This window comes from Levilactobacillus suantsaii, assembly GCF_004115745.1.
Taxonomy (GTDB): domain Bacteria; phylum Bacillota; class Bacilli; order Lactobacillales; family Lactobacillaceae; genus Levilactobacillus; species Levilactobacillus suantsaii.
In genome coordinates this window covers 1-57,671 of the sequence record NZ_QXIL01000009.1, presented here as the reverse complement: position 1 = coordinate 57,671, position 57,671 = coordinate 1, and the positions used below count along the sequence as shown (strand labels likewise).

Here is a 57,671-nt window from a genome sequence, read left to right as displayed (position 1 = left end):
CCGCGACGATGCTCACCCGGATGGTGACGAACCTGTTGACGTACCAACGCGACCATCCCCAGGCCGTGGCGTTTGTTGTGACCGGGGCCTGGCCAGTGCCGGATAGTTTGGTCACAGTGATCACGCTGTGGTTGACCCAAACGGATACTCAAGGGGAGGCCCGAGCCGCGAGTAAGACGGTCTGGACCTTTTTACTAGGCGTGTTGTTATGCCAGCCCCAACGGCCGGTCACGGCCGACTTGGTGACGCACCAATTAACGAAATTGCTCGGGGCGAGTTGATTTGCTTTACTTTCAAAAAGTAAGTAATAAACTAGGTCTACACCAATTAAGTTGTGAACAATTAAAAACCATAAAATGAGGACCTTACCTAATGAAAACCCAATTTATCGACTTAGCCCAACAACGCCGGAGTATTTACGCCTTAGGCCGCAATGTCACCCAGACGTCCACTGAAATCAGTGCGCTGATCAAAGCCGCCATCAAGTACGCCCCCACGCCGTTCAACAACCAGTCGACCCGGGCCGTTATCCTATTTGGCCAGCATCACGAGCAACTCTGGCAAATCGTCCACGATCAATTGCAGGCCATCGTGCCGGCCGAAGCTTTCAAGGTTACTGAGCAGAAAATTGCTGGGTTTGCGGAGGCTTACGGCACGGTGCTCTTCTTTACGGACACGGCGGTCGTTGACCAATCCGCAGCTGATTTCGCGACTTACGCGGCTAACTTTGCCGACTGGGCCGAACAAGCCCAAGGTGGGGCACAGTACGCCGTGTGGACCGCGCTGGCCGAAAACGGATTGGGCGCGAACCTGCAACATTACAACCCACTGATCGACGCCGATGTCCAACGAGCCTTTGGGTTACCCACCAGCTGGCAATTAAGAGCCGAAATGGATTTTGGGTCCATCGAAGCCCCGGCGGGAGACAAGACTTTCATGGCCGATGACGATCGGTTCTTAGTCCGCGACTAAATTAGAATGAGTGTTTAATGATAGGCCATCCAAAACAAGCGGCGGGCGCTTGCTGGATGGCCTATCATTAAACAGCAGATGTAAGCGTATTAGTAACGGAATAAATGAAGTAGGCAATCTTCGTTTGGCGCATTGTCTCCCTTTTTAGGTGGTGGCTTAGCTACTTCAGTATTTCTGATCGTACTCCCAAACGCCATTACAAATGGCGAGAAATTGTTCACGGCTCAGCTTTGGTTGGTCCTCCTTGATGGCGCTGAGCGCGGAGAGCAATAATGCACTGACCGTACGTCCCGCATCGAGGGTGGAGCTTAGTTTGACGTTGCCGTCTTCGTCGGCGGCCACCGTAATCGTATATTTAGCTGAATCGGATTGTGCCATGGATTCACACTTCTTTCTTCAAATTTTCAAACCTTAGTGTAACATGTTGCGACGCCTAGCAAAATATTTAGGTAAACTTACGATTGGCCCACGGCTTATCCAGTGGGGCGTTGCCTGGTCATGGGGATGAAAATGAAACGGCAACGACCGCGACGACCAAGAAGGTATGCTAAAATGAAACCGAGTGCAATCTTGGTGGTTTGAGGAGGTTAAACGAATGCAAAAACGAATTGCAATCATTGGCGGTGGCATCGTCGGTGCGACCGCCGCGTACTATCTCAGTACGCTTCCGGGTACCAAACAACTCCAGGTGACCTTATACGACGATGGGGTCGGACAGGCTAGCAAAGCGGCTGCTGGCATCATCTCGCCGTGGTTATCGAAACGCCGTAACCAGCGGTGGTACCGCTTGGCGCGCGGGGGCGGATCTGTACCCCCAATTGATTCATGACGCGCAGCTGGGAACCGACGTTTACCAGCAAACGGGGACCATCGTGACCCGGGCGGCTGTTCCGGACTTAGAAGCCCTGTACGCCTTAGCACAAAAGCGGCGGGAAGCGGCACCGGCGATGGGAACGGTCCAACAATTAACGGCACAGGAAGTGCAGGCGAAGTTGCCCCTGTTGACGGCCCCACAAGCGGGAGTCTTTCTCAGTGGAGGGGCCCGAGTCGACGGGGCCGCCTTGGTCACGACGTTGTTAGCCAAGGCGCAACAACGTAATTTGACGGTCCGTCAAGAACGGGTCGAGCTCGATGGTGACGAGAACATCGTCACTTCGGCAGGGACCCGGAGATACGACCGCATCATCGTGGCAGCTGGTGCCTGGTTACCCGACTTGTTAGTGCCGTTGCACATTCAAACGGACATTCGCGCCCAAAAAGGACAATTAATCGAGCTGGCCGTCAAGGACTACCCGTTACAGGAACAACTCCCCGTCTTGATGCCTGAAGGTGAACGGGATTTTGTGCCGTTTGGCCAAGGAAAATTGATTGTGGGCGCAACGCACGAGGATGACAAGCACTTTGATTTGAGCTTAGACGCGATGGTGACCGCCGACTTGTTGGCCAGTGCTCAGCGACTGATGGGGACTCTCACCGACGAAAACGTCGTGGGCGTCCGGGTCGGGACCCGGGCCTACAGTAGTGACTTTGCGCCTTTCTTCGGTCCGATTCCCGAACACGAACGACTCTTAGTCGCTTCCGGGTTGGGTTCCTCGGGGTTGACCACGGGGCCACAAATCGGACGTTTATTAGCCGGCTCGGCGCTCTACGGTGGCACTCCCGACTGGAGCGATTACGAATTACCACTGAGTACTTACTTAAAGTCTTCTCTAGCGTGAAGGGCTTGATTGGCTAGTGTGTGGGCCCCCTGGTTCTGTTTTTCGGGGACCCACTGGGTCAAGACCAGTTGAAAGGGGCGCTGAGCGCTGAGCAGGGCGTCTACTTCACTTTGGTAGTGCTTGGCGTAGCGTTTGGCAACACTTTGGCTCACGAGCAGACTGTCCGTGTAGAACAACACGGTGGTCGTGGCACATTGAGCGCCTAGTGTGTGAGCCAATCGCGTGAAGGCCAGCGTGGCCACTTCAAATTCAGCGAGATGGTTGGTCGTGGCTTGTAGCGGTAGGCTCGTTTGGGTCTGTTGGTGGTCGTGGATCAACAGGATGCCCCCCGCACTCAGGCCGCTTTGCGGTTGGGTGGCGGCATCCGTATATAATGAATACAAAGGACTCACTCCTTTAGATTAAATGAGGTGTTGATAAGATTATGATAACCCAGGAACGACGCTTTTTGTACCAACCCAATCCCATTAGCAGCATTATCATTTGGAGTTGGACGTTTATCGTCCTGCTACTGGGCGGGATTTTTTGGTTGGAAGTGACCCACTTTAACTGGATCACGTTTGCCTTTTTTGTGGCGTTTATCCTGTTATGTTGGATTGAGGTCCACTTTCGCAATATTACCATGGCGCACGATATGCTGACGGTCAGCACGGTGTTGAATCACCATCATCTGGTGATTCCGTTGCGTCACGTCAAGAGTGTCCGCGCCACCCGGTACCGGTTAGGTATCGTGGCGCAGGGCCGAATTTATCAATTTTTATTGCCCCGTAACTCGGCCATCGAATTAGCTGGTCTGTTACAAACAGCAATTGCGAACAGTTCATCGGAGGAGGAATCTGCTTAATGACTCAGAATACTGATATTGCCATTTCACAAGCTACACCCTTAGAACCCATCGAAAAGATTGCGGCCAAAGTCGGGTTGAAGCCCGAACAAATCGAACCTTACGGCCACACCAAGGCCAAGATTGATTTACCTTTGGCCGACCCTAAACCATTAGGCAAGTTGATCTTGGTCACGTCGATCAACCCAACGCCCGCAGGCGAAGGCAAATCGACCGTCGCCATCGGTTTGGGGGATGCGTTGAACCTGATTGGTCAGCGGACCGTTTTAGCCTTACGGGAACCGTCCTTAGGCCCCGTGATGGGCTTGAAGGGCGGTGCGACCGGGGGAGGTCACGCCCAAGTCGTGCCGATGGAAGACATCAACTTGCATTTTACGGGCGACATGCACGCCTTGACCGAGGCCCACGATACCTTAGCGGCCTTGATCGATAACCACATTCAACAAGGCAACGCCTTGCACTTAGATCCCCGCCAAATCGTGTGGAAGCGGGTGTTAGACATCAACGACCGGGCGTTGCGGCAGACCGTGATTGGCCTGGGCGGACGCACGTCGGGGGTTCCCCGTCAAGACGGGTTTGACATCACCGTCGCCAGTGAATTGATGGCGGTATTGTGCTTGAGCAAGGACTTGAGCGACTTGAAACGCCGGGTCAACCGGATCCTGATCGGCTACAACACCGATAAGGAACCCGTGACGGTGGGGGACTTGAAGGTCGGTGGCGCCATCACATTATTACTTAAGGATGCCATCAAGCCCAACTTAGTCCAAACGTTGGAGCACAACCCGGCCATCATTCACGGTGGCCCGTTCGCCAACATCGCCCACGGGTGTAATTCCGTTTTGGCGACCCGGACAGCCTTGCAACTGGGCGATTACGCCGTGACGGAAGCCGGTTTCGGCGCCGATCTGGGTGGTGAAAAGTTCATGGATATCAAGACACCGGTCCTCGGCAAAACGCCGGACGCCGTGGTCATGGTGGCCACGGTCCGGGCCCTCAAGTATAACGGTGGCGTCAAGCGCGCCGACTTAGAGACCGAAGATTTGGCAGCCTTAAAACAGGGCAGTGCTAATCTCTTGCGCCACATCCACAGCATGCAACAGTACGGCGTGCCGGTGGTCGTGGCCATCAACCGCTTCACCAGTGATACCGATGCCGAGATTCAAACGTTGACCGACATCGTCAAAGCCCAAAACGTTGCTGTAGCCACGACGACCGAATGGGCCGACGGGGGTGCGGGGACGACGGAATTGGCGCGCGCCGTCGTGGACGCGGCTAATCAGCCCAGCAAGTTTAAACCGCTAGTCAAAGATGGGGCTGATTTGGTCACGCAGATGGAAGCCATCACCCATAAAATTTACGGTGGGGCGACCGTCGAATTGTCAGCTAAGGCCAAACGGCAACTTAAGACGTTTGCACAACGGGGGTGGGATCAATTGCCAGTCTGCATGGCTAAGACCCAGTACTCGTTGACCGACGACGCCCATCAATTAGGCGCCCCGAAGGACTTTACGATCCACGTGCGGGAGTTCTCACCACGACTCGGGGCTGGTTTCGTGGTCGCCTTAACGGGTAACGTCTTGACGATGCCGGGTCTACCGAAGCACCCAGCGGCCCTCGACATGGACATTGCGGCTGACGGAACGATTACGGGCCTGTTCTAAACCAGTTAAAAATGTTAGCCAGCTGGGCTTGGTAACCCATTGCCAGCTGACAAGCGTAATGGTGTTGATAGAGAAATCTATCAACACCATTTTTGATGTGGTGAAGAACTAGTCCAGCTTCCTGTTAAACTAGTAACGTCAAAATTTAGACCATTATTAACTAATTTATAGCAGATTTGGCCGAGATGAGCCGTTAGGGTTGCACAATGAAAAGCTGGTCTGGCACAATGAAAGCTAGTCACCGAAACTGGTCCATGGCGAGTCTGAACGTTAATGACCACCGGTGTGTAGTGACAGGACAGTTGCCCGTACCATTTAAATCCCAGAAAGTAGGCTGGTCGCCGTTAGTAGTTGGGCAACGCTACGGCGCAGCGACCAAAAGAAGAGATGACTAAACCCGTAAAATGGATGATGAGTGCCTTACTGTTAGGTACCTTTCTCCCACTGAGCCCTTCCTTGATTGGGCAGGCCGCAACGACGACCGCCCCTACAGCGAGTGTGGCCACTAACGCCAATACGACGGCAGATGTGCAAGTGGCTGCCGGTAAGTTGACCTTTGCGCAGGAGAAGCTTCCAGCCCTGAAATTTGAAGCGGCGAAGGTGGCTGATGGCGAACAAACCGGGCTGGGGCTCGTTAAGACCGATAACGCGCCGGTCGTAAAGATCAGTAATTTACTCGGGAGTGGGGAACCGTGGCAATTGAAAGTCAGTCTGAGTGAGTTTCAGGCGGTCAAACTGCTCAAGAAGGCCGCAAGTGGCGCAGATGACAAGCGGACTTTAACGGGGGCCACGTTGGTCTTCCCCAAGAAGAATTTGACGGCTAAAGCAGAAAAAGCGTTGCCGACTGCGACCACCACGACCCCGGTCCGGGCGGGTGCCGACGCGATGACGCTTATCGACGCAGGACGTGACGCGGGGATGGGGGCGGTCGATTTAGATTTGTCGCCGATCACGTTGACCCTGCCACGAGTTGATTATGCGGGCAATTATCAAGCGACGGTGACCTATAGCTTGGTCAGTGGCCCGAATCAATAATCGAGAAGGAGAAAACAACGATGGCGACAATTAAATGGTGGCTCGTAGCCGGAATCGTGATTGTGTTGGTGGGTTGAGTCCGCCCACCCATAGTCACGCCGCTACCGGAACCCCAGGGCACCCCTATACGGTGACCCCAGTCTTGCCGGCGGATAACCAGGACCACGCGTCGTATTTCAAGTTAGCCGTGCGGCCGCACCAGCATCGCCGGCTACGGTTGAAAATCGCGAACCAGGGGAAGACGGCTCAGCGGTACGACGTTGTGGCGCGAATCGCTACGACGAATAGTAACGGAATCGTGGATTATAGTCGTAACAACCGAGCGAAGATGTTGCCGGCCCAGGCAACGGCTTTGTTTGCTCCCCAAGCTCAAACGGTGCGGGTCCCAGCTCAAGCGACCCGGACGGTCACGGTTGAATTAACGGTTCCCGCTCACGCCTTTAAGGGCGTCATGTTGGCGGGACTGACCGTTCGAGAACATACCACCGCGACAGCCCTAAAGGCGACGAAGGGAACGGGGGTCGTGGCGCGAGCTGAATACGTGGTCGCCCTGGAGTTTTATACTCACCGGCCAATTAATTTGGGCTCACCGGACCTGACGGTGCACCGAGCTCAGTACCAACTGGCCCAAGCTTACCCGCAGGTGGCGTTAGCTATGGTGAACCGGACCCCGGCCTTGGTGTCGCAAGGCCGGTTACACGCGACGTTAACTACGTCGGCGGGGAAAAAGGTCCGCCATTTTCAACGCAACGACCTGCTCTTTGCGCCCCAAAGTCAGTTCACGTTGGGGCTTGATTTAGGGAGTCAGGCCCTAGCAGCGGGTCAGTACACGCTCACGGGGACCCTGAAAACTCGGGGTGGTTTTACCTATCCATTCACCTTACCGTTGACCGTTACCCGGCAAAACGTGCGACAGGTGACACGACATGGGGTGGTGAAGGCCTCCGCCCGAACGTTTAATTGGCTATGGGCGGTCGTGGGTGGCTTGAGTGGCTTAGTGTTGGTGCTGGCACTGGTGATTTGGCGGTTGCTTCGCCGGACCGCTTCGACAGAGTTACCGGATTCGGAAGCGTAACGCGATTTATTTTGAAAGGAGGTGATAGGATGACACAATCTAATCAATTGAAACGGGTCGCTGGGACTGTGATTTTATGTTTAGGGACCTGGGGCGGCTTGTGGCTGATCTCAGGGTCGCCAGGTCACGCGGCCAGTTTGGGTGGTCAGAATGATCGGCGAACAACTCGTGGGTTATTTGATGACCTGCTTAAAGTTATAGCGGAGATTAGAAAATTGACCAATTTAAGCTGGGATAGACTCCAACACTACATTGGTCGGGCCAAAAGTGCTAAGGGAAAGGATGAACTTGATTCAATATTAACGGATGCCGTTAACGAAAATAGTGCTAAAACACCGTCGCCAGTTCAGACCAACCAGTCCCAAAGTACGGTCACCGCGACGGTCAACTCAGGATCGTTAGGCTTTGCTAAGACGAATAGCGGGCAAACTATCGTTCCGTCGTTGCAGTTTAAGACTGCGTTAGGCCGCCAAACGACCCCCACGTCGCTTGCCGTGCGCCCGGCGGGAACCCAGTTAGCAATCGAGAATTTCCTCGGGACGGGTGAGCCTTGGCATTTGAGCGTTCGGTTAGGAGCCTTCAAGAATCTGGAACACCCCAACATCGCGGTCGACGGGGCTAAGTTACACTTGAACCCCAGTTCACCGACTAGTCAAAGCACCTATCCGGCCGTTGCGTATTCCCCAGAGCTTAAAGCTGGCGGGGATGCGGCGGTCATTTTGCGGGGCAAAAAAGATGGGGGCATGGGGCGGACCCAACTTGATTTGGCAAACACCCAATTAGACTGGCCCGCTGTGCGCTATGCGGGGTCGTACACGGCCGACTTGACTTATACGTTGACGACGGGACCGGTGAAATAAAACTAAGTCCTGACTCAGCCTGCCAACCACACCTGGGTGGTGTGATTGTTGCCAGGCTATTTTACATAGTTTTGAAGCAGTCACTGCACTGGCCTTTGTGCGCTAATGGTCGAGTAGTGCGGTTAGTTACTAAGAGGGTCCGAAAAGCACCTAAATTTGGTCCAAAATGTTGATCAGAATTTCCAGGTAAAAGCGCTGGAAGTGAGCTCACCGAGCGGGGAACGCCGTTGGCTGACGGTAGAGCGATTCAGGTAACTGTGCTACAATGGGACCATCTTGGGCACTTGCAGGCGATCCCCACTCCAACATTGCCGTCGATGGAAAGGATTTTGATGCGGTTAAATATCTTACAGCATACGGCAGAAGAAGGGCCGGGGACTATTTTACCTTGGGCGCAAGCACACCACTACGATGTGTTCGTGTACCACCCCGACCAGTTTGGCCAGTTGCCCACGGCGGATGAGACCGACTTTTTAGTCCTCCTGGGAGGCCCGATGAGTCCCAATGATGATTTGCCCTGGATTCACGCAGAACGGGCGTTGATTAAAACGTTGTTGGTGCGCAACGTGCCGATCTTTGGGGCCTGCTTCGGCGCCCAACAAGTCACGCGCGTATTGGGCACACCGGTGACCAAAGCACCCGCTAAAGAAGTTGGGTGGGCGCCGATTTACCGGCAAACGACGACGATTCCAGGGTTACCAGCTCAGCTGATGGTTTTGCACTGGCACGAAGAGATGTTTCAGCTTCCAACGGGGGCTGAATTACTGTTTTCTAGCGATCGGGTCCAAAACCAAGGCTTCGTTTACCATCACCGGGTCGTAGGCTTGCAATGTCACTTGGAACCAACCGCAACGAACGTGCGCGAAATGGTGGTCAACGATGCCGCTTATCTGGCGGGGTCAATCCTAGGACAAACGGCTACGCAGGTGCTGGAAACACCGGTTCCCACGGCAAATCAAGTGGCTTTAAACCGGATTTTAGATTACCTCATTGAATGATTAATGGCGCCCTAACGTTAAGGGGAGCCAACACAGATAAAACGGGTCTGAGGCGTTACGCCTCAGACCCGTTTTGAATTGTCGCTGTTACTCAATTAGAAGGTTTTGCCCGCTGCTTCGGCACGGGCAAAGGCCTGCGCCATGATGTCCGGGGCGTTGGCAGGATCGTGATCCATCCCTTCGGCGTAAAGGCCGGTGACATCGTCAACGCCCATCACGTGGAGGACGGTCTTTAAGTATTGGTGTCCCAGGTCAAGCCGACTGATGTCCGGGCCCCCCGCGGTGCCGTGGTAGTCGCCGCCAGAGGTCTGCAGGTGAAGGGCCTTCTTACCGTGTAAGGCCCCGGCCATGACGCCTTCAGCGGTGTAGTGAAAGGTATCTGGGACCTGCATGACCATGTCGAGGTAGCTTTTCATTTCGGTCGGCACAAACAGGTTATACATGGGGTTGACGAACACGTATTTGTCCGCACTGACGAATTCGTCGATCCAGACCTGCCGGGACGCTTGGAACCGTTCTTCGTCAGGGTTCAGTGGCTGATTGACCAAGGCTTTGTTATAAATGGCCACCGCAATTTTATCCAGCGGAAACGGCATGTATTCGGAGACGTTGTGCTCGATGATCTGGTCATCGGGGTGTGCGGTTCGGTACGCTGTTAAAAATTGTTGGTAAAATTTGGCGGTGGTCGAGTAGGTTTTCGTTTCAGGGTGAGCATAAATTACTAATACTTTAGTCATTAATAACTCCTCTTTTCTTAACGATAAGTTTAGTATATCAGAAAGCGCTTACATTATAAAGCTAGGCGCTAACTGGTCTTTACGCAAGGCGGCCACCAGGCCATTATCGTCCCGGGAGGATAGCGGTTGCTAGATAGGCTTGCGGCTAAACAAATTAGGGACTGAGTTGAATGGCATCAGAGCAAAAAGCGGTCGGAACCGAAAAGTTTACGGGGTTTCGGCCGCGGACCGGTGAGTTTTCTGGTATACTTTTAGCCAATGACAAAACTATGAAAGGTGGGGCCAACACCATGCTGATTTTTGATTCGCTTTTGATCCTGGTCCTGATTGCAACTGACCAGTTGATCAAGCATGCGGTCGTGGTCAATATTGCCTTAGGCGGCCAACACGTCCTGGTGCCGGGATGGCTTTCTTTGACGCATCTACGCAACGATGGTGCTGCCTGGAGCATCCTGCAGGGGCAGTTGTGGTTCTTTGCCGTCATCGCGATTTTTGCCTTGGGCGTCATGGGCTACTTCTTTTGGCACTATCGGCACCGGCCCAAACAATGGGTCGAAGAACTCGGGCTCGCGTTCATGATTGCCGGTACGGTCGGTAATTTCATTGACCGTCTGGTGCAGGGGTACGTGGTCGATATGTTTCAACTCGATTTTATCAATTTTCCGATTTTTAACTTTGCCGATTCCTGCCTCACGGTGGGGGTCATCTTGATTATGATCGGCGTCTTTTTAGCCGATCGACGGGAGGAACATCAGTCACATGGAAATTAAAGAATTTACGGTGGTGCAAAAATTACGCTTGGACAAACTGGTGGCTATCACGGAGCCGACGATTTCGCGCTCCCAGGCTAAAAGTGCCATCGAAGCCGGTCAAATTACGGTCGACGGGCAGCAGGTCCGCCCCAAGGACCAACCGGACCTCGGGGCCACGGTCCACATCGCGTTACCGGACCCGCAGCCCATCGATTTGACCCCGGAGGATATCCCCTTAGACATCGTCTACGAAGACGCGGACGTCATCGTGGTTAACAAGCCGCAGGGGATGGTGGTCCACCCCGCCCCGGGACACCCGAACCACACGCTGGTCAACGCGTTATTGGCGCACAGCCCGTTATCACAGATCAACGGTGAGTTGCGGCCCGGCATCGTCCATCGCATCGATAAGGACACGTCGGGGCTGTTGATGGTGGCCAAAAACGACCACGCCCACCACAGTCTCTCCGAACAACTCCAGGCCAAGACCAACCTGCGCGAATATCTGGCCATCGTTCACGGAAACTTTAAGGAAGACGAGGGCGTCATCCGTGCCCCACTGGGTCGTTCGCCCAAGGACCGTAAGAAGCAGGCCGTCGTGGCCGATGGGCGTCCGGCTGTGACCCATTTCAAGGTCCTCGAACGTTACGGCGATTACTCGTTGATCGCGTGTCGCTTGGAGACTGGGCGGACCCACCAGATTCGGGTCCATTTAGCCTACATTGGTCATCCGGTGGCGGGCGACCCACTGTACGGCCCCAAGCGGACTTTAAAGGGGAATGGGCAGTTCTTACACGCCCGTGAATTGGGCTTCAAGCAACCGACCACGGGTGAACAACTGGACTTTACTTGTCCAGCCCCACCCATTTTTCAAGAAACGGTCCAACGCTTACGGCGCCAGGCCGGATTGCCGGTTGACAAAGCCATCTAGTTTTTTTATGCTAAACTTAATATCTAACGGGTTTGCCGGTAGTTAGGCGGGCGGGGTTCTTCACCATTTTGCCGAAGAAGCTCGCCCGTTTCGCTAGTTTCAGACTTGAATTTTCGAGGAGGACAAAATAATGCCAAAGGTAGTTGTCGACGCCATGGCCATGCAGCGGGCCTTGACCCGAATCACGTACGAAATTATCGAACGGAACAAAGGGGTAGACGACCTGGTGATTCTGGGCATCAAGACCCGGGGCGTGTATTTAGCGCGGCGCATCGCGAATCGCTTGCAACAATTAGAAAACGTCACGGTTCCCGTGGGCGATTTAGATGTCACCCCGTACCGGGACGATATCGATCATGATGGGCCGAGTGACCCGGAAGTCACGGTCGAAAACCTTGATTTTTCCGTCGCTGGCCAGAAGGTCATCTTGGTCGATGATGTCTTGTATACCGGTCGGACCATTCGGGCAGCCATGAGTGCTGTGATGGCGTTAGGCCGGCCCAAGAGCATCAACTTAGCGGTCTTAGTCGACCGGGGCCACCGGGAATTACCGATTCGCGCCGATTTTGTGGGCAAGAACATTCCAAGTTCCCAACGAGAACGGATTAAGGTCTCCGTGAGCGAGATTGACGATCGCGATGCGGTGGAGATCTTAAAGGCGTAAGCAACTCAGTGCCAGATAAAGGGGCCGATTTTGCATGGCAAAACGTTATTTAATTTTAGAAGACGGCTCGGCTTATGCGGGTGAAGGATTCGGCGCCGGGGCCACTACCAGTGGCGAAGTGATTTTTAATCTAAACCTTTTAGGCTATCAAGAAACGATTACGGACCAAATTTACCATAATCAAATCATTATTTTTGCGCAACCGGCGATTGGTAACGTGGGCATCAATCACGATAGTTATGAATCAATTTTACCTACAGCCAAGGGAATGGTGGTTCGTGACTTGACCAACATCTCGACCAACCGCTTGTCCCGGTTGTCGCTGGACGAATTTTTGCGGCAACATAATATTCCGGGCATCAGTGGCATCGATACCCGGCACTTGATCCGTAAACTGCGGCAAGCCGGACCAATGAAGGGAAGTATCGTCGACGTGGCGGACGCCCACGCGTTCGACCAGTTGAACGCCACGGTGTTGACCAACCGTCAAGTCGATCAGGTCGCCACCCCGAAACCGTATCCCAACCCGGATGCCGGCAAGAACGTGGTGGTCATTGACTTTGGTTTGAAACACGGTATCTTGCGGCAATTGTCCGAACGACGGTGCAACGTCACGGTCTTGCCCTGGACGGCAACGGCGCAGGACGTCTTAAACTTGGATCCCGACGGCGTGTTACTGTCCACTGGGCCCGGGTCACCGTTAGATTTAGGGACCGACGTGTTAGATATGATTCGGCAGGTCCAAGCTGAGATCCCGCTGTTTGCGATCGGCCTGGGCCACGAACTGTTCGCCTTGGCTAACGGGGCTGAATTGGTCGCGTTACCGGTCGAGTATCACGGTAGTAGCCACCCGATTCGCCGCATCATCACCAACGACGTATTGTACGCGACGCAGGGTCAGGGCTATGCTGTGGTGGCCAAATCCATCGACCGAGACCGCTTAATCACCACCTACGTGGACTTGATTGACGGCACAGTCCAGGGGTTGCGCCACCGGGACTTCCCGGCCTTTTCCGTGCAATTCTTTGCGGACGGGGCGCCCGGACCGCACGAGAGTCGGGACCTCTTCGATGAATTTATGGAAGCGATGACTGCACGGGAGGGATAGGTTTGCAAAACTGGGATCAAATACAAAAAGTGTTAATCATTGGCAGTGGCCCGACCGAAATCGGCCACGAGACCGAGCTGGACAGCGCTACCGTGCAGATTTTGACTGAATTCAAGAAGCGCGGCGTCCGGACCCTGGTCATCGATAACAACCCGTTTTCGGTGGCCTTAGAAGAAATCCAGCCAACTAATATGTACGTCCAGGCGGTCACCACCGCTAACGTCCGGCACATTATTGAAAAAGACCGGCCAGACGCCATTTTACCGATTCTAGGGGGCTTACGGGGACTCCGAATCGCCCAGGAACTCCAGGAAAATGGTGATTTAGGACGTTACGAAGTGGGGGTCTTGGGGATGCCGACCACCACCTTACAACAGATCAATAATCCGGCAGCCTTGAATGATACCTTAAAGGAGATTCACGAACCGGTGATTGAAGCGCAGGTCGTCCAGACCGACGACGAGGCCCTCGGCTTAGTCGAGACCATTGGTTTTCCATTGATCGTCAAACCGGTGGCCCCCCGGGTCGACACTAACCGGACTATTTGTGAGAACGTCGATGAGATGTTGACGGCGCTCAACCAGGGCTTCCAGCAGTCACGCTTCGACCAATGCACGCTGGAGCGCAGTGTCGTGGGGTATAAGGAAATCGAAATGGTGGCTATCCGCGACCGAGCCGACACGGAACTGATTATTAGCGGGCTCGAAGATGTCGATCCAATTGGCATCCACTCGGGTGATTCCATCGTCATCACCCCCCCGCAGACGTTGACCGATCGGGAGTATCAGGACTTACGTGACGCCACCTTTCGCATCGCCACGGAATTGAACGTGGTGGGGGTCTTGCACGTCCATTTTGCGTTGAATCCGGCTAACCAACACTTCTATGTCACCAAGGTCGCCCCGTACTTTACCCGGGGCGTCACCTTAGCGGCCCGGACCGTGGGTTATCCGGTGACGATGGTCGCCGGGCAATTACTGTTGGGTCAACGGTTGGTCGATGTGAAGTTACCGGCCCAGTACGTTAAGCAGACGGCCATCATGGAACCCACCAACGACCACATTAGTGTCCGGATTCCACTGTGGCCGTTTCAAGAGGTGCCCGATGCCGACCAGCACTTGAACACGGCCATGAAAGCGGTCGGGTCCACCGTGGGCATTGGCCGTTCGGTCGAAGAGGCCATGTTGAAGTCGGTCCGTAGCTCGCAATTCTCCCCGCGCGACGTTTTGCCCTCCGTCAGCAATCTGACCGATAGCGAGATGGTCAGCCAACTGATTCACCCGTTGGCCAACCGCATCTTGGTGCTGATTGAAGCCTTACGGCGGGGGTATTCGCCCGCTGAACTGAGTGAACTGACCAAGATCGACCCGTTTTATTTCGTGAAGTTACGGCACCTGTTGACCATCGAACGACAGATCACCGACCACCCCATGGACGTCGACATGTTGAAAACGGCGCGTTACTACGGCTTTGGAGACGGGATGATTGCCCGGATGTGGCAGACCGATACCACCGCCATTCGGCATTTGTCACGGGGGGCCAAGGTGGCGCCGACCTATAAGATGATCGAACCCACGGCCGGCGAATTTCCCGAGCAGACCAGTGGTTATTACAGCACTTTCGAATACGAAAACGAAAGTCAGGCACTGGGTGAACGGACGGCCTTGGTCTTAGGTCGGGGTGGCAATCAGCTGGGGCCAAACTCTGCGGCGGAGTATTTTACCACCGAAATGTTGAAACAGCTTAAACGCGCGGGGTACCACACGATTCTGATGAACACGAACCCGAACGCGGTCGGCGTGGCCCCCGAATTTTCGGATAAGCAGTACGTCGACCCGATTCAGTTAGGGGATATTTTAAACGTCATCCACGTTGAACACCCGGATATCGTTATCGTACCGGGCAACCGGCACTACCTGACCCGGGAGCTCAAGAAGTTGGATCTGAACCTCCACGTCTTGCCACCAGACCAGGAGACCAAGGACCACTTGCCCGAGATGGCCACGATTGGCGTCAGTCTGTTCGTCCACGAGCAACAAAAAATCGCCGTGGGCGTCATGGACTTAATCGCCCCGGGGATGACCCAGAAGATGGCCCAAATCACGGCCTTTCGGATGCCAGCGGACCTGACCAAGGCCCAGCGGTTGAACCTGGTTGAATGGGCCAAGCAGGCCGTGAGTGAACGGCAGGTGCGGGGGATGGTCCAAGTCCTATTCGCACCTAGTCCAGATTCCAAGCAGATGGTCTGCGTGGGAACTCGGCCGACCCGGTTGACCGAGATGGCTTTCTTGAGTAAGGTCACCGGAGTCAACTGGGTGCGGATGCTGACGCGACAACACATCGAAACGTTGGACGCAAATGAACTGGCGACCATCGAGATCGACGTCAACAGTACCCGGGTGGCCCTGATGAACGCGGTCTTCCCGTTCCGACACTTGCACGTGTTGAACCGACCGGGGACCACGGACCAAGAAGTCGGAGCCACGATTGCCTTTGGGTCCAGCGAAGCTTTGAAGCTTAACAATTTGAGCGACACGGCCGAATTGGACCGGATTATCAACCGGACGATTTAACAGTCAAGGTGAAGACACACAAATGGGACCCCCAACCAAGCGGCGTTGGGGGTCCCATTTTTAAACTGTCAGAAACTTATTTTGGGTTATTTGCGGCCAGTTGGTCGACCAGATCACTTTCCGGCGTGACGAAGACCGTTTTTTGCCCGGTGAAGATCACGAATCCGGGTTTGGCCCCGTTAGGCTTGTGTAGGCGTTTGACCGGCACGTAATCCACGGGGACGGTACTGGAGTCGCGGGCTTTCGAATAATAGGCGGCTAAATTGGCAGCTTCTAAAGTCGTCTGCTCGCTCGGATTCGCGGCGTGAATGATTACGTGAGACCCGGGGATGTCTTTCACGTGCAACCAAATATCGGTCCGCTTGGCGGTGTGTAGGGACAACTTGTCGTTTTGCAGGTTGTTTTTCCCCACGGAGATACGGGTGCCATCGCTCGCCGTGAAGCGGTCTGGTTGGCTGATGCGTTGTTTGCGGCGTTTTTTGGCCTTGGCTTTTGCCTTACGCTGGTGGTCGTGGTCGCGTAGGTAGCCGCCTTGTTGGAGCTCCAAGCGAATATCGGTCAGGTCCTTAGGCGCAGCCAACTCGATTTGGGCCATGATGTTGGTGAAATAGTCCACGTTGGCTTGGGTCTGTTTGATTTGCGTGGTCACGTAACTGACCGCGTTTTTCTCTTTTTGGTAACGCTTGAAGTACTTTTGGGCGTTTTGGTTTGGCGAGAGTTGATTGGACAATGCAATCTTTAAGTGCTTTTCGTTGTCGTAGAAGTTAGGTAAGGTGACCGTGGTGGCCCCCCGTGAGAGCTTATACAGGTAAGTCGTTAAAATTTCACCCTTGATACGGTACTCGTCGGCATTTTCGGTCGCGTCGAGGGTCCGTTGTAGCTTCTTGAGTTTATTTCGGTTTTTCTTCAGTTCGTTGCGAACCACGCGAATCAAGACGCTACCTTGTTGCTGGACCCGGTCACGTTCGGCCTTATCTTGGTAATAGGTATCTAATAGCTGGCTCAGGGTCGGCAAGCTTTGGTTAGTCGTCGTGTCCGGGTACGGGAAGGCCGTGAAGTTGGTCTTCCCGTTGGGTAACTCGGCTAGCGTCGGTTGTGGCGCGTCGAACTGGGCGAAGAAGGCCTGGAAGTGTTGCGCCAAGTCCCCAGTTTCGTGAAGCGTCGCGGCTAAGGCCGCTGCGGTATCTTTGCCCAATCCTTGATATTGGTGTTGCAACGTTTGGGCAAGGACTTCCTGATTCGGGTAGTCCTTGACGGTTTGCGTCAAATCGGCTCGTGGACCGTTGAACGGGTTATCGAGGTCCTGTTTGGGCGGCGTGATGTATTGCGCCCCTGGAAGCAGAAGCCGGTAACGGTTCTGATCGGACCCCACGTGTTTGATAGCATCAAGGATTTTTCCACTACTTTGTTCAACTAAAATAACGTTACTGTGTCGTGCCATGATTTCGATGATGAGCAGGAGTTCTTGTTGGTCACCCAATTCATTGCGGGACGTAAAGTGGAGGTGTACGACCCGGTCATTAGCGGCCTGGGTGACGCCCTTTAAGATGGCCCCCTGGAGATATTTCCGAAGGATCATGGTGTAGTTGGTCGGGACTGCGGGATTCACGTACGGAATCTCGGTGACCTGGATGCGGGCGTACGTCGGGTTAGCGGACAGTAGAATCGGGTAGTTATGCCCATTGGCCCGGATGGTCAGGACCACTTCGTTAGCGTAAGGCTGATTGATTTTGCTGACGCGGCCGGTCGCCACGGTTTGTTCTAATTCGTGGACCATTGCGTGAGTGAAAGACCCATCAAAGGACATCGAGTCACACCTTTCTGGTTAGAATTTAAGTCAGACGTAAAAAAGCATACATAACAAAGTATAACGATTCTCACCTGAAAGCGCAAAGAAGTTTCCTTGCCCAAAGACCGCGTGAGTTAATACTTGTGATAGCCAACAAAGTCATTGTATAATGCAAACAAAGGAAGTGAGGGTGACATGAAATCAAGTCTCGCAGCATTGATGACGGTGACTAAGTCCCAACAACCCTTATTACGCCAAATGGTCAAGCAACACCACTTAACGGTTTCGGAGTGGCAGTTGCTTGACCAAATTGGTAGCGGGGCCAACACCCAAGAAGTGTTGGCGCAGCAGACGCGGTTGGATACGTCGACGTTAAGTCGTCAGTTAAAAGGTCTAGTTGCTAAGGACATGGTAACTAAGGAAGCTGTGGGTCGGGATAAACGACAGCTGGTGTATAGCATCACCGCGATTGGAACGGCCACGGCAGCCGAAATCAACAGCGCGTTCGACGCGTTGGCGGACCAAGTCTTTGAACACTGGTCAGCTGATGAGCGCAACCTCTTACAGATCTTATTGAATCGATTGGCAAAAAGCATGGAACGGCAACGGACCATGTCTCTGAAGTGAGGAGTGAAGGCATATTCAACAGCGATTAGTGGTCATTTCTTTAGACGCACTGGGCAGTCGAGACCTCGACGACCATCTCGACGAGTTGCCTAATTTACGCCGCTTAGTGGTGACGGGAACCCGGGTCAGACGCGTGCAGGGTATTTACCCAACGTTGACCTACCCGTCCCATACGACGATCATTACGGGACAATACCCGCGCAAGCACGGCATCGTGAACAACACCAAAATGCAGCCCCAACGCAAGTCGCCAGATTGGTACTGGTACCAACGCGACGTCAAAGTGCCGACACTGTATGATTTGGTGCGACGGCAACATAAGAAGACGGCCGCGTTCTTGTGGCCGATCACGGCGGGGAGCCGCATTACTTATAATTTAGCAGAAATCTTTCCCAATCGGATTTGGACGAACCAGGTCCTGGTCTCGTTAAAGGCCAGCAGTCCGGCTTTCCTGTTCCGCATGAACCAGAAATACGGTCATTTACGCCGGGGGATTCAACAGCCTGAACTGGACGACTTTATCACCGCTTGTGCGGTCGATACCTTGTACAACAAGCGTCCACAACTGACGCTGATTCATTTAGTCGACATGGACAGTATGCGGCACCGTTACGGGGTCCGCTCGACCGAAGCCATGGCCGCGTTAAAACGGCTGGACACCCGGGTCGGCAAGCTCATCGACGCCACAATCGCGGCGGGGACCTTTAGTAGTACCAACTTTGCGATTTTAGGCGACCACTACCAAATCAACGTCGACCACATGATTCATTTGAACCAGGCCTTTGCGCAACGCGGCTGGTTGACGCCCACGCAGGACGGTGCCGTGCGCAGTGACTGGCACGTATGGGCCAAATCCTGTGATGGCTGTACCTACGTGTACACGCGCAATTTTGCCGACACGCAGGCTTTAAAGCAACTCCTGGAAGACACCCCGGGGGTCGAAGCCGTTTTGACGGGCAAGCAGGCCGCAAAGCGCGGCGCCGACCCGCACTGTCAGTGGCTGGTCGAAGCCGAAGCAGGGTATTACTTTACCGACGAGACGCAACGGCCGGCGGTGGTTGAAGCCGTCGACCCAGACAGTCTGGGGCAACCGGACCGCTACCACGGGGTCCACGGGTACGACCCGTTGAAGCCGAATTACCATACCACCTTGGTTTTAGCGGTACCCGCCATCAAGTCTAACCAGGTCATCGACGACGCGGCACTGATTGATGAGGCGCCTACGTTTGCGCGCTTACTGGGGGTTCACTTTCCAGAGCCCTTACCCGGAAAAGTCTTGACTGAAGCCTTTAAGGAGGACCACCATGAAGCTGACTAAGGAGCAGTGGAGCTGGGTCTTCTACGACTGGGCTAACTCTGGGTACGGCATTATCGTGACCACCGCAATTTTACCCATCTACTTCAAAAGCGTGGCCCAGACCAGCGGGGTCAGTGCGGCCAATGCCACGGCATTTTGGGGCTACTCAAACAGTTTTGGAACGTTATTGGTGGCCATCCTCGCACCGTTCTTAGGGGCCTTGGCCGACTATCCCGGGTTTAAGAAACGCCTATTGCTGAGTTTTACCACGCTGGGGATGGTCATGACGTTGGGTCTGGCCTTATTACCGCCTAGTCAGTGGCAGTGGCTCCTGGTGCTCTACGTCTTATCCGTGCTGGGCTATTCCGGTGGGAATCTGTTTTACGACAGTTTTTTGACCGACGTGAGTGACAACGACCAAATGGACCAATTATCCAGTGTGGGGTATGGTTTTGGCTATCTTGGGGGCGTTTTAGCCTTCATCCTCTTCATGGTCCTTGCACTGACTCACGGCTTCGGTCACTTGGGTAGTCTGGCGGTCGCCCGCTACGGGTTTGCCTTAGCCGCGATTTGGGTGGGCCATCTTTCTTATTCCGTTGGCCCGTAACGTGCATCAACGCCACGCGCTCTCAGCAACCCACGCGCCATTGAAACAAAGCTGGCACCGGGTCTGGCAGACCATTGCCCACTTGCGGCAGCACCGGGGGTTGGCCTGGTTTTTAGTGGCGTACTTCTGCTACATCGACGGGGTCGATACCATCTTTACCATGGCAACGTCCATTGGGATGGACATTGGTATCACCAGTTCCACGTTGATTATGGTCTTGTTAGCGGTCCAGTTGGTCGCGTTTCCGTGCTCGATCTTTTATGGTTGGTTAGCCCAAAAGACCAGTACGCGCACGGGAATCTTAATTGCCATTGTGGTCTACTTATTGATTTGTTTGGACGCCCTACACTTGAAATCGGTTGACGATTTCTGGCTCCTCGCCATTTTAGTGGGGACCAGTCAGGGCGGAATCCAAGCGTTATCCCGGTCGTATTTCGGTCGGTTAGTCCCGAAGCAACAGTCGAGCGAATTTTTCGGCTTTTATAACATTTTAGGTAAATTCTCGGCGGTCTTAGGACCAATCCTGGTAGGGGTGGTCACCCAACTGACTGGCCAGTCGCGAATCGGGGCGGCTTCGTTGTCGCTACTTTTCCTGGTAGGCCTGGTCATTTTTTGGGCGTTGCCGCGACTCGCGCCGGACAATTCCTAGTTCTGCCAACGGTTTTATGGTATTCTAGGGGATAAACGAAAGTAAAAGTAGGTGTAAGAACATGAAGATTGCTGTGGTCACCGATAGTACCAGCTATTTGTCCGCAGAAGAGGCGAAACGATATCAGATTCACGTCGTTCCGATTCCGGTGATCATTGACGGCCGTTCCTACGATGAAGGCGTTGATATTACCACTGAGGGATTTTATGACTGGTTACGTAATTCCAAGTCGTTCCCCAGCACGTCGCAACCGCCCCTGGGCGAAATGATTACCCTCTACAACCAGTTGGCTGAAGAGGGGTACGATACGGTGATTAGTATTCACCTGGCCAGCACGATTTCTGGGTTTGTGAACCAGTTGAAAACGCTGGCCCCCACGATTGACAATATCCGGGTGATTCCTTATGACTCCCAGATTACGGTCAAGTTGATGGGGTACTTAGCGATTGAAGCGGCCCGCATGGCGGCTAAGGGCGCCACGCCCGAAGAGATTATTGCCCGTTTAGACGACTTACGGTCGACGATGGGCGAATACTTCGTGGTGGACGATTTACAGAACTTAGTGCGCGGTGGCCGGTTATCCAACGCGTCGGCCTTTATTGGTAGCGTGTTGCGCATCAAGCCATTGTTGACCTTTGATGATACGACCCACGAAATTGTGGCCTTTGAAAAGGTTCGCTCGCGCAAGAAAGCGTTAGCCCGGGTGGAGGAGTTGTTCGTCGAGGCGCAAGCTAAGGTTGATTACCCATTAAAGGCGCTGATTATTGACGCCAACGATGCCGAAGGTGGGGCCGCCTGGGCAACGAAAATTACCCAGCAATACCCCGACATTCCGGTCGAACGGTCCTACTTTGGGCCCGTGATCGGCGCGCACTTGGGCGAAAAATCACTGGCTTTGGCCTGGATCAAAGATTACGAACGCGCTTAATTTGAACTGCGAAAAGCCTGACCAATTGGTCAGGCTTTTTTGGTGGCTAATTTGCGAAATTTGCGTCGGTCACGCATTTTTACTAGTAACTACCGGAAAGTGTGGTATGCTGGAAAGCGTAATTAAATTTACGGAGTAGGCGATAGGGCGTTAAGTGCCGGTGGAACGCAATGTGAACACCGGACGAAGGACAAGTGGTCCGCGATCCTATGGCCGCATTGGCCGCAGGAATGTGGCAACTCCCTTAGGAGATGTCTGAATTGAAGACGATGGCAAGAACCCAGCTCCCCAAGCTGGACACGTTGAGTATGGTCACGATGGGGTTATTAATGGCGTTACAGCTCGTGATCAGTCGATTTTCGGTGGGGAATCAGTTTTTAAAGTTTAGCTTTACCTTTCTGATTGTGGCATTACTCGCCAAGTGGTTTGGCCCGTGGTGGGGGATGCTCACAGCGGCGTTAGTCGATATCGTGGGGACCCTAATGACGGGTGGTCCGTACTTTGTCGGGTTTACGCTTTCCGCCATTATCGGATCGTTGATTTACGCGCTCTTTTTGTATCGCAAACCGGTCAAATGGTGGCGCATTATCGTTGCGCAGCTGTTGATTATGGTAATTGTGAACATCATGTTGAACTCGCTGTGGTTGGTCATCATGTACCACACCCCCATCTGGGGGATTTTACCGGTCCGCTTGTTGAAGCAAGCCATCACGACGCCGATTCAAATCGTGTTGATTTATGGGTTGCTGAAGGCGCCCGTGATTCAAACCATCGAAGGGCGCTTGCACCGAACGACTAGTCAATCATAAAATTCAACTGACGCGGTTTCCTCGAAAGTGAGGAAGCCGCGTTTTTAGTGGGTAAAAGTGGGGCCCAGCTAGTTTACTTAGAGTGGTGAGTAGCGGATTGGTGCGCTAACCGTTTGACCTCAGTTTGCAATTGGTCGACCTGTTGCGTTAAGTGGTCTAGCTTTTGCAATAATTGCCGAGTCTCATCCGGGGATAAAGCCGGCGCTGAGTTTTGTGCGGCCGGCTGCCGCGTGAAGAAGTCGGTGATGGTACTGGTCAATAGCCCAATGAACCCGATGCCCCCAAACATTAACCCTGTGGCGACGATTTTACCCACGGCTGTGTGCGGCGTATCGTCGCCGTAGCCGACCGTGGTGGCCGTCGTGACCGCCCACCATAGCGAATCGGCTAAGCTCTGGTGTTCTGAAACGGAGAATAGCAGGGCACTCAAGACGATGATCACAATACTAATGGAAAATAAATAGATGAAGCCAGTACCGTAGAGAAACCGATGAAAGGCGTGGGTCCATTTACCAGCCAAGCCGAGCCGCCAAAATAAGTGGTGATAAAGCGCCAGGCGGACTAATCGTCCTAGCCGGAAAACGGCAAAGATGGGGTGCATTGGGATGATTCCCAGCAAGTCGAACGCAGAGTGAATTAGAAAAGTTTTACGGTCGGGGGTTCGGATCAAGCGTAGCAAATAATCGGCGGCAAAAATGAGTAGGAGCAAGTGATTAAGTCGTGATTCAAGCTGCCAATGGCCAACGTGACAGGTTAGCAGTAACGCATTGAGCACGGACCAAAGAATTAATAACGTCATCATCAAGTGGTAACTGGTCAGCCGGCGGGATGAACACCGCATCAGAGCAAGACTCCTTTACAGACAAATTAAACTATAATATAGGCTTTTTCACGGCGAGGGGGGGTGCTCGGATGCTTAAACGTAACCGGAATTTAAGAGTTAGAGAAAGCAGGAGAATTAAATTAATTACTTTAACTTATAATCAAAACCAAACCACCACTACCGCAACATCCACAAAACCAATACTCAGCCAAACCCAGTCACTAAGGTTTCCGGCCCAAGGAGTTAAATTTTTCTAGCGTTCTGCGGACTTTGCTTGTCATTCCCTATAATGTTGGTTATAACAGGAAGTGGAATACTAGTGACCGGATTTTATTTCAGGGGGATACACATGAGACGCATCGCACAATTATACGCACAGTACAAGGACGTCATTGCCTACTTAATCTTTGGCGGCCTGACGACTTTAGTCAACTTGGTGGTTTTCTTCATCACGGCGACGTTGTGGGGTTGGAACTACCAACTTGGAACGGCGATTGCTTGGGCCGTTTCCGTCTTATTTGCTTATCTGACCAACCGGGTGTGGGTTTTTCACTCACACTACACGTCATTGGGGTCCCTCGGGCGAGAAGTGGTGTCATTCTTTTCCGTTCGAGCGGCGACGCTAGTCATGGATGAGGGGATCATGTGGCTAGGCGTGTCGGTATTGCTGCAAGATGCTATGCTGACCAAGTTGGTCGACCAAGTGGTGGTCGTGTTAGCCAACTACTTCTTTAGCAAGTGGTTTGTCTTTCGTAAAACCAAGGCGGCGGCTAAAAATTAGGAACCAGCATAAAAATCCGTGACGACTGAACCAAGTAGGGGTTAGTCGTCACGGATTTTTCTATGGTGTGTTCAATTTAATTGTCGGTTCGTAGTTGCCAACTAAACAGGCCAATCAAGACCGTGAAGACCAGCATCATGATAAAGATGGCTCGTGTCCCGTTGATGGTCTGCGTCATCACGGTCCCACCGTGACTAAACGCGGCTAGAATTGCCGAAGAAATGGCGGTCCCTAGCGACCCCGCGTATTGCTGTAAGGTGTTGAACGTCGCGTTCCCGTCACCAATATGGTTAGGCTGGAGCTGCTGGAGGGCCAAGGTAAGGGCGTTGTTGAAGATCAGTGAGAACCCAATCATGTACAGCAAGTAGAGACTCAGCATCCAAGCCACTGATAAGCGACTGGTCAGTAGGGTGAGTGAAAGCAGGGCTAAAACTAAAATCAAGCTTCCCACCAAGAAGGGTTTCCGCTTGGCCCCCATATCGAGTAGCCGCCCCGTAAAGGGTTGCAGAATCGCCGAAGCTAGACTCCCGACCAGTAGTCATTCCTGAGGCCATGACGCTTTGGTGCGTGACCAGTTGGGCGTACGTTGGCAGAATGAACGTCAACCCAATTTGAACGAACTGAATCAAAAAGTAGATACCGAGTAACAGGACAAAATTACGATTCGTAAAGATTTTTAAATTGATTAACGCTGTAGGTTGATGCAAAGACAACCGAATAAAGATAAACACGGCTACGATGGCAATCACCAACGGAACTAAGGCCGCAACACTCAACAGGCCGTCAGTCCCCGCGTTATTCAGCCCCAGGGTCAAACCCACGAACGTGAACATAATCATAATCAATTGCCGTAACGGGAAGAGGTTTTGGGGTGTCGCTTTTGGTTGTTGAATGGTTTTTAACGCAATCAGCCACATCACGATACCAATCGGTAAGACTAACCAGAAGATGATCGGCCAACCGAATTGCTGGGTAGCCCAGCCGCCGTATGTTGGACCCAGCGAAGGTGCTAACGCGACGACCATGCCGGCCGTACCGACGTAACGGCCTTGAATGCCGTGGGGCACTTGCCGCATGATAATTGTAAAGACTAGCGGCATCACTAATCCGGTCGCCACCCCTTGAATCAGCCGGCCACCCAATAAAGGCCAAAGGGCGGGGGCAGTCGCACACAGCACATCCCCCACGATAAAGAGAATTCCGCCTAGAGTAGTTAAGCGCTGCCATTTAAAGCGTCGTTGTAAGTCCGCCGCAATCACCATGGTGCAGGCAACGGCTAAGAGATAGGCGGTCGTGACCCATTGAACCGCGTTGATGGTCGTCCCAAATTGACGACTCAACGTCGGAAAGGTCACGTTCATCGACGTTTCGACTAGGACCCCGCAAAAAGCTAAGCCGGCGGTCCCCACGATACTTAATTTAGTCCGTGTAGAAACAACTGAATTTTCCAAAAAAACAACCTCCAAGGCTAAGTCGCGTTTAGACGTCACAAAAGACGTTCAAAGCAGCTTAGAATTGGAGGTATCAAAGAAGAACACGGATTCTAGCAGTTTAAGCTGGTGCGTCCAGTGAGGCACGCGCCTTAGCAATATTTTAGTTTCTAAGAATCAGTTTACACACTTCGACAAAAAAGTTCAAGGTCGCGGTGCCATCTTGGATTTAGGATGCTGGCGGACGCTTGCCAAGCGAACGTCGAAGACTTGTAGCAGGAAGGCCACCAGTGGCACCCCGACAATCAAGCCCCAAGCCCCGAAGAGCTGTTCACTGACAATCAAGGTAATAAAGGTGACAAAGATGGGCAGGTTGGTGGCGTTGGCCATTAATCGGGGGTGCAGGAAGTAAGATTCAAACAGGTGAATCAAAACGACCAGCAAGAGGACTTCCAATAAGCGAATCAAGCCACCAGTGGCAAAGGCGATGATGACCAAAGGAATCAGGGAAATCAAGACCCCGGCCACCGGAATCAGGCCTAAGAAGAAGACCATAATTCATAAGATCAACAGGTTTGGCATACTTAAGAGCCATAGCCCAATGACCATTAAAACGGTGTTAATGGAGCAGATCATCAGTTGGGTTTCAATCACCGTGCCGAAGATACGCACGAAGCTCATCACCAGGCCGCCCATCGGGACGAATAACTTAGCGAAGCGACTGGTGGTAAAGGCGTGGACGAACCGTTGAAGTTGCGTCTTGGTCAAGTTGAAAATAAAACTGAAGAAGAAGGCCAAGACGATGGTCTCAACACCGGAACTCAGCCGTGATAATTGACCGATTCCCGAGGTAAACAACTTTTTCCCACTGCTGATAACCGATGCATTTTGGGTCAGATCCGTGACCAATTTCTTGGCCGACGTTTCCAGTTGCGGGTAGGTTTGAATCAATTGGTCGACCGCCGCGGGTAACGTCTTGATTTCGCGGACTAGTGGCGGAATCAATTGGGCAAAGGCGGCGACTAAGACAATCAAAAACAACAGGTAAACCAGCAACGTGGCCCATAAATGGCCCAGATGTAAATGTTTCTGGAACCCCATGATGGCAGCATTAGCCAGGTAGATAAAAATAATAGTAAATAACGCCAGCGATAAAAAGTCGCGGGCAGCCCACACTAAGATGAGCAGTAAGACCAGTGCCAGGTAGTAAGCCGATAGCGGATTTTGCCAGGCACGTTTCAAAGTGGTTAGCATCCAAACATCCTCTCAAAGCACGTGATAAGTTGAGTTTACGCCACGGACAGGGGATTGCAACTAAGCTAAAAGCACCCAGTATTTTCCATTAGTTGCTATAATAAAACCATACATTGATTGGTTAAGAGGTTGCTTATGCAAGTCGAAAAAGGATCACTACTCAAATCAAAAATTATTGATAAGAACATTCGGGATAGTCTGAACTTCGGTTGGATTAACTTTGCCGTTTTGTTTTGCGCCATCATCATTGCGAGTGTTGGCTTAAACATGGATTCCGTCACCGTTATCGTCGGGGCCATGTTGGTCTCGCCCATCATGGATCCCATTATTGGGATGGGGTATGGTTTTGGCATTCGGGATCAAAAGCTGATTAAAAAGGGGTTTGCCATTTTCCTGGTGGAGGCGCTCATCGGGTTAGTGGCCGCGACGCTTTACTTTTACTTGTCACCCATTAAGGATGCGGGTGATCAACTGATGTCCCGGACGCAACCCGCGATTTGGGACGTTCTGGTAGCCTTCTTCGGTGGGGTCGCCGGGATCATTGGTTCGGCCAAAAAGGAATCGGCCAATATCATGCCCGGGGTCGCCATTGCTACGGCCTTGATTCCACCGTTGTGTACCACCGGTTACGGCATTAGCCAGTTGGACTGGTCGATTGTAATTGGCGCCGGGTATTTGTTCTTGATCAACTCGTTCTTCATTGCGTTAGCGACGATGATTGGCACTTTGATCTTTAACTTTCGGCGGATTCGGGACAATCCGATTCCCATTAAAGATCAAATCATCATTGTGATGATTGCGTTTGTTATTATCGTCCCCAGCCTTATTTCGGCGTCCAAATTGGTTAAACGATTCTACAACGATGCCCAATTGACGACTTTCTTGAACAAAGAGTTGCCAGATACCTATGTGGTCAATAAGAGTTTTACGGATAAGAAAATCAAGCTTGCTATTATCGGTGACCACATCGACAAAGCGGAAGTTAAGTCACTGGACAAGAAGCTTTCAGACTACAAACTTGGGGACTATAAAATTAAAGATTCAGCAATTATCCCAAGGTAACTACCTTTCAGTCACCGCGTTCAAGAAGTACATTGACCAGACTCAGTCCAGCAACTCGCAGGATGATGAGAGTACGGCCGAGAAGAATGAGGACTTGCCAAAGCTCAAAGAACGCCTGGAGAAGAAGTACCCCAAGAAGATTGACAAGGTGACCGTCAAGCAGTTGGCAGGTGATGACAACGATAAGGCTGCCGTCTTGATTAAGCTGACCTCAAAGGGGAAAGATGATCAAAAGACCATCAAGAAACAAACTCAAAAAATGGCAGACAAATTGGATATTAAAGCGTCAGTTTACTTTACGGACGATTAACTGATTCCGGCTGGTGGCCAACCAAGGTTAGCTACCCATAATTTCACAGCCATCAAAAAGGACTTACCGGTGGGTAAGTCCTTTTTGATACTAGTCTTCTGTCGAGTTAGTTTCGTTATTTTGAGGATACTTCATTTCACTCCAACCACCAAAACCGTGGTGTAGTGATTGAATCTGATCGGCACCGGCCAATGGCATCGCCGGTTGAGAGGCCGAAAAGTTGGCGATTAACCCTGGCGTTAAGTGGCTCTTTTTGACTTGATCAACAGATAAAGTGTCCACAACTTGATCTGCATGGCCAGTTAAAATCTTATCGGCAAACAACGGGTCAATCAGGTTCTCCCGACCGACCGCGACCAGGTCACTTAAGGCGAGGGCGGCTTCGGCTTTTTCTTTAGACGTCACACTACCAGCTACGATTTCCTTAGCGCCATTTAAATAGGGCTTGAAGAGCGTCGCAAATGGTTTGTCGGAATCTTTAAACTTGCTCGCCGCTTTTTCGGTATCCATGAGGAGGGCATCCCCCGGCTTAGCCGCGTAGTTCAACATGGAAAGGTGAATATAATCGAGGTCGAACTGCGTGGTGATTTGATTGATGAGTTGTGTTGCTTCGTGCCAAGTGTAGCCGACATTCTCGCCGTGAATCTCTTCTGGAGAAATTCGATACCCAACGATAAAGTCCTTCGGCGCCGACTTCTTCACGACATCCATCACCGACTTGACCACCGCCAACGGAAAGTTCATGCGTTTTTCAACGGAACCGCCCCAGTGGTCTGTTCGCCGGTTAGAGTAAGCGGATACAAATTGCTGCAGGAGATAGTGGTTGGCGCCGTGAATTTCGACGCCATCAAAGCCCGCGTCAATGGCGCGTTGAGCGGCCTTACCAAAATCAGCGATGATTGCTTGAATCTGGTCGTCAGATAAGGAATGGACCTTGTAAGCGAGGAAGGGGAACTTAACGCCGTCTTCAAGGCCACTCGGCGCGTAAACTTGTTTGCCCTGCATCGCCCGGAAGTTAGCTTCCCGACCGGTATGGGCAATCTGCATAATAGCTTTATTGCCGGAATGCTTCATGGTTTGGGCCAATTTCTTTAATTGCGGCATGAACTTATCATCGTAGGCGGCTAATTGTTCGCGACCGCGTTTCCAAGTCATGGCCGGCCCCCCGTTTTCAGTGACGTACATGTACTCGGAAATGATCATCCCGCCAGTTTTGGAACGAGCTTGATAGTAATTCAACGTGTCGTCAGTAACGTAGCCATCTTCACCACTGTTGGTCAACATAGGGGCTTGGACAAAGCGATTGGTCACCGTCGCGCCGTGGCGGAAAGTCAATGAATCAGTTAAATTAGGCATCGTGAGCAACTCCTTTTTGTTTACTATTTCACTTACTATTGTAAAGCAGACAATTTTCAGAAACAAGTAAGCGATTACTTTTAGGAACTTTGGTGTGCCACAAAAAGCCCCCGGTCCAGTTTCCGTAGCCAAGGAACTGGACCGGGGGCTTTTTAGGCGTCAATCAAAAACTTAACTGGCCTGTGCCAGGCGTAATTTTCGGCGGGTATGCCGCTTGATAGCGAGGTAACTAGCGCCAATCAAGCCGCCTAGGATTACCCCCAGGGTATTGGCGACCACGTCGTTGATGTCGCTACTACGGTTGATGAGCCAGTGGTGCGACAAGAGATATTGACCAACTTCGATGCTGCCACTGGCAACAAAGCCAAACAAGGCCACGCCAAGCAATGGCAACTGGGCCCAGAGCCGTTTAACTAACACGCCTAGCGGAAGGGTCAACAAGATGTTTTCAGCAAATCCTAGATTCATGATGTCTAGAGCGGTGAGGTTCACGCGTCCTAGACCCGGTGGCATGATGTAAACGGCCGTCCCCGTAAAGGATAACGGCGTAAAGACGATAGCGGCTAACCCCGTCAAGTAGCTTAGACTCACTAAGGCCAACCAACGATGCGACCGGTTAACGGTTGTGGTCAACACGAACAAGCCACTCAAACCGGCTATGAGTAAAATAATGAGTAACGGTTCCCAGCGCATTGAACCACCTCCAATGTGTATACGTTGAGATCAGCGGGTAACTTAATCTGGGATTAGCATACCGCATCACTGGGGATCCGCCTAGGGGAAAGCCCTGGTCTTTACGGTTTCTTTGGGCCTTTAATAAAAACGCAAGGTGAATTATTTGTATCTATCGATTAATTGGCTACTTGATAATTATTGGGCTAGGTAAGAGCCATAAGGTCTCAGCTCGCTAAGTAACTGAGCAATCAAAGTCATTGTTACCCATGATTTTTTCGGCTAGTCGTATACTAGGCGCGGAGATAGGGGGACATCCAATATGAGACGACATCGACATATCACTGATTGCTTACTGGGGCTATTGGGGTTAGTGATACTGTTAGGGGGATGTGGTCAATTTTCGCAACCGGCGAAACCTGCCACATCGACTAGCATCACCGCTAAAACCGGCGCCCGGTATATCCCAACCTTATTTTTTCATGGCTACGGGAGCCACGCTAGCGCTGAGATGCAGATGATCCATGCGGCAACAGCCGCTGGCGTGACCCGAACAGTCGTGCACGCCACCGTGACTAAGACCGGTCGGGTCATCTGGCAGGGACATTTCAAACGAGGCGATTACCACCCGTTAGTCGCGGTCGAGTTCAAGGATAACCGCAATACGGATTATCAAGTCACGGCTAATTGGGCGCAAAAGGTCATTACCGGTCTGGCCCGGACTTACCATATTCAAAAATTCAACCTGGTGGGGCATTCCATGGGGAATATCACCCTACTGACCTACTTATTAAAACGAAACACTGACCGCCAAATGCCCCGGCCCCAAAAATGGGTCGCCATTGCCGGTAACTTTAATGGTGTTCTCGGAGGTAACGATACTAGCCAGCAACAAACGCGAGACCAATCCAGACGACTTCAGACACCACCTAATGATTACCGGCGGTTAGCGGCTCGGCGCGCCTATTTTCCGCGGCAAGTCGCCGTACTCAATATTTATGGGGAATTAAACGACAAGACCCGTTCAGACGGACGAGTCAGCAACGCCTCGTCACGCTCGTTGCGGTTATTAGTTCAAAAGCGGGCCAAATCATATCAGGTCCGCAAAATCATGGGGGCCAATGCCCAACATAGTCGGTTACACGACAACCAGCAAGTCGACCAATTACTTCTGAAATTTTTATGGCCGTAACAGAATCGTGGAACAACGCAAGCCCCACAATGATTGCGCTTCGTTGACGAAGTCCCGTCACTATAATTTTTTTGATAAATGGGTTGACGGTGGCAAATTCCGGTGTTAGATTAGTTCTAAATTAAAAAGTGATTAAAGACGTTGAAGAGAAGAGTAGTGACATCCCCGATTTTAAAGAGAGCTTGGACCTGGTGAGAGAAGCAATCGGTGATACCACGAAGATGAGCTTGGAGTCATGACCCGGGTCTAACGGCTACGGGTGCGGGTGCGACCGATATCTCGCGGAGTCTCCCCAGCTGGGGGTACTTGTCGAGGTTGCTATCGCGAGGTAGTAACGAAATACGGTGGTAACGCGAAAGCCTTCATCCGTTAGTTTCTAATGATTAAATTAGGAACTGGCGAACGAAGGCTTTTTTATTTTCGACGGAAAGGAAGTTATCAGATGACAGTTGTGGCAACGAACGGCCTGTTAAAGGCCCAACACCAGTGGGTCGACGATTCTCTGCGCAGTGACCCCTTACAAATTTTGATTTTAAACCTGATGCCCACGAAGGCGGAGACGGAACGGCAATTTCTGAAACGCTTCTCAGCCGTCGACGATGACGTCGCGGTGACCTTCATGTACCCGAAGCGCCACCACTTTAAGACTTACTCGCAACGAGCCGTAGCCGAGGCTTATGTGTCCATCGACCAGGTCGTTGATCAGCACTTCGACGGCTTGATCGTTACCGGAGCACCGGTCGAGCAACTCCCGTTTGAACAGGTAGACTACTGGCATGAGTTTTTGGCCATCATCGACTGGGCCCAACGACACGTGACTCAAACGTTGTTTGAATGTTGGGCGGCTCAGGCTGGGCTTTACGCGCAGTTCGATGTGGCCAAACGGTTATTGCCCCACAAGATTACGGGGGTGTACACCGCCACGACAACTGACAACCGCTCCCGCTTGATCAAGGGGCTAAGTGCCAGTGGTTTATTGAAGATGCCCCAATCGCGGCATACCGGCCTGGATTTGCCGGCAACGTTACCGGATGGATTGAACGTCGTGGCCCAAAACGATGAAGTCGGGCCTCTGGTCCTGACATCTGCGACGCAACATGCCGTTTACGTGACCGGTCACCCAGAATACGCGGCCAACACACTGGCTAAAGAATACTTCCGCGACAAACAAAAGCGGCTACCGGTCACCTTACCGCAGCATTACTTTGCCGATTCTGATTTAGACCAGGTCGATTACAGCTGGGCCCACGCCAGTCGGCAATTGTATCAAAATTGGTTAACCACACTAAACTTAACGAAAGCGAGTCTTTAAATTATGACAAAATCTAACCCAGAAAACTACCACTTTGAAACGTTACAAGTCCACGCTGGCCAAACGGTCGATGAGACCGGCGCCCGCGCAGTCCCGATTTACCAAACGACTTCGTACGTCTTTAAGGACGCCAAGCAAGCCGCCGGTCGATTTGCCTTGACCGATGCCGGCAACATCTACACCCGGTTGACCAACCCGACCACGGACGTCGTTGACAAGCGGGTCGCAGCCCTCGAACATGGGACCGGGGGTGTGACCTTAGCTACCGGGGCGGCTGCCATCACCGCCGCTATCCTGAACGTGGCCCAACAGGGTGACGAAATCGTTTCGGCTAAGACCCTCTATGGCGGGACGTATGACCTCTTCAACGTTACGTTGAAGAAATTGGGCATCACCACCCATTTTGTGGACTCTGACAATCCGCAGAACTTTGAAGACCAAATCAATGAACACACTAAGGCCCTATACGTGGAAAGCATCGGTAACCCCGACATCAACTTGGTCGACTTCGAGGCTATCGGCGCCATCGCCCACAAACACCACATTATCTTGATCGTTGATAACACCTTTGGCACACCGTACTTGGTTAAACCGCTTGACCACGGGGCTGATGTGGTCGTCCATTCGGCCACGAAGTTCATCGGTGGTCACGGCACGACCATGGGCGGGATCATCGTCGAAGGCAGCAAGTTCGACTGGAAGGCCAGTGGCAAGTACCCCGAATTCACGAATCCGGACCCCCAGTACAACGGCTTAGTCTTCGCCGACTTAGGTGGGGGCGCCTTCACCACCAAGGTTCGGGCCGAAACGTTACGTGACACCGGTGCCACCATCAGCCCATTCAACTCCTTCCTGCTGCTACAAGGACTCGAATCGTTGTCTTTACGGGTCGAACGCCACGTCGCTAACACTCGGAAAATCGTGGCCTTCTTAAATGACCACCCTAAGGTTGCTTGGATCAACTACCCCGAATTACCCGACAGTAAATACCACGCTTTAGCGACGAAATACTTCCCGAAAGGCGTCGGGTCCATCTTTACCTTGGGCCTCAAAGGGGGCGAAAAAGCCGGTAAGGACTTGATTGAACATCTTCACTTGTTCTCGCTTCTGGCCAACGTAGCGGATGCCAAGTCCTTGATTATCCATCCGGCCTCAACCACTCACGCCCAACTCAGTGAACAGGAGCTGTTAGCGGCGGGCGTGACTCCCGATTTGATTCGAATTTCTGTCGGGGTCGAAAACGTCGATGATTTGATTGCTGACTTGAAACAAGCCCTGGACCAAATTTAACGTGACCCAAAGGAGGGAAAACGCGATGACCACCATTAAAATCGGCATGCTGGGGTTTGGCACCGTCGGCAGTGGGGTCGTCGAACGGCTGACCCAAGCGGCCGCCAAAATTGAACAGACTCATGGGTTGCACCTCGAATTGACCACGGTGGCGGTGCATCACTTACACGCCCCGCGCCAAGCCAAATTACCGGCAGGTACCCGGTTGACCACGGTATTAACTGATGTTGTGAGTGACCCACAGATTCAGCTGGTCATCGAAGTCATGGGCACGGTAACCACGGCCAAGCAGGCCATTACGACCGCGCTCGAACACGGTAAATCGGTGATCACCGCCAACAAGGACTTAATTGCGACGGCCGGCCAAGACCTCATCGATTTGGCACACCGTAATCGCTGTGATTTGTTTTACGAAGCCAGCGTTGCCGGGGGCATCCCCATCTTAAGGACCTTGACGGATAGCTACGCGACCGACACGATTCAAGCCGTCACGGGAATCTTGAATGGCACGGCCAACTACATCCTTAGTGCCATGACCCAAACGGGGCAGACCTATCCCCGAGCATTAGCGGCGGCGCAGGCGGCCGGATACGCGGAAAGTGACCCAACGAATGACGTCGGCGGGTTAGACACCACGTATAAGCTGATGATTTTGACCCGCTTAGCGTTTGGCCAACAGGTGACTCAAGCCCAAATTGCGCCAAGAGGTATCACAACGTTAACGGCGGACCAGTGCCAAGCCGCAGCCAAGTCGGGGTGGACCATCAAATTGCTTGCCCAGGCCCAACGTCAGGCGCACCACCTTTACTGTCGGGTGGCGCCGGTCGCTTTGGATTCGACCCATGCCTTAAGTCGCATCGATGGGGTCCAAAACGGGGTGGCGATTCAAAGCCAAGCTATTGGCGAAAGCCTCTACGCTGGTCCGGGTGCCGGCAGTACCGCCACGGCCAACAGCGTGTTGAATGACGTCTTAGTGGCCGCCCAACGCTTCCGCGAGGGGACCCGGGGGACCGCTATCACTGGTGTAACTACCGACCCTTTGCCGGTCATCAATTTAGCCGCCTTACCGCAGGAGTACCTCTTATTCAGCGACCTCCCTGGCGATATTTTATTTCGCTGGGCAACGGACGGCCAGTTCACCATTCAACCGCTACCTGACGGGGGGTATCGGACCAGTCGCTTAACAGCGGAACAATGTCAAGCACTTCAGGTCAGTGATTCCATTCAACTGGTGCCCATCGCGGGGACTGTGGCCTGGCCAGTCGCCGTTAAAAGCTAAATTTAAACTGCTCCCTTTTAGAAACAAAGCTCGCTTAACCGTGCCAATGATGGTTAAGCGAGCTTTTTCGTGCAAATTTTATTATTGTGGGAAAGTAATCTACTTACTAATGAGTTTGACTTGGCTACGGCCATCGCCTAATTTTTGTATCAAGACCTGTTGGCCAATCGTGCGTTTCATGGATTCGATATGGCTGATGACGCCCACCATCCGGTTTTCACCGATGGTCTCAAGTGCCTGCATGGCCTTTTCCAAAGTCTCATCATCCAAAGACCCAAAGCCTTCGTCGACGAAGAGGGCATCGATTTGAACCCCGTTGGCTGAGGACTGCACGACTTCACTGAGCGATAGCGCGATGGACAGCGCCGCAATGAAGGTCTCCCCACCGGACAGCGTGTCGGCTGAACGGGAATGGCCCGTTTCGTTATCGAAGACGTAAATATCGAGTCCGTGGTCGGTCCGGTGGTCGGCGACTTTGGCAGCGAGTTCAAACGTGTAACGGTTATTAGACAGTAGGTTGATGAAGTGCTCGTTGGCGTAGGTCAAGACCCGTTGGAGGTAGTTCTGAACCACGTAGGTTTCAAGTTTCAACTTCTGATCGTTGCCATCTTTTCCCGTGACGATATTGTATAATCCCGTCAACTCGGCAAATCGTTTGGCGAAGTCACCTTGGTCACGTAAAATCTGCTGGATTTGCTGGTAGCTAGCTTGTGCCGTTTTGGCCGCGGTCGTGGCGTTGGCTTGCTCTCGGATCAGCTCGTCACGTTGCGCTTGTTGGGTGGCCAGGGTAGCTTTTAACGCCGCTAGATCTGGGATCGTTTGGTCGGACAACTCAGACTCCAGGGCCTCAATCGTCGCCGTGAGGTTCTGGGCGTCACGGTGATAACTGGTAATGGTGGTCTGCAGGTGATCCATGGTCCCATCAGCGATGTCTGCTAACCACTGCTGCAACGTAGCGAGGTCCTGGGTGGGGGCCGTCATGGCGTTAAGCGCCGCGGTGAGGCTATCATTTAACGCCGTGACCTGGTGTTGCTTGGCCGTCAATTGTTGATTCAAGTCTTCAAGTTTGGTCGTAGTCGTCGATTGGTCCAGCTGAGCTTGATGGGTTTCAGTCGTCGCCTTTTGGCTAGTTGCCGTGTAGGTCGCGATTGCTTGCGTCAATTGCGTTTTTTCTTGGGCCAATTGTGCGCTGGATCCCGCATCACTTGGTAAGACTTTCTGGGCGGCTTGCAGGTCACTTTGTTTCCCTTTCAAGGTTGCCTGCTGTTGCGCTAAGGTGACTTGCGCTGCATTTAAGTCGTCACGCTTGGTGGTCAGTTGCGTTTCCAAGGCTTGGACGGTTTGGGCAGCTTTTTCGGCTTGTTTCAACTCGGTCGTGGCCGTTTGCAATTGCTGGTCAAACGCCGCTTTAATCGTCTTCAGCTCAGCTGTTTGGGGTAAGCTGATTAAGCTCGTGTTCTGACGTAATTGTTGGTACTGTGTGGTTAGTTGGGTGGTCGCCGTTGTTTGGTCCTGTTGCGCAGTAGCCAGTTCTGTCTGTAATTTTTGAATCTGCTCTTGACCGTTGGCAACACTCTTTTGCGCCGCCGCCAGGGTGTTTTGCGATGCATCGACCGCTGTCATGGCCGCTTTCAACTCGGTCTCACTGGCCGCTACGTGGGGCTGCATATGCGAATGGTCCAAAGAGCCACAGACCACGCAAGGTTCACCGTTGACCAATTCCTGTTGAAGTTGGGCAATCATCAGGTCTTGTCGCCGACCCTTTTGGGTTTGAAAGTCAGTTTGTGCGGCCGTCAATTGATTTTGACGGTCTTGCTGAGCCGTTTGAGCTTGGTCATAATCCGCCTGAAGCCGTTTGACCGTGGCGCGAGTCGTTTGTTGCTGGTTAAACAGGGGGGTCAGGGTATCCACGGCTTGGGAGCGTTGCTGCGTGAGGTGATCTTTAGTTGTCCGTAACTCATCTACTGGCGCTAAAGCAGCTCGTTGTTGGGTAATGGTCGCGGCTAAAGTATCAATTTGGGCCTTCTGGTCAGTATATTGTTTTTGGGCTTGGGTTACCGTTGGTTGGAGCTGAGCTACCTGCGTCGTCAGATCTTCGACTTTTTGGGCCTGGGGGATGAGGGTGATCAATTGGTCGACCCGGTGCTGTTGCTGGTCAAAATCGGCGGCTTGATCCGTCAACTTTTTTTGCGTTTGTTGGGCTTGTTCGACCCGGTCGTTGGCCTGGACGGCAGCTGTTTGGGCGGCCGTTTGGGCCTGTTTAAGGTGTTGTTGGTCGGCTTGGGCCTGCTGATAATCCCTAACCGTATCGCTGAGCGTAGCGGCCCAGCGTAACTTGGACAATTGCGCTTCTTGGGCAGCAATTTGTGGCTTTTGTGCCGTGATTTTTTGCTGATAGTCCGCCTTAGTCGTTGCGAGACGTTTGAATTTCTGGTCGATATCGCGACCTTGTTGGTAAGCCGCGGTGGCGTGGTCGAGCGCTTGTTGATTGGTTTGCGCGTTAGCCGTTACCTTGGTTAACGTTTGTTGCCGTTGCGTAACGAAAGCTTTCAGCAGGGCAGGTTGTTCCGGCGCCGCGGCTTGCTGTAGCTGGTCTTGTTCGGTGGGCGTCCACGTTGCCGCTGTGAGTTGAGCCGTTAATTGGTTGGTGAACTGTTGACCGGTCTGGCTGGCCGCGTCATACCGTTCCTTCAGTTTGGCGGTAAAGTCCGTGTACAACTGGGTCCCAAAGATTTTCTTTAAGATGCGCTCTTTGTCCGTTGTCTTGGCCTTCAAAAATTCCGAGAAGTCGTTTTGCGGCAACAGGATAATCTTTTTAAATTGATCGGCATTCAAATTTAAAATTGACATGATTTCCGGGCCCACGTCGGCGGGTTTAGCCGCGATGCTGGCCGTTTCCGTCCCGCCAACGGTGGTCATGGTCGCCAACGTGGCGGTCGCGTTCTTTTTGGTCGTACCGTTCCCCCTTTTCTTGGCTAACGATTGCTCCGGAGACCGAGTGATTTTATAGAGTTGGTTTCCTTGCTCGAAATAAAAGGTGATGGTCGTGGCCTGATCAGCAGGGGCAAATTGACTGCGCAGTTCCTTAGCCCCGCGGCCGTCCGCACCGTCATTAGTGGTGCTGCCAAATAGCGCGTAGGTCATGGCATCAAAGATGGTCGATTTGCCGGCCCCGGTATCGCCACCAATTAGAAAGATGGGGGCCTCTTCGAGCTGGCGAAAGTCAATGGCCGCTTCTTGGTAGGGGCCAAAGTAAGTCATTTTTAAGTAAACGGGTTTCATAGATTATTCCTCCTGACTCAAGTCGATGAAGATATTGTCGACTAATCGCTGCTGTGGCTGGGATAGGTCGTGACCGGTGACCGCGTGAAAGAACTGACCGACTAAATCGTCGGGACTGAGGGTGCCGGGCGTGGCCGTTTCTGGGTGGTCAATCGGCTTAGCTTGGGTGTCGGCGTAGTCGAGTTCCACAACGGTCCCATATATTTTTTGCAACTCGGCTCTGACGTTTAGGTGTTGGCTACGGTCAAAGTCTTCAATCGTGATAGCAAACCAAGCTTGGTTGCAGGGCTGTTGATGGTAATACTCGGGATCCGTTAACGTTTTCCAAGGGGCCTTTAACGCAATTAAGTCCGTGTGGGGCGTGATGGGCTTGAAGGTGTGGGTGATGTGGTCGGCGGTGATGTCAACGATTTCCACACCTTTTCCGTGAAATTTGGGATTGGCTTCCTTCACGTTGAATTTGACTGGACTCCCGGCGTAACGGATTTTATCTTTCATCGGAGAAGCTAACCGGGTGTGGATGTGGCCCAGCATGACGTAATCAAAGGCTTCGAACAGACTAGCAGGAAGACTGGCCAAGCCACCGACCTTGGACGTGGTTTCGCTGGTCAGGTCCAACTCATCATCGGCACTGGCGGTTACAGCAAAGTGGGTAACTAGCAGATGGCGTTTCTGCGGGTCAAATAATTTGACCAAATCGGCGATAACCAATTGCATAGCATCGTTAATCGTGTGGATGGCCTTAGTTTGGTCTTCGGACATGCCTTGGTGACTGTAATAGACTCGAGCATCCATGGGATCAAAGAACGGCAGTAAGAAGATTTGCGTGCTCGCCGTTTCGATGGGCGTAAAGGCTTCTTCTAATAATGTGTTCAAATGAAACCCGGTATTGGCTAACCATTCACGGCCGTAGTTCAGGCGTTTAGCCCCGTCATGATTTCCCGAAATGGCGTAAATCGGAAGTTGATGCTCAATATTAATCGCGCGAAACATGTGGTCCAACGCGGTCACGGCGTCGGTATTGGGAACGGCGCGATCGTACAGGTCGCCGGCGACCACGATACCATCCACGTGCTCATCCAGGGCAATTTGTAAGATTTGTTGAAAGGCTTGTTCTTGTTCAGCCAATAGTGAGTAACCGTTGAGCGTCCGCCCGATATGCCAATCGGCCGTATGTAATAATTTCATGGGAAGTCCTCCTTGTTAGTCTGGTTAAGGTCTATTATGCCACATCTCACGTTCTTCGAACAAATGTTCGTTATCGAAATCCTGAAAATAACAATTAATGTCTTAATTATTAGAAAATTCGCCCGGGAACAGCGTAGAGTGGAAAGAATCACAAAAGTAAACCTGATTTGAGAATAGCAAATTGTAAAGTTCCAATGGTTTATTTTTACGTTCCCAGTATGGCTTACTCTGACTTTCAGCATAATCCTCTAGGATGACACCTGCTGACGTTTAACCACTAAAGTTTTAACTTTTTAATTCATCATAAGTTTTAATTGTCGGTCTCAAACCAGTTCTAGTGGACGATTTCCACCTCACATCATTAGCGGGCAACTTCCTTTAAAGGGTCAATCAGTTGCCGCCAGGACGATGACAAGGTATGATGGTCATAGAGATTGGCACCGCTTCATCAGCTTCAAAGTACCAGCAGTGTCAGTCAAATGGACGTTTTACTAGTCTGTTAAGATGAGAAAACGTAACTACTAAAAAAGTGAGGTCATCACATGCAAACTGCACAGTTAAGCAATGGCGTCACCATCCCCGTTTTAGGGTTTGGGACGTATCAGATTGACAACCAAGATGTTCCGGAATCTCTGCAAACGGCATTAGATGCCGGGTACCGGCACTTTGATTGTGCCCACATCTACGGCAACGAAGCCGAAGTCGGGGCAGCCCTCAAAAAAGCTGACGTCGACCGCAAAGATTTATTTATCACGTCCAAGGTCTGGAATGCCGATCAAGGCTACGACAAGACGCTGGCCGCTTTTGACCAGACATTAAAGGACTTACAACTCGATTACTTGGACCTCTACCTGATTCACTGGCCCAATGAAAAGGACTTTGACTTAACGTTAGAGACTTGGCACGCCTTAGAAACCCTTTACGATCAAAAGAAGGTCCGGGCGATTGGCGTTTCGAACTTTTCCAAGGACCAGCTCCAACAACTCTTTGACGTCGCTAAGGTTAAGCCGATGGTCAACCAAATCGAACGACACCCTTACAAGGTTCAAGCCGACTTGGGCCAATTTGACCAGGATAACGACATCGTTAACGAAGGCTACTCCCCAATCGGTCATGGGCACATGATTCTGGAAGACGAGACCATCACGAAGATTGCTAAAGCCCACGAGAAAACACCGGCGCAAGTCGTCTTACGTTGGCAAGTCGACACCGGCTTCGTGGTCTTCCCGAAGTCTTCGAAGGCCGCTCGGGTCCGGGAAAACTTCGACATCTTTGATTTTGAACTAACCGCTGATGAAATCAAAGCCATCAACGCCTTAGACCAGGATAAGCACCTGAATTACGATTAATAAATTTGATTTAAAATGAAGCCCAAAATAACGCCCCCGACCTTAATTTGTCGGGGGCGTTTTATCTTGTCAAAAGGTATACCAGTTAGTGGCGGAAGTGCCAGTGACCGGTAAAGACTAAGGCGACGCCGTGTTTGTCGGCCATGGCGATGGAGTCTTTATCACGAATACTCCCACCAGGTTCGGCAATCACGTGAATTCCGTGTTCCGCAGCGTATTCGACGCAGTCATCCATGGGGAAAAAGGCGTCGGAGACCAAGACGCTATGGTCATAACCTGCTTTACCCTCGGCCTTAGTGACGGCAATCTTTAACGCGTCAATCCGATTCATCTGCCCGGGACCGACGCCGAGCGTTTGACTGGTGGTGTTGACCAGAATGGCGTTACTCTTAACGAATTTAATGGCCTTCAAGCCAAACTGAATCGCGGCGAGTTGTTCGGCTGTGGGTTGGGCCTGACTAGGGACGGTGAAGTTAGCCAGGTCATCAATCACGTGATCGCGTTCCTGCTGTAACAGACCGCCACGCACGCTCACGTATTCTGGGGCTTCCGGGTCCTTGGCGTGGGTGAAGTCGACCGTTAACAGACGTAGATTTTTCTTTTTGGCCAGAACAGCGTAGGCATCATCGTCAAAACCGGGGGCAATAATGATTTTTAAGAAAAGCTGGTGCATCTTTTGCGCCGTCGCCAAATCAACGGGCCGGTTCAACACGATGATGCCGCCAAAGATGGACATCGTGTCTCCGGCGTAGCATTTATCCCAAGCCGTTTCAAGGTCATCCGCCGAGCCCACACCACAGGGATTCATGTGCTTCAAGGCGATCACGGTTGGCCGGTCGAATTCGCGAATCAACCCCAGCGCCGCATCGGCGTCCTTTAAGTTGTTAAAGGAGAGCGGTTTCCCGTGGAGCTGCTTGGCTGCCGGAATGGAGAAGGGTACTGGGGAGGGGTCGCGAAAAAGCGTGGCGGCTTGTTGCGGGTTCTCCCCGTAGCGCAAGGACTGTTCTTTCTGGTAGGTCAAAGTTAGTTGGTCCGTCGCGCTATCATCATCAGTTAAGTAGGTCGCAATCAGCGCATCGTATTGGGCCGTGTGTTGGAAGGCCTTGGCAGCTAGCCGTTTCCGAAACGCGATGTCATCGTTATGGGTTTGTAACGCTTGACCGACCGGCTGATAATCGTCGGGGTCACAGACCACCAAGACGTCCGGGTAGTTCTTGGCCGCAGCCCGAATTAGTGACTGTCCGCCGATATCGATTTGTTCCACAGCTTCGGCGAGAGTGACGTCCGGGTCCTGAATGGTCTGGGCGAAGGGATATAGATTGACACAAACCAGGTCGATAGGGGTAATGTTGTGGTCTTTTAAGGTTTGTTGGTGCTCAACGTTGTCACGTTTCGCTAAAATTCCGCCGAAGACTAACGGATTCAGCGTTTTAACGCGGCCATCCAGCATTTCGGGAAAGTGCGTCACGGCTTCAATGGGTGTGACCGGGACGTTGGCGGCAGCTAAGACGGCCTGGGTGCCACCGGTGGAAACTAATTCAAAGTCTTGAGCCAGCAAGGTTCGGGCAAAATCGACTAATCCAGTTTTATCAGAAACGCTAAGTAACGCACGACGCATGAGAAATTCCTCCTATTATATAAGTAGTGATTAAGCACGGGGAAACAGCGGCAGGGGAGCCAAAAACTGAATATCGGTGCGAAAAGCGGCGGCGCCCTCGGCCAAGACCGCGACCTGACCGACAACTTGGGCGTTGACTTTAGCCATCAATGCTTGCGCAGCTTCCAAGGAGCCCCCGCTACTAATGACATCATCAACGATCACGACCCGGTGACCGGCTAAGCGCTGGGCATCGTCGCCATCCAGGACCAGCCGTTGGGGAGCACTGGTCGTAATTGCGCTGACGGGGACGGACAATGGAGAGCGCATGTAGTCTTTTTGTGACTTCCGCAGGACCACAAATTGTGAATGATTGGTCACCCGGCTCAATTCCTGGGCCAGGGGGATGCCCTTGCTTTCCATGGTCACTAAGTAGTCGAAGTCGGCGGGTAATTTGGTAGCTAACGCTTGCGCCGCATAATCGGTCAATTCGGCATCCCCCAATAAGACGAACGACGCGATGGCCAGTTCATCACTAATGGGAATAATCGGCAATTGTCGGGTCAACTTCCCGACGGTTAACGCATAAGTCTGTGGCATGTATTAGACCCCCAATCCAAGTAGTGGCAAGACGAATTTTAAAATGGCGCCGGTCAGGAGGCCGGTAAATGGATCAACAATGGCGGTAATCACCAGGGTAATGGCTGCGGCTGTGGTTCCCGTGCCGTGTAGCGCAATCGCCGCGTTTTCCGGGAAGATGACCACGACACCTAAAATCAATAGAAACCCGGCAATCGACGCGCTCGGAACGAATTTCCCTAACTTGGCCAACCACCCAAAGGCTAAAATGACGGCCATGATGAGCATCATCATGATACCCGCCACGACGGGTTCGGGGGCACTGGCGGTCGCCGAGATGATGGCTTCGACGGGCGCGCCACCTAACAGGCTGGTTCCCATGTCGGCAATGGCTTGTGTCCCGGTCAATAGGTTCAAGTTAACGGGGTTGGGCTTGATGCCGGTCATTTGTCCGGTGATCAACCCGTAAGAGATGTTGGCCCCAATGTTTAGGCAGGCCAGACTCAAGGCGCCGCGAACGACCCGAACGTTCACGGTTGGCTTGGTAAAAATGAAGCGGCGTGCCGTGACGTGTTCCGGTAGGTCGGCGTGGTAGTGTTGAATACCGACGGCGGCGAGGCTCGACCCCACAACCGAAATGGTGATGGTCCACACCAGATCCTTAGTGATGAGATAGATGATGACGGCTAGGGCAATGGAGATCCAGCCGGTGAGCTGTTGGTCTTTGGCTAACGAGAGGGCAATCTTAGCCAGCATGATGCCAACCCCCGCCATCATCCCTGCCATGATGCCGTTACCCAGGACGTCAACGATCTTCGTCAGGGTTCCGGTCAGGCCAATCACCAACATGATGACGGATCCGCCGAAGATGATCGACGTCCGTTCCCGCAAACTTCGGCCCAGTTTTCCGGTCAGAGCGAGCGACTCGGCTTGAAACGAGAGGGGCGCTACCGCCCCAAAGGCCCCGTTGACGGCCGAGGCAAAAATAAACGAAAACATCGTGGGAAAAATCGCAAATCCAAGGGACATGGCCATGATGCCTTGAGGAATCCCATTAAGCACGACCCCAATGGCGGACAGTAAGTCAGTTAACCAGTGCATATTCGCTTCCTCCTAATTTAAAGTTCGTCTTTAGTGAACATTATATTGTAAATAAATGGTAATTACTACATAAAATTATAAAAAAGCGAACTTTTTTGCAATTATAAATATAATTATAAGCAAAGTAGTCAATTTTGTATTAAGCTACCTGCTTGCAGATTTATAATCCATTTAATTTTATTTGTAAATAATGCGAAAATGTTGGGTATCAATGTTGTAGACCCCTGACATTGCCCTTGTTTGGGCAGGGGGCTTCTGCTAGATTTAACCTAAATTATTTGATAGGGGAATCAATACAAATGAAACAAAGGACCCACAATTCGCGTTCGAATTGCGGGTCCTTTGTTGTTGGAGCGGCACTAACTGCTTAGATCAATTCAATTGTTACGATACCAAAGATGATGGTCAGGATGCCCGAGACTTGTATTTTGTTGACTTTGTTGACTTCAGCACCTAACAGCCCCCAGTGGTCGATCACCAAACTAATTACGATTTGTCCCATCAGACCGAGGATAGTGGCCAAACTGATTCCAATTTGCGGGACCAGCAGGGCGGTGATCAAAATATTGATTCCGCCGATAACACCGCCCAAGAAATTCCAGGCGGGCGCCGGGGCAGCAACCAGGTAGCCCAGCTTTTTGAAATTACCTTGAACCAGGTTGATCACAAGCAAGATGAGCGTAGCAATCAGAAAAGTTAAGAATGCTGAATGGATCGGTGACTTTAACACGGTCCCCACGTGGCCGTTGATCGTTGATTCGGTGGCAAACGCGAAGCCGTCTAAGAGGGCGGTGATTTGCCAGATAAATTTCGAAGATTTGGTAGTGGAGCGTGGACGCGGCGTTTGCTTCGCCAAGATTCCCGGGAGCGCCAGCGTGATCATGATCCCAGCGATGATCAACACGATACCGGCTAGTTTGGCTAGTGTTAGCGGACTCGGTTGGGTATCCAACCAGCCGAAGTTATCGATGACCATGCTCATCAGGATTTGACCGACCATCGGGATGACGACCGTTTGGACACTGCCCAGAATGGGGAACAGAAAGATGTTCAGCGTTAAACAGAGCATGCCAATGATTCCGCCCAAATAGCCCCACCAGGGCAGCGCGCTCAGGGTGTCGTTGATGAGCGGCAGGTCTGCCTCCGTAACGAGGCTCAGAATGAACAAAAAGAGTGCCCCAATGATAAATGAGATTAAAGATGATAAGAACGGTGTTTTAACCCGATTGCCCAATTGCGAATTGATCGATGTTTGAAGGGGAATAAACCCACCCGTTGTGATTCCTAAAATGATAAAAAGTAACATGTAAGTCAACCATAAAATGATAAATATTAGCATAGCGGAAAAAACTGGTATCAGGAATTGCTTAACGAGTTAGTCTCGTATTAACTAATGGTTAATGTAAAAACCGCGATAATCATTATTAACGCGGTTGTGCTAAACTTGACGTTTAATTAAAAGGAAATTAGTATTGCGGTAACAACGCGTAATTCAGAGATGGAGGGGTTATTTATGTACGATGCCAAGTTAGCGACCTTTATCCAAGTGGTGCGTGCCGGTAGTTTCTCCAAGGCCGCAACGCAACTATTTATTTCGGCTGTTTCGATCATGAAACAAATGAATAGCCTTGAAGAGATGGTTGGTGTTAAGTTGTTGAACCGAAGCACACAGGGTGTGAGCTTAACCAAAGCCGGTAATTTCTTTTATGAATCAGTGAATAAATATATGACTGAAGCCGATCGGATTGTGGCCCGGACCCGCGACATTGCCCAGCGGGGACCTAAAACCATTAAAATTGGAACTTCGCTGCTGCGTTCGGCGCAACCGTTGATCAAAGTTTGGTCGGGGATGGCTGATTACACTGATTACCAAATTGATCTGGTTTCATTTGAAGATGATCCGCTTAGTATGCAGCGGATGTTTATAAATCTGGGAACTAAAATCGATTTTTTTGTTGGGCCGATGAATTCTGAACAAATCGAACATGGCCCATACCAGACCTATGAACTGTCAGAAACAAAATTATACTGGGGCGTGCCAATCAGTAACGGTTTGGCGACTAAGCAGCGGTTGACTTTTGATGACCTGCAGTCTGAAAAGGTCATCTTGGTCAAACGCGGCCTGTCACCACGGCTGGACACGCTGCGTGACCGGCTGGAAGCGCACCATATTACCGTGATCGATAGTGATGATTTTTATGATATTAATACGTTTAATATTTGCAGCCAGAATAATTACATTATGGAAACTCTGGGAATTTGGCAGGATGCTTACGCCCCAATCAAAGCAGTCGCGATGGATGCAACATATCAAATGCCTTACGGGATCGTTTATTCACAACGCGCCACTGCTGCGGTACAACAGTTTATTGAACTGATTGGGGCGGAATATCGGCGGCAACGGCCGGCATTAACGTCAGGTTAACGTGACGCTAATCAAGCGATTATTCTGTTTTTTAGTCAGTTTGAGTAAAATGAATTCATCAGTTAGAAAGGAAGTTAAACGATGGATTATTTTGAATTGAATAACGGGGTAAAAGTCCCGGCGCTTGGGTTTGGAACGTATCAGATGGCGCCTGCCGTCACGGAGCAAAACGTGGCGGCGGCCATCCGTTTGGGATACCGGAGTATTGATACCGCCCAGAATTATGGCAATGAAGCCGAAGTCGGTGCGGCGGTGAAGGCGAGTACAGTGGCCCGCGAAGACTTGTTTATCACCTCTAAAACGCAAACTTCCGGCTATCGGAGCACGCTGCGTGGAATTGATGAATCGCTGCGGACGGCGCAGTTAGACTATTTGGACCTCATGCTCATTCACTGGCCAACAATCGACAATTCCGGTACGTATCGCGCGTTGGTGGAAGCTTACCAGGCCGGTAAATTGCGGGCTATTGGCGTTAGCAACTTTAATAGTTCAAAATTACAAGAGCTAATGGCCTATGCTGAAGTTAAGCCGATGGTCGATCAGATTGAGACCCATATTTATTGGCAACAAAACAAGATGCACCGCTTTTTGGCGCAGCATCATATTCTGCATGAATCTTGGGCCCCCCTGGGCGAAGGGCTGAGTTCGGTGCTAACGGATCCGGCAATCGTCCGGATCGCAACGGAACATCACAAAGCGACTGCCCAGGTTATTTTGCGTTTTCTGACTCAACAGGGCATCATGGTGATTCCCAAATCGATTAATCAGCAACATATCGCTGATAATTTGAATGTTTTTGATTTTAAATTAAATGATCAGGAAGTTCAGACTATCCAAAATTTGGATCAGGGACATTCGGACATCGGTTGGCCCGTTTCCATGGAGCAAGAAGCTTATTGATCGCGGTGCACAGTCAACGAGCGTTGATGAAGAATTTTAAGCGGGAACCAATTCATTTACGGATTGGTTCCCGCTTTTTGATTTTAATAGTACGTTCGCGATTGTTGGGTATGACCGGCGGTGAAGCGAAGCACCGAGTTAAAAAGCCTAAATATTAATTATCAAAGCGTGTGGGTATAATAATATTTGTAATGAAAAATAAACACATGCTACTTGACGTGCATGCGCAGTGTAAAGAGGAGTTAATAATTAAACGAGTGTCGAAGAAAAATCAATGCAATGAAAAAAAGGTCATGTCTGGCGAATTTTATGACAATATGGACGCGGGTTCAGCGAATCAATGAATTTAACTAAATTGCGGAGACCACGTCCGGTCTGCGTCAGCGCGACCCATTTCTTCGGGCCGCCCTTGGGACTTATTCCGACGGGCTGTCCGTTCTTCCACCGATTTGCGCTAATTTTGGCTTGGTCAACGTTCACGTTGGCAAGGACGTTTTTATTAATTTTGATAATAAATTTGTGGATGACGGGGAAATCTTTATTGGTGATCATACGATGATTGGTCCCAACTGTACCTTTGCAACGGCTTCTCACCCGGTGTCACGGGCTTCAATTTAATAAAACGATTCATATTGGCGATAATGTCTGGATTGGCAGCGGTGTGACGGTGCTGCCGGGAATTACGATCGGTGAAAATTCAATCATTTAAATTAAGTTAGAACTGCTCATTAAAAATACCCCCACTAAATTAACTTAGTGGGGGTATTTTTAATTTAGTTTGATAGTTTAGAGTTTCTTCAATCCCTTACGTTGTTCGTCATCAATCATGTGCGTGTACAATGATTGCTCAACTGCAGACTTATCAATGGTCAAAAATAAGCGGCTTCGCATGACAATAAATTTTATATTTTTCCCATAATTCTATTTACATATCGTAAATTATGAATATAATAGAACTATGGAAATTAATACAAAGTTGTTTTCGGTCCTATCTAACCAGACTCGGCTCGATATTCTACAATGGCTCAAGAATCCAGAAAAGGAGATTACTTCGGTATCGTGTGAAACTGTACGGTTCATGATGCGGGAAAAGGGAGGAATTTGTGTGACCGACATCGTTAAACGTGCCGGTTTGGCCCAATCAACTGTTTCTAAATACTTAAGTGATTTGCAAAACTGTGGGTTGTTGATTTCGGAACGGCACGGGAAGTGGACCTACTACCGACGGAACGACAAGCATATTCATGAGTTAGCACAGTACGTGGCAGAGGAATTGTAAGAAATTCCTTTTTATTTCCACTTAAGTATCGTTAATTTTCGATTTATAAATATAAATGGAGGCTTTAGTATGACGGAGAATTTGCGTCTGGTGTTGCCACAATGGCCGGGCGGGATGAACGCTAATTATCAAATGGGAGCTAAAATTCTGGAGGCCTTGGTACCCGAAAGTTCTCAAACGGAAACCTTGCACATCCCGGTCGATCAAACGGCAGTTACCGATAATGACCGTATCGACGGTGAAACAAGCCTGTTACGACAAATGCAAACGACCGCTGACACGTTACGGATCAAACAACCCCAGCGAGTCATCACCCTCGGGGGCGATTGTTCAATTTCGGAAGCGCCCTTTGATTACCTGCACGGCAAATATCCCGATGATTTGGGTATCATCTGGTTAGATGCGCATCCCGATGCCTCTGATCCGGACACTTCGCACCATATTCACGAAATGGTCGTAGCTAATTTGATGCAAAAAGGGGCGGCCAAATTTAACCAGCAGGTCCGACACCCATTTACCCCTAAACAAGTCTTGTTTGCCGGGTTACAAACGCAAGCGTTACGCCCAATGGACCATCTAGTTTCTGATTTACAGATGGCAGTACTCACGCCCGCAGACTTGGCAACGACTAGTGATCGCCTCTTAGCCTGGTTTACGGCAGCCGGCATCAAGCACGTGGCCCTTCACTTAGACCTAGACGTCTTAGACCCGGACGATTTTCGGTCTGTTTTACCGGCAGAGCCCGGGTTAGACCGACAAAAATTTGGCGCAGCTATTGGGTCGATGAAGTTGGCAACGGTTAGCCGGGTGCTCCAAGATGTGAGTGCCCACGCCGAGCTAGTTGGGCTATCGATTGCTGAACACATGCCGTGGGACGCCATTAATTTGCATAATGAACTCCAAAAACTAGCCATTTTTAAGTAAACACGACTAAATAAATGCCAGATGGCATTTATTTTTTCATCTAATATATTCATATTTAGCGATATATAAATCTAAGGAGGAACCTAAATGAACCCCATTACGAAAATCTTACAAACAACGTACCCGTTGATTCAAGCTCCAATGTCTTGGTTGACCAATGCTAAATTTGTTGCTGCGGTTAGCGATGCCGGTGGTTTAGGTGTCCTGGGCCCTAACGCTGGTCAGCAAACGAATGCCAGAGACCCGCATGAAGTGGCTGAACGCATGCGGGCAGAAATCAAGCAGGTCCAAAATCTCACTTCAAAATCATTTGGCTTAAATATTTTAACGCCAAACGACGGTAAAAGCTTGGCCGATACTACTTATACGCGTGAAATCCTCAAGGTCGCTTTTGCCGAGGGCGTGAAATATTTCGTTGTAGTCGGTACAGCCCACCAAGAATTATTTCAACTCATCAAAGCGCATCAGGGAATCATCATCTTTCGGCCCTTAACACCAACAGTTGCGCAAATGCAGTTAGGGGAACGTTACGGGGCAGATATCGCGGTCGCCACCGGCTCAGACGAAGGCGGGGTATTACCGAAACAAGATTTTGGAACGTTCACCGTTGTTCCAACCATGGTCGATGCCGTCAACATCCCCGTATTAGCTGCTGGTGGCATCAATGATCGCCGCGGTGTTAAAGCGGCCCTTGCTTTGGGTGCACGGGGCGTTTACATTGGGAGTCGTTTCTTAATGACGACCGAGTCGCCGATGAGTCCCGTGGCTAAAAAAATGGTTGCGACGGCAACGCACCACAACCTTTTTCGGGTATCTCCCACGCAACGTTCGCTGGACACACGGCCAGCGAAAAAATATGCTCAAGTCCAACTGGCTACGCCCAAAGACAACGATTTGGATCATCAAATCAGCGTTAATGGGGGCGTACGTCCGGGGATGCTTCAAGGGGATTTTCAAACGGGTATCGTGAGTGTGAATACTGGTGTCGATACGCTTAAAAAGGTATTACCGGTTAAAACCCTCATCCAATCCTTAATGGAGGCATAAGCGAGTTGTTACTGAGGCTCAGTTAAATTTATTTTGGACAAATCAGGTGAACTTATTTCTGAAAACACCGCCCCTGCTGAATTTGCGTAAATTTCAGCAGGGGCGGTGTTTGTTTTTTCTGAAGACAACGCTGTATCGCCTAAAGTTTCTTCAATCCCTTACGTTGTTCGTCATCAATCATGTGCGTGTATAAACCCGTTGCAGTTGTCGAGTTTTGCCCCAGCTGGGTGGCGACTAATTGCTCATTCTTCGTTGCCAGATACAATTTTGAAGCCAAAGTATGCCGCAACTTATGGGGCGTGATGCGGACTTTGAAGGCACTCGAATACTTGGCGACCATTTTTTCGATGGAATTAGCCTGCATCCGGGAGGCCTGGCCGCGATAAATGGTCAAAAACAAGGCCCGGTCACTGGCCGTTGCGTGATAAAGTGTGGGACGTTGCTCAACGTAAGCCTGAATATAGGGCATGGTCCAGGGGGCAATCGGCACGGTATCGCGTTGGCCCCCTTTGCGCACGACCCCAATCGTAGCGGTCTTTAAGTTCAATTGGCGCAAATCCGCGTTGGCCGCTTCGGATACCCGCAGGCCACTGCCGAGTAAGAGGGCGTTGATGGCGAGGTCCCGGCGCTTATCGCGTTTAAAATACCGCCGTTGGGCCGGTGTCAGGCCTTGTTCGTACTTATGATCGATGAAGTCGAGGTAGTCGTGATCCGTATTGCCCAGCATCAACTTGGTCTTGAGGTTCGCCGCCCGGGTGGCATAAGTTTCATTTGTCCGTACCAGCGCAATCTTATGCATCACGTTACGGTCAAAGTAGGCTTCACCGTGCTCATCTTCAGTGTCTTCGGTCAGATACTTGAAGAGCGAAGATAACGCGTTCAACGAGCGGTTGATAGTGGGGTGAGACCGACTGCCCCGCGCACCGGTCAGTTTTGTTTGGTTCAATAGGGCGGACTTGTAGAGTTCCACCGTTTCCTTTTTCAAATGGGCCAATAGGTCGAGGGAAATCTCGGTCGGCTGCGTCGCCGTGGTGAGGCCCTCGCTAATCAACCAGTTAAAGAAGCGCCGAAATTCGGTCAGGTACTGATACAACGTCGCCGGGGACAGGGGAATCGTCGATTTAGCCTGATAGTATTCCTGGACGAACCAGGGCGCTTGGGCGAGTTCTTCGTCGATGAGTTTTAAATAGTGTTGCTTTTCCATAAACAGGGCCTCCAAACAGACGTTCTTGACTTTAGCTTAGCATATTTGCCGGGAGAAGACGACTGTTTAACTGGGGGTAAAATGTCTTGTTTAAATTAAACAGGAACTAATTTAGCCATTTTAGACTCATCAATGGTGTCCTTATCAGCGTTAAAATGATTCTAGCCCATGCTATACTTAACGAGTGTGACTTTGCCCATACTTTAATTCGACTTTTTATAGACTAGTCGTTGGTGTGCAGCTACTCGAACCAGGTTCAGCGTAATACCCAGACCAATTAAGACGAGTAGTGCCATCCCCAGTGATTCAAAATGGTAAGCTGAAAGTAACCCGTTGTGTGAAAATAACGTTGCAAGCGTTGCTAGTCCCGTAACGCCACCAAGTTGCAACATGATGTTAATTAGACCGGAACCGATACCGGCTGCTGAGGGCGATAATCCGGTTACGGCTAAGGTGGTCACGGGACTTAAAATCCAGCCTTGGCCGTAGCCAATCAGAACCATCGGGAGGGCAACGGTTACCCAATAGTTTCCACCGGGATGAATGCCTAGTAAGCCCAGGAAACCAATCAAGCCAATCATCAGTCCCCATAAAAGTGGTTGGCGATTACCATACCGACAGGTTAAATGATCCACCTGGTGAGCAGACCAGAAATTAACCAACGTCATGGGCAAAAATGAGGCTCCAACTAAAATTGGATTCAGGTGGTATAACGTTTGGAGAATCCGGGGAGTGAAAAACCAGAAGCTAGTAATTGCCGCCGAATAAACGAATCGAATCAAATAGGCTTGAGTACGGGAGGCATTATTTAAAATAGCCACTGGAATTAATGTTTGGGGGCTACTTATTTCGTGATGGGCAAAGCCTCCCAGCAGTAGCAGACCAATCAGTAGGGAAAGTAGCCGATTGCCATAGCCGTTAATTCCGTTAATCAGGCCCACAATACCTAAAAACGAAAGGGCAACTCCCGACCAATCGAGGGTGCGTCGTTGCCGACTTGACGCTGGCAGATAACGCTGGGTTAACCAAATTAAGCCTAGGGTGATGGGTAAATTAATAAAAAAGCCAGCACGCCATGACCATAAAGTTGTGATGCCCGCGCCGATAATGAGGCCGAGACTAACCCCAATGCCAGACATTGCCCCATAAACGGCAATTGCGTGGTCCCGTTGAGAACCTTGATAATTATCCATAATAATAGCTAAGGTGGCGGGCGCAATGATGGCGGCCCCAACTCCCTGGACAGCGCGGGCTAAAATGAGCATGAACATACTGGTTGCTAAGCCCACGGTCAGTGAACTGATTCCGAAAATCAGGAGCCCCGTGATAAAAATTGGCTTTCGGCCCCATAAGTCACCTAAGCGTCCACCCAGAAGGAGGAGGCTGCCAAAGGTGAGGCCGTAAGCATTGCTGATCCAGGTCGCTTGATTCGTCGTCATCGCAAAAGAACGGCCGATTTCGTTGGAGCAGGTAAAGACGAGGGATGTGTCTACCAGAATAATGAAATAGGCCAGCAGGAAAATTAACATGATAAAATCAAAGTGTTTCAAACGCATCGTTTAAACGCCATCTTTCTTAACTAATAAGTAGTCTTAGTTTAAAACCAGTGAAATCGGTTGGGAAGAAAGCTTTTGTTAAGGCGAATTAAGGGATGGTTAATGGAGGAATGGCAATGTTAGATATGATGAGTTTGGCGATTTTTGAATTGGTCGTGACTAATGGGAGTTTTACGCAAGCTGCTGCTCACGGTTATTTAACGCCCCCGGCCGTCAAACGACGGATTGAAGAGCTAGAAAAGCAGATTGGGGTGACTCTGTTTTTAAGGACCGCCCAGGGTGTGCAACTAACGGCAGCGGGAAAATTACTCCATCAACAGGCGCCCGCCTTGATTAATCACAGTGAAAGTCTCCTGAAACAGGTTCAGCATTATACGGGAAGTCAAGCTAAAGTGATTCGGATTGGAACGTCCACGTTGAATCCGGCTAGTCGTCAATCTGCCTTGTGGGCCGAAGTTAGTCGTCAGCTACCAGATTATCGGTTTCAATTCATTCCGTTGGAGACCCTGAACATGGGATTTCCGATGCTGTATCAGCACTTAGGTGAACAGGTTGATCTGTTAGTTGGTCCTTCAGGCTTTCAGCAAACACCCTCGCATATTCATTTTTACCAACTGGCAACGGCTAAGCTGACCTTGACTATGTGCCAGACCGATGCTTTGGCTCGTCAGGCCGTGATTCAGCCGGATGATTTGGTCGGAACTAAGTTGGCCTTAATTCCCCAATATGAATCAAATGCGATTGATCAGGTTTACGACTATTTGGCCCAAGCCCAGATCAAATTTACGGCTATGGCGGCCGATGCCCACTATACGATTGAGACGTTTAATCGGGATATTTTACCGAATCAGCCTTTATTGACCCTCGATTGTTGGCCGGCAATTTTACCCGGGACAGTCACGCGGCCGTTAAATCTCCCCGTCAGCATTCCTTACGGTATCATGGCGCCGTTAAAATTAACGCCAGCCATGGTTAAGCTGACAAACGTGGTACAGCAAATCATCGATAATTAAATAACCCTGGTTTGTACGACTCTGGTTTGGGGATGCACTATGGGTATCGTCTTAATCCGACCGACCCATGCTATAATTAATGAATATGGCCTACCTGCGTTTATCTTTAGCGTTGACGACTAAAATGACAGATAAAATTGAATTTAATTTTGACTTAACGGAGGAATGACATGGTACTCAACTCAGCATCAACTGGCCTCGTAAAACTAGCCAGGTCCGTTCATCAACAACTTAGTCACTACCGCGTCCAACAGATTCAAGCGGTACTGACGCTATTAGATGAGGGCAACACAGTTCCCTTTATTGCCCGTTACCGCAAGGAGCGGACCGGGACCCTCGACGAAGTGGCGATTCGTGAAATCGAAGACGAGGCCCACCGGCTGCAAAAATTGAACCAGCGGCGCCAGGATGTCCTGAAGCTCATCCAAGAACAGGGAAAATTAACGGCACCCCTCAAGCAGCAATTGGCTCAGGCAACCGTCCTGCAACAGGTCGAGGACCTTTACCTGCCGTACAAACAAAAGCGGCGGACCAAGGCCACGGTCGCCCGTTAAGCCGGATTAACGCCACTAGCCCAGTGGTTATTGACGTTTCCTGCTGGGGACCTCGACACGAAAGCGGCAACGTTTATCGCGGCGGACAAGGATTTACCCAATCTCCCGGCAGTTTGGGCCGGAGTCCACGAAATCTTGGCCGAAACCTTCAGTGAGCAGGCGGCCTTTCGGGAATGGATTCGCCGGTACACCTGGCAACACGGTGACCTAACCAGTAAGCTCAAACGCGGGGCCCAAGCCCTCGATGAGCAGCAGGTCTACGCGACTTACTATGACTTTAGTCAGGCCTTGAAACAGCTCCCGCCATACCGGATTCTCGCCATTAACCGAGGGGAACGGGAAAAAGTGTTATCGGTCGGGATTGCGGTCGATGACCCATCGATTCTACAATATGGTCATTTTCGCTTAGTCGGGCAGCACCAGGGACCGGCCGTGGCGAAAATCACGGCCGCGTTCGCCGACGCTTACAAGCGTTTCTTAGGCCCGGCCATTGAACGGGAACTCCGTCGGCATTTAACTGAGCAAGCCAACAATCACGCCATTCAGGTCTTCGGCAATAATTTATACCACCTGTTGATGCAGGCGCCTTTGAAGGGGAAAGTTGTCATGGGCTTTGACCCGGCATACCGGACCGGGTGTAAGCTCGCCATCATGGATGCCAACGGGCGTTTTTTAGCCAAACAGGTTATTTATCCTCACAAGCCGGCTAGTGGCAAGCAACGAGCGGCGGCTGGACCCGAATTTAAACGGTTGCTAGAACAGTACCACGTGGAAATGATCGCCATTGGTAACGGGACCGCGAGCCGCGAATCCGAGGAATTTGTCAGTGAGATTTTAAAAACGTTAGATCATCCCGTCTACTACGTCATCGTCAACGAAGCGGGGGCATCGGTCTACTCGGCCAGCGCTAACGCCCGGCAGAATTTGCGGACCTCCACGTCGAAGAACGCTCGGCCATTAGTATTGGCCGCCGGTTACAGGATCCGCTGGCGGAACTCATCAAGGTTGACCCCAAAGCCATTGGTGTCGGTCAGTACCAACATGACGTGCCCGAAAAGGCGCTGGATGCGCAACTAGACCGGGTAGTTGAAACGGCGGTCAATCAAGTGGGGGTCAACGTTAATACCGCTAGTCCCGAACTTCTAACCCACATTTCTGGGTTAACCACGACCACGGTGCAAAACATCGTGACGTTTCGCAACGACCACGGGGCTTTCGCCAACCGGCAGACGTTAAAGGCCGTCCCGCGGCTGGGACCTAAGGCGTACCAACAAGCGGTCGGCTTCTTACGTATCATCGACGGTAGTGAGCCCTTGGATAACACGGATATTCATCCGGAAAGCTATGTGGTCGCGCGACAACTCCTTAAGGAAATGGGGACCACGACTAAAGCGTTGGGAACGGCCGACTTACAACAACAGGTCCGTCAATTGAACACGGCTAAGTGGGCGCAACAATTAGACATTGGGACGGCCACCTTAACGGATATTTTAGCGGGGCTGAGTAAACCCGGACGCGATTTGCGTGATAGTATGCCCGCTCCGTTATTACGCCAGGACGTGCTGACCATAGCGGATTTAAAACCCGGTATGGAGCTACAAGGCACCGTCCGTAACGTCGTTGATTTCGGCGCCTTCGTGGACATTGGCGTCAAACAAGATGGGCTGGTCCACATTTCACAGTTAGCCGACCACTATGTTAGTGATCCTAACGCCGAAGTGGCGATTGGGGATGTGGTGACCGTCTGGGTCTTAAGCGTGGACGAACAACGGAACCGGATTCAACTCACTATGCGCCAACGCCCACAAGATTAAACACACTTTTAGTTAAAATTCCCATGATGTCAATCATGGGATGGGGGAGCCTGAGACTGTAACAGAATTAGCCTCTTAAACCATGCCAAAGACTAATTAAGCTCACCCTAGATCAAGGTTATTAATGAGTACAATCTGTTATAGAACCTAAAAAATTGCTAACCTCTCGTTAAAGTGCCTCCCCTAAGTTGGCGTAAATCCAAACTTAGAGGGGGCATTTTAACGAATTAGATGACCAGTTATTCGCGTTACACGACTAAATAATTTCTATATTTTAATGATGTGTTTACCCGCTTTGTTCTGACACCTGCGTTATAATTAAATTTGTAGGGGGTTAATATAAATGAAAAAAATAATTTGGGGTGTTTTGGCGGCTGCTTGTGCACTATTATTAGGACTTGGGACACAGTCTGCTAACGCTGCGTCAAAATATACAGTTGTTAAACAAAAATGGAATTTAA

The 57,671-nt window shown here is 51.2% G+C and carries 48 protein-coding genes, 5 pseudogenes and 1 riboswitch (1 of these 54 running past the window's edge); of the genes and pseudogenes, 35 read left to right on the top strand and 18 right to left on the bottom strand.

Annotation, left to right across the window (positions count from 1 at the left end; genetic code table 11):
• Together DXH47_RS06270 and DXH47_RS06265 are read left to right on the top strand one after the other, a co-directional pair.
• Window positions 1-281, top strand: partial view of a TetR/AcrR family transcriptional regulator gene (locus tag DXH47_RS06270; RefSeq protein WP_129032508.1) — the 3' portion only. The gene continues 247 nt to the left of window position 1, outside the view; the window shows 281 of its 528 coding nt (coding positions 248-528); the start codon falls outside the window, past its left edge; it ends in the stop codon at window positions 279-281.
• Between the two features lie 91 nt (window positions 282-372).
• Window positions 373-972 (top strand): nitroreductase family protein, encoded by a 600-nt coding sequence (locus tag DXH47_RS06265; protein ID WP_129032507.1) that lies wholly within the window; start codon window positions 373-375, stop codon window positions 970-972.
• A gap of 165 nt (window positions 973-1,137) precedes the next feature.
• Here DXH47_RS06265 and DXH47_RS06260 read toward each other — a convergent pair whose 3' ends face one another.
• Window positions 1,138-1,350 (bottom strand): hypothetical protein, encoded by a 213-nt coding sequence (locus DXH47_RS06260; RefSeq protein ID WP_129032506.1) that lies wholly within the window; start codon window positions 1,348-1,350, stop codon window positions 1,138-1,140.
• 217 nt (window positions 1,351-1,567) lie between these two features.
• Between DXH47_RS06260 and DXH47_RS06255 the strand changes: the two are divergent.
• Window positions 1,568-2,690: pseudogene (locus DXH47_RS06255) on the top strand (NAD(P)/FAD-dependent oxidoreductase).
• Here the strand turns inward: DXH47_RS06255 and DXH47_RS06250 are convergent.
• The gene (locus tag DXH47_RS06250; RefSeq protein WP_225423514.1) at window positions 2,666-3,082 is read right to left on the bottom strand and encodes a ribonuclease HI family protein; all 417 of its coding nucleotides are present in this window, start codon (window positions 3,080-3,082) and stop codon (window positions 2,666-2,668) included. The pseudogene DXH47_RS06255 and the gene DXH47_RS06250 overlap by 25 nt on opposite strands.
• A 56-nt stretch (window positions 3,083-3,138) precedes the next feature.
• On the opposite strand from DXH47_RS06250, the gene DXH47_RS06245 reads away from it, so the two are divergent.
• From DXH47_RS06245 to DXH47_RS06220, 6 genes are all read left to right on the top strand, one after another.
• Window positions 3,139-3,534: an EbsA family protein gene (locus DXH47_RS06245; RefSeq protein WP_318531348.1), complete on the top strand. Its 396-nt coding sequence runs from the start codon at window positions 3,139-3,141 to the stop codon at window positions 3,532-3,534.
• Window positions 3,534-5,198 carry a formate--tetrahydrofolate ligase gene (locus DXH47_RS06240; RefSeq protein WP_129032503.1) on the top strand — a complete coding sequence of 555 codons (1,665 nt, stop codon included), beginning with the start codon at window positions 3,534-3,536 and terminating at the stop codon, window positions 5,196-5,198. The genes DXH47_RS06245 and DXH47_RS06240 overlap by 1 nt, the downstream gene beginning before the upstream one ends.
• A gap of 387 nt (window positions 5,199-5,585) precedes the next feature.
• Window positions 5,586-6,233, top strand: coding sequence for a WxL domain-containing protein (locus tag DXH47_RS06235; RefSeq protein ID WP_129032502.1), 648 nt, complete (start codon window positions 5,586-5,588; stop codon window positions 6,231-6,233).
• Window positions 6,234-6,267: 34 nt separating this feature from the next.
• Window positions 6,268-7,308: a DUF916 domain-containing protein gene (locus tag DXH47_RS06230; RefSeq protein WP_129032501.1), complete on the top strand. Its 1,041-nt coding sequence runs from the start codon at window positions 6,268-6,270 to the stop codon at window positions 7,306-7,308.
• Between the two features lie 29 nt (window positions 7,309-7,337).
• Window positions 7,338-8,168, top strand: coding sequence for a WxL domain-containing protein (locus DXH47_RS06225; RefSeq protein ID WP_170954971.1), 831 nt, complete (start codon window positions 7,338-7,340; stop codon window positions 8,166-8,168).
• Between the two features lie 332 nt (window positions 8,169-8,500).
• Complete coding sequence (locus DXH47_RS06220) at window positions 8,501-9,166, top strand: type 1 glutamine amidotransferase (RefSeq protein WP_129032499.1); 666 nt, start codon at window positions 8,501-8,503, stop codon at window positions 9,164-9,166.
• Window positions 9,167-9,261: 95 nt separating this feature from the next.
• On the opposite strand, the gene DXH47_RS06215 is transcribed toward DXH47_RS06220, so the two are convergent.
• Window positions 9,262-9,903, bottom strand: a complete 642-nt coding sequence (locus DXH47_RS06215) for an FMN-dependent NADH-azoreductase (RefSeq protein ID WP_129032498.1) — start codon at window positions 9,901-9,903, stop codon at window positions 9,262-9,264.
• Window positions 9,904-10,193: 290 nt separating this feature from the next.
• Between DXH47_RS06215 and lspA the strand changes: the two genes are divergently transcribed.
• The 5 genes from lspA (at window position 10,194) to DXH47_RS06190 (ending at window position 15,931) form a co-directional block, all read left to right on the top strand.
• Entirely contained in the window at window positions 10,194-10,673 is a 480-nt protein-coding gene (gene lspA / locus DXH47_RS06210) for a signal peptidase II (RefSeq protein WP_129032533.1), read from the top strand.
• A complete protein-coding gene (locus DXH47_RS06205; protein WP_129032497.1) occupies window positions 10,663-11,586 on the top strand; it encodes an RluA family pseudouridine synthase in 924 nt (307 codons plus the stop codon). Before lspA ends, DXH47_RS06205 begins: the two co-directional genes overlap by 11 nt.
• Before the next feature lie 130 nt (window positions 11,587-11,716).
• On the top strand, window positions 11,717-12,250 hold the full coding sequence (pyrR, locus tag DXH47_RS06200) for a bifunctional pyr operon transcriptional regulator/uracil phosphoribosyltransferase PyrR (protein ID WP_129032496.1): 534 nt from the start codon (window positions 11,717-11,719) through the stop codon (window positions 12,248-12,250).
• 34 nt (window positions 12,251-12,284) lie between these two features.
• Complete coding sequence (locus DXH47_RS06195; RefSeq protein WP_129032495.1) at window positions 12,285-13,358, top strand: carbamoyl phosphate synthase small subunit; 1,074 nt, start codon at window positions 12,285-12,287, stop codon at window positions 13,356-13,358.
• Window positions 13,359-13,360: 2 nt separating this feature from the next.
• Window positions 13,361-15,931, top strand: a complete 2,571-nt coding sequence (locus tag DXH47_RS06190) for a carbamoyl phosphate synthase preATP-grasp domain-containing protein (protein WP_129032494.1) — start codon at window positions 13,361-13,363, stop codon at window positions 15,929-15,931.
• Window positions 15,932-16,007: 76 nt separating this feature from the next.
• Here the strand turns inward: DXH47_RS06190 and DXH47_RS06185 are convergent, their stop codons facing one another.
• Entirely contained in the window at window positions 16,008-17,738 is a 1,731-nt protein-coding gene (locus DXH47_RS06185; protein WP_129032493.1) for an NFACT RNA binding domain-containing protein, read from the bottom strand.
• 177 nt (window positions 17,739-17,915) lie between these two features.
• Between DXH47_RS06185 and DXH47_RS06180 the strand changes: the two genes are divergently transcribed.
• The 5 genes and pseudogenes from DXH47_RS06180 to DXH47_RS06160 all read left to right on the top strand — a co-directional run bounded on the left by DXH47_RS06180 (window position 17,916) and on the right by DXH47_RS06160 (window position 22,637).
• Window positions 17,916-18,347: a MarR family winged helix-turn-helix transcriptional regulator gene (locus DXH47_RS06180; RefSeq protein WP_129032492.1), complete on the top strand. Its 432-nt coding sequence runs from the start codon at window positions 17,916-17,918 to the stop codon at window positions 18,345-18,347.
• 28 nt (window positions 18,348-18,375) lie between these two features.
• Window positions 18,376-19,665, top strand: coding sequence for an alkaline phosphatase family protein (locus tag DXH47_RS06175; protein ID WP_263853902.1), 1,290 nt, complete (start codon window positions 18,376-18,378; stop codon window positions 19,663-19,665).
• Window positions 19,652-20,900: pseudogene (locus DXH47_RS06170) on the top strand (MFS transporter). Before DXH47_RS06175 ends, DXH47_RS06170 begins: the two are co-directional and overlap by 14 nt.
• A gap of 61 nt (window positions 20,901-20,961) precedes the next feature.
• Window positions 20,962-21,828: a DegV family protein gene (locus DXH47_RS06165; RefSeq protein ID WP_129032490.1), complete on the top strand. Its 867-nt coding sequence runs from the start codon at window positions 20,962-20,964 to the stop codon at window positions 21,826-21,828.
• Between the two features lie 129 nt (window positions 21,829-21,957).
• A riboswitch (THF riboswitch) is annotated at window positions 21,958-22,055 on the top strand.
• A 24-nt stretch (window positions 22,056-22,079) separates the two neighbouring features.
• Window positions 22,080-22,637, top strand: coding sequence for a folate family ECF transporter S component (locus tag DXH47_RS06160; protein WP_129032489.1), 558 nt, complete (start codon window positions 22,080-22,082; stop codon window positions 22,635-22,637).
• A 73-nt stretch (window positions 22,638-22,710) separates the two neighbouring features.
• Here the strand turns inward: DXH47_RS06160 and DXH47_RS06155 are convergent, their stop codons facing one another.
• On the bottom strand, window positions 22,711-23,478 hold the full coding sequence (locus tag DXH47_RS06155; protein ID WP_129032488.1) for a potassium channel family protein: 768 nt from the start codon (window positions 23,476-23,478) through the stop codon (window positions 22,711-22,713).
• Between the two features lie 331 nt (window positions 23,479-23,809).
• On the opposite strand from DXH47_RS06155, the gene DXH47_RS06150 reads away from it, so the two are divergent.
• Window positions 23,810-24,241 (top strand): GtrA family protein, encoded by a 432-nt coding sequence (locus DXH47_RS06150; RefSeq protein WP_129032487.1) that lies wholly within the window; start codon window positions 23,810-23,812, stop codon window positions 24,239-24,241.
• 76 nt (window positions 24,242-24,317) lie between these two features.
• On the opposite strand, the gene DXH47_RS11850 is transcribed toward DXH47_RS06150, so the two are convergent.
• The 3 genes and pseudogenes from DXH47_RS11850 to DXH47_RS06140 form a co-directional block, all read right to left on the bottom strand.
• Window positions 24,318-24,719: an MFS transporter gene (locus DXH47_RS11850; protein WP_233449173.1), complete on the bottom strand. Its 402-nt coding sequence runs from the start codon at window positions 24,717-24,719 to the stop codon at window positions 24,318-24,320.
• Window positions 24,720-24,843: 124 nt separating this feature from the next.
• Window positions 24,844-25,602, bottom strand: a pseudogene (locus DXH47_RS12090) (MFS transporter); the annotation flags it as partial.
• A 273-nt stretch (window positions 25,603-25,875) separates the two neighbouring features.
• Window positions 25,876-26,925 (bottom strand): annotated as a pseudogene (locus tag DXH47_RS06140) (AI-2E family transporter).
• Window positions 26,926-27,060: 135 nt separating this feature from the next.
• On the opposite strand from DXH47_RS06140, the gene DXH47_RS06135 reads away from it, so the two are divergent.
• Window positions 27,061-27,987, top strand: a complete 927-nt coding sequence (locus tag DXH47_RS06135; protein ID WP_129032486.1) for a DUF389 domain-containing protein — start codon at window positions 27,061-27,063, stop codon at window positions 27,985-27,987.
• The gene (locus DXH47_RS06130; RefSeq protein WP_129032485.1) at window positions 27,944-28,297 is read left to right on the top strand and encodes a hypothetical protein; all 354 of its coding nucleotides are present in this window, start codon (window positions 27,944-27,946) and stop codon (window positions 28,295-28,297) included. Before DXH47_RS06135 ends, DXH47_RS06130 begins: the two co-directional genes overlap by 44 nt.
• Before the next feature lie 90 nt (window positions 28,298-28,387).
• Here the strand turns inward: DXH47_RS06130 and DXH47_RS06125 are convergent, their stop codons facing one another.
• Together DXH47_RS06125 and DXH47_RS06120 are read right to left on the bottom strand one after the other, a co-directional pair.
• Window positions 28,388-29,653 carry an oxidoreductase gene (locus DXH47_RS06125; RefSeq protein ID WP_129032484.1) on the bottom strand — a complete coding sequence of 422 codons (1,266 nt, stop codon included), beginning with the start codon at window positions 29,651-29,653 and terminating at the stop codon, window positions 28,388-28,390.
• 171 nt (window positions 29,654-29,824) lie between these two features.
• Window positions 29,825-30,346 (bottom strand): VanZ family protein, encoded by a 522-nt coding sequence (locus DXH47_RS06120; RefSeq protein ID WP_129032483.1) that lies wholly within the window; start codon window positions 30,344-30,346, stop codon window positions 29,825-29,827.
• 301 nt (window positions 30,347-30,647) lie between these two features.
• On the opposite strand from DXH47_RS06120, the gene DXH47_RS06115 reads away from it, so the two are divergent.
• The 4 genes from DXH47_RS06115 (at window position 30,648) to DXH47_RS06100 (ending at window position 35,398) form a co-directional block, all read left to right on the top strand.
• Window positions 30,648-31,517, top strand: a complete 870-nt coding sequence (locus tag DXH47_RS06115) for an alpha/beta hydrolase (RefSeq protein WP_129032482.1) — start codon at window positions 30,648-30,650, stop codon at window positions 31,515-31,517.
• 442 nt (window positions 31,518-31,959) lie between these two features.
• Entirely contained in the window at window positions 31,960-32,829 is an 870-nt protein-coding gene (locus DXH47_RS06110; RefSeq protein WP_129032481.1) for a homoserine O-acetyltransferase/O-succinyltransferase family protein, read from the top strand.
• A gap of 3 nt (window positions 32,830-32,832) precedes the next feature.
• The gene (locus tag DXH47_RS06105) at window positions 32,833-34,119 is read left to right on the top strand and encodes an O-acetylhomoserine aminocarboxypropyltransferase/cysteine synthase family protein (RefSeq protein WP_129032480.1); all 1,287 of its coding nucleotides are present in this window, start codon (window positions 32,833-32,835) and stop codon (window positions 34,117-34,119) included.
• A 25-nt stretch (window positions 34,120-34,144) separates the two neighbouring features.
• Complete coding sequence (locus tag DXH47_RS06100) at window positions 34,145-35,398, top strand: homoserine dehydrogenase (protein WP_129032479.1); 1,254 nt, start codon at window positions 34,145-34,147, stop codon at window positions 35,396-35,398.
• Window positions 35,399-35,497: 99 nt separating this feature from the next.
• Here the strand turns inward: DXH47_RS06100 and DXH47_RS06095 are convergent, their stop codons facing one another.
• Both DXH47_RS06095 and DXH47_RS06090 read right to left on the bottom strand, forming a co-directional pair.
• Window positions 35,498-38,680: an SbcC/MukB-like Walker B domain-containing protein gene (locus DXH47_RS06095; protein WP_129032478.1), complete on the bottom strand. Its 3,183-nt coding sequence runs from the start codon at window positions 38,678-38,680 to the stop codon at window positions 35,498-35,500.
• A 3-nt stretch (window positions 38,681-38,683) separates the two neighbouring features.
• Complete coding sequence (locus DXH47_RS06090; RefSeq protein WP_129032477.1) at window positions 38,684-39,868, bottom strand: metallophosphoesterase family protein; 1,185 nt, start codon at window positions 39,866-39,868, stop codon at window positions 38,684-38,686.
• Window positions 39,869-40,410: 542 nt separating this feature from the next.
• Here DXH47_RS06090 and DXH47_RS06085 point away from each other — a divergent pair.
• Window positions 40,411-41,217: an aldo/keto reductase gene (locus DXH47_RS06085; RefSeq protein WP_129032476.1), complete on the top strand. Its 807-nt coding sequence runs from the start codon at window positions 40,411-40,413 to the stop codon at window positions 41,215-41,217.
• Between the two features lie 85 nt (window positions 41,218-41,302).
• On the opposite strand, the gene purH is transcribed toward DXH47_RS06085, so the two are convergent.
• The 4 genes from purH to DXH47_RS06065 form a co-directional block, all read right to left on the bottom strand.
• The gene (gene purH / locus DXH47_RS06080; protein WP_129032475.1) at window positions 41,303-42,835 is read right to left on the bottom strand and encodes a bifunctional phosphoribosylaminoimidazolecarboxamide formyltransferase/IMP cyclohydrolase; all 1,533 of its coding nucleotides are present in this window, start codon (window positions 42,833-42,835) and stop codon (window positions 41,303-41,305) included.
• Window positions 42,836-42,865: 30 nt separating this feature from the next.
• A complete protein-coding gene (locus DXH47_RS06075) occupies window positions 42,866-43,414 on the bottom strand; it encodes a phosphoribosyltransferase family protein (RefSeq protein WP_129032474.1) in 549 nt (182 codons plus the stop codon).
• A 3-nt stretch (window positions 43,415-43,417) separates the two neighbouring features.
• Window positions 43,418-44,494: an NCS2 family permease gene (locus DXH47_RS06070; RefSeq protein ID WP_129032473.1), complete on the bottom strand. Its 1,077-nt coding sequence runs from the start codon at window positions 44,492-44,494 to the stop codon at window positions 43,418-43,420.
• Between the two features lie 367 nt (window positions 44,495-44,861).
• A complete protein-coding gene (locus DXH47_RS06065) occupies window positions 44,862-45,800 on the bottom strand; it encodes a DMT family transporter (protein ID WP_170954970.1) in 939 nt (312 codons plus the stop codon).
• A 207-nt stretch (window positions 45,801-46,007) separates the two neighbouring features.
• Between DXH47_RS06065 and DXH47_RS06060 the strand changes: the two genes are divergently transcribed.
• The 6 genes from DXH47_RS06060 (at window position 46,008) to DXH47_RS06035 (ending at window position 51,069) form a co-directional block, all read left to right on the top strand.
• Window positions 46,008-46,919: a LysR family transcriptional regulator gene (locus tag DXH47_RS06060; protein ID WP_170954969.1), complete on the top strand. Its 912-nt coding sequence runs from the start codon at window positions 46,008-46,010 to the stop codon at window positions 46,917-46,919.
• 81 nt (window positions 46,920-47,000) lie between these two features.
• A complete protein-coding gene (locus DXH47_RS06055; RefSeq protein ID WP_129032470.1) occupies window positions 47,001-47,819 on the top strand; it encodes an aldo/keto reductase in 819 nt (272 codons plus the stop codon).
• A 661-nt stretch (window positions 47,820-48,480) separates the two neighbouring features.
• A complete protein-coding gene (locus DXH47_RS12085) occupies window positions 48,481-48,528 on the top strand; it encodes a hypothetical protein (RefSeq protein ID WP_404820012.1) in 48 nt (15 codons plus the stop codon).
• Between the two features lie 249 nt (window positions 48,529-48,777).
• Window positions 48,778-49,098 carry an ArsR/SmtB family transcription factor gene (locus DXH47_RS06045; protein WP_129032468.1) on the top strand — a complete coding sequence of 107 codons (321 nt, stop codon included), beginning with the start codon at window positions 48,778-48,780 and terminating at the stop codon, window positions 49,096-49,098.
• Window positions 49,099-49,167: 69 nt separating this feature from the next.
• On the top strand, window positions 49,168-50,022 hold the full coding sequence (locus tag DXH47_RS06040) for an arginase family protein (protein WP_129032467.1): 855 nt from the start codon (window positions 49,168-49,170) through the stop codon (window positions 50,020-50,022).
• 87 nt (window positions 50,023-50,109) lie between these two features.
• Window positions 50,110-51,069, top strand: coding sequence for a nitronate monooxygenase (locus DXH47_RS06035; RefSeq protein ID WP_129032466.1), 960 nt, complete (start codon window positions 50,110-50,112; stop codon window positions 51,067-51,069).
• A gap of 139 nt (window positions 51,070-51,208) precedes the next feature.
• Here the strand turns inward: DXH47_RS06035 and xerS are convergent, their stop codons facing one another.
• Both xerS and DXH47_RS06025 read right to left on the bottom strand, forming a co-directional pair.
• Window positions 51,209-52,273, bottom strand: a complete 1,065-nt coding sequence (gene xerS / locus DXH47_RS06030) for a tyrosine recombinase XerS (RefSeq protein WP_129032465.1) — start codon at window positions 52,271-52,273, stop codon at window positions 51,209-51,211.
• Window positions 52,274-52,476: 203 nt separating this feature from the next.
• Window positions 52,477-53,829 (bottom strand): MFS transporter, encoded by a 1,353-nt coding sequence (locus tag DXH47_RS06025; RefSeq protein ID WP_129032464.1) that lies wholly within the window; start codon window positions 53,827-53,829, stop codon window positions 52,477-52,479.
• A 116-nt stretch (window positions 53,830-53,945) separates the two neighbouring features.
• Between DXH47_RS06025 and DXH47_RS06020 the strand changes: the two genes are divergently transcribed.
• Window positions 53,946-54,842: a LysR family transcriptional regulator gene (locus DXH47_RS06020; protein WP_170954968.1), complete on the top strand. Its 897-nt coding sequence runs from the start codon at window positions 53,946-53,948 to the stop codon at window positions 54,840-54,842.
• Window positions 54,843-55,012: 170 nt separating this feature from the next.
• Window positions 55,013-57,210, top strand: a pseudogene (locus DXH47_RS06015) (Tex family protein).
• Window positions 57,211-57,671 lie beyond the last annotated feature (461 nt).

Excerpts from the sequence above, each read along its gene's own strand:
- DXH47_RS06225 (WP_170954971.1), top strand. The coding sequence starts at position 7,338 with ATGACACAATCTAATCAATTGAAACGGGTCGCTGGGACTGTGATTTTA.
- DXH47_RS06115 (WP_129032482.1), top strand. The coding sequence starts at position 30,648 with ATGAGACGACATCGACATATCACTGATTGCTTACTGGGGCTATTGGGG.
- DXH47_RS06070 (WP_129032473.1), bottom strand. The coding sequence starts at position 44,494 with ATGCACTGGTTAACTGACTTACTGTCCGCCATTGGGGTCGTGCTTAAT.
- DXH47_RS06240 (WP_129032503.1), top strand. The coding sequence starts at position 3,534 with ATGACTCAGAATACTGATATTGCCATTTCACAAGCTACACCCTTAGAA.
- DXH47_RS06195 (WP_129032495.1), top strand. The coding sequence starts at position 12,285 with ATGGCAAAACGTTATTTAATTTTAGAAGACGGCTCGGCTTATGCGGGT.
- DXH47_RS06075 (WP_129032474.1), bottom strand. The coding sequence starts at position 43,414 with ATGCCACAGACTTATGCGTTAACCGTCGGGAAGTTGACCCGACAATTG.
- DXH47_RS06105 (WP_129032480.1), top strand. The coding sequence starts at position 32,833 with ATGACAAAATCTAACCCAGAAAACTACCACTTTGAAACGTTACAAGTC.
- DXH47_RS06110 (WP_129032481.1), top strand. The coding sequence starts at position 31,960 with ATGACAGTTGTGGCAACGAACGGCCTGTTAAAGGCCCAACACCAGTGG.
- DXH47_RS06035 (WP_129032466.1), top strand. The coding sequence starts at position 50,110 with ATGAACCCCATTACGAAAATCTTACAAACAACGTACCCGTTGATTCAA.
- DXH47_RS06020 (WP_170954968.1), top strand. The coding sequence starts at position 53,946 with ATGTTAGATATGATGAGTTTGGCGATTTTTGAATTGGTCGTGACTAAT.
- DXH47_RS06265 (WP_129032507.1), top strand. The coding sequence starts at position 373 with ATGAAAACCCAATTTATCGACTTAGCCCAACAACGCCGGAGTATTTAC.
- DXH47_RS06135 (WP_129032486.1), top strand. The coding sequence starts at position 27,061 with ATGCAAGTCGAAAAAGGATCACTACTCAAATCAAAAATTATTGATAAG.
- DXH47_RS06165 (WP_129032490.1), top strand. The coding sequence starts at position 20,962 with ATGAAGATTGCTGTGGTCACCGATAGTACCAGCTATTTGTCCGCAGAA.
- DXH47_RS06230 (WP_129032501.1), top strand. The coding sequence starts at position 6,268 with ATGGTGGCTCGTAGCCGGAATCGTGATTGTGTTGGTGGGTTGAGTCCG.
- DXH47_RS06100 (WP_129032479.1), top strand. The coding sequence starts at position 34,145 with ATGACCACCATTAAAATCGGCATGCTGGGGTTTGGCACCGTCGGCAGT.
- DXH47_RS06185 (WP_129032493.1), bottom strand. The coding sequence starts at position 17,738 with ATGTCCTTTGATGGGTCTTTCACTCACGCAATGGTCCACGAATTAGAA.
- DXH47_RS06090 (WP_129032477.1), bottom strand. The coding sequence starts at position 39,868 with ATGAAATTATTACATACGGCCGATTGGCATATCGGGCGGACGCTCAAC.
- DXH47_RS06205 (WP_129032497.1), top strand. The coding sequence starts at position 10,663 with ATGGAAATTAAAGAATTTACGGTGGTGCAAAAATTACGCTTGGACAAA.
- purH (WP_129032475.1), bottom strand. The coding sequence starts at position 42,835 with ATGCGTCGTGCGTTACTTAGCGTTTCTGATAAAACTGGATTAGTCGAT.
- DXH47_RS06040 (WP_129032467.1), top strand. The coding sequence starts at position 49,168 with ATGACGGAGAATTTGCGTCTGGTGTTGCCACAATGGCCGGGCGGGATG.
- DXH47_RS06235 (WP_129032502.1), top strand. The coding sequence starts at position 5,586 with ATGACTAAACCCGTAAAATGGATGATGAGTGCCTTACTGTTAGGTACC.
- DXH47_RS06095 (WP_129032478.1), bottom strand. The coding sequence starts at position 38,680 with ATGAAACCCGTTTACTTAAAAATGACTTACTTTGGCCCCTACCAAGAA.
- lspA (WP_129032533.1), top strand. The coding sequence starts at position 10,194 with ATGCTGATTTTTGATTCGCTTTTGATCCTGGTCCTGATTGCAACTGAC.
- DXH47_RS06085 (WP_129032476.1), top strand. The coding sequence starts at position 40,411 with ATGCAAACTGCACAGTTAAGCAATGGCGTCACCATCCCCGTTTTAGGG.
- DXH47_RS06120 (WP_129032483.1), bottom strand. The coding sequence starts at position 30,346 with ATGCGCTGGGAACCGTTACTCATTATTTTACTCATAGCCGGTTTGAGT.
- DXH47_RS06160 (WP_129032489.1), top strand. The coding sequence starts at position 22,080 with ATGTCTGAATTGAAGACGATGGCAAGAACCCAGCTCCCCAAGCTGGAC.
- DXH47_RS06125 (WP_129032484.1), bottom strand. The coding sequence starts at position 29,653 with ATGCCTAATTTAACTGATTCATTGACTTTCCGCCACGGCGCGACGGTG.
- DXH47_RS06215 (WP_129032498.1), bottom strand. The coding sequence starts at position 9,903 with ATGACTAAAGTATTAGTAATTTATGCTCACCCTGAAACGAAAACCTAC.
- DXH47_RS06260 (WP_129032506.1), bottom strand. The coding sequence starts at position 1,350 with ATGGCACAATCCGATTCAGCTAAATATACGATTACGGTGGCCGCCGAC.
- DXH47_RS06060 (WP_170954969.1), top strand. The coding sequence starts at position 46,008 with ATGTACGATGCCAAGTTAGCGACCTTTATCCAAGTGGTGCGTGCCGGT.
- DXH47_RS06065 (WP_170954970.1), bottom strand. The coding sequence starts at position 45,800 with ATGTTACTTTTTATCATTTTAGGAATCACAACGGGTGGGTTTATTCCC.
- DXH47_RS06150 (WP_129032487.1), top strand. The coding sequence starts at position 23,810 with ATGAGACGCATCGCACAATTATACGCACAGTACAAGGACGTCATTGCC.
- pyrR (WP_129032496.1), top strand. The coding sequence starts at position 11,717 with ATGCCAAAGGTAGTTGTCGACGCCATGGCCATGCAGCGGGCCTTGACC.
- DXH47_RS06025 (WP_129032464.1), bottom strand. The coding sequence starts at position 53,829 with ATGCGTTTGAAACACTTTGATTTTATCATGTTAATTTTCCTGCTGGCC.
- DXH47_RS11850 (WP_233449173.1), bottom strand. The coding sequence starts at position 24,719 with ATGGGGGCCAAGCGGAAACCCTTCTTGGTGGGAAGCTTGATTTTAGTT.
- DXH47_RS06155 (WP_129032488.1), bottom strand. The coding sequence starts at position 23,478 with ATGCGGTGTTCATCCCGCCGGCTGACCAGTTACCACTTGATGATGACG.
- DXH47_RS06045 (WP_129032468.1), top strand. The coding sequence starts at position 48,778 with ATGGAAATTAATACAAAGTTGTTTTCGGTCCTATCTAACCAGACTCGG.
- DXH47_RS06180 (WP_129032492.1), top strand. The coding sequence starts at position 17,916 with ATGAAATCAAGTCTCGCAGCATTGATGACGGTGACTAAGTCCCAACAA.
- DXH47_RS06055 (WP_129032470.1), top strand. The coding sequence starts at position 47,001 with ATGGATTATTTTGAATTGAATAACGGGGTAAAAGTCCCGGCGCTTGGG.
- xerS (WP_129032465.1), bottom strand. The coding sequence starts at position 52,273 with ATGGAAAAGCAACACTATTTAAAACTCATCGACGAAGAACTCGCCCAA.
- DXH47_RS06220 (WP_129032499.1), top strand. The coding sequence starts at position 8,501 with ATGCGGTTAAATATCTTACAGCATACGGCAGAAGAAGGGCCGGGGACT.